The organism is Rhizobium cerradonense (assembly GCF_030182455.1).
Taxonomy (GTDB): Bacteria; Pseudomonadota; Alphaproteobacteria; order Rhizobiales; family Rhizobiaceae; genus Rhizobium.
The window spans coordinates 1-56,415 of sequence record NZ_JAQJCK010000024.1 but is presented as its reverse complement, the minus strand read 5'-3'; the positions used below and the strand labels follow the sequence as shown (position 1 = coordinate 56,415).

Genomic DNA, 56,415 nt, shown 5'->3' with positions numbered 1-56,415 from the left:
TATACGCCCGAGAAGGTTTCCGGCGTCATGTTGACGAAGGCTGCGACATTCTCCTTGACGAAATCCGAATTCGAATCGTCGTAGATTTCATGCAGCCGCTGGCGCAGTTGGGGCTCTGGCTCGGACAGGTTCTTGCGTACTTGCCGGAGTGTCTGGTCGTTTTCCGTCGTATGGCCTGAGAGGCAAACGTCGGCAATGAGAGCCGTCAGCAACTGCAAGGCCGAGGCGCGGAAGAAGTCGTCACGGACCCCACGCGCGCCACCGCTGTCGCTCATGATCCACGATGCGACGGAGGCGATATCCTCCTCTTTCGTTCCCCCGAACCGGCCGATCCAGTCGAGCGCGTTGAAGCCGATTTCCGAGTGTTTCGGATCGAGCACGAAGACGTCGCGGTTGGCGTCGCCACGGTGCTTCAACACCATTGGCGCAACCTCGTTCGAAGGATCGAGGACAACGAGCGCGCCACCCCACTTGAGCGCCGTCGGGATCGTGACCGATGTCGTCTTGAAGCCGCCGGATCCGGCGAACACGATGCCGTGCGACGAGCCGAACGAGCCGTCGAAGCAAAGCAGCGGCGACTTGCCGCCCGCTCCCCAGCTCGCGGCGCTGTCGGCGCGAAACGATGGTGCCGCGATGCTATCCCGGTCGACCCGGTAGCGCTCGCCGATGACGATGCCGCCGCTCTCGGCAAACAGCTTTTCGGCTTGCGATAGTTTCATCCAGTCGGCCTCGCCGTGCAGCGCCCGTTTCCCAACGATGCGCTTCGGTTCGGCCCTCGCGAATGTCGCGTTGCCGGCAATCGCCACACGCATGCCGAACAGCGCCGACATCAGCACGGCAGCAGCCCCGATCGCCGTCGCGGGATCGAGATAGTTGAAGACGGTTTTGCCGGCCGGGACTTGTTCGAGATACGCGGAGAGCCTCGATGCCTCGCGCAGGACCGCTAGGACGAGCGTCGCTGTCGCGCCCGTGACAACGCCCCATCCTGCCGTCCTGATCCGCGCGGAGCCTGCGCTCGCAAACAGAAAGATGATGCCGACGACGGACGCGGCGACATAGGGCAGAGCGATGCCGGCACGGCCGAGCATCTGCCGGGCGGCATCGCTCTTGCCGAAGTGGGATAGCCACAGTTCGGTCCCGGTCATGCCGATGGCCATCAGCATCATCAACGCGCATGGCGCTACGAACAGCAGGATCCTAGTCATCTCTCTCTCCGAACGCTTCAGCACCGAGTGCGGCGAGCCGTGAGCGCTCCTGTGCGTCTCCCTTCAGGCGCGCGGCGGCATCGATGAGGAGCCCGAGCAGCAGCGCGCGCTTCTCGTAGCGCAGCCCCGCCTTGATGATCAGGCCGCCGAGCTCGATCTTTTCGCGCGTGTCCTTCTTGCGGGCATCTGATGTCGTGGATCTTCGCATCCGCTCAAGCCTCGCCAGTCCTGCCCTCAGCCGTACCAGGCGGGTTCTGCGCGGCGGGCGCGCTGCCCTCGCCTGCGCCGCTTGCCCCCTTCCCTCCGGTCGAACGGACCTTGCCTCCGCGAAAGCGTTTCGCCAGATCCTCGAATGCTGCCTGCAGTTCACCCTCGTCGATCTCGATCTCACCGAGCCCGGCTTTAAGCGCGATCCGGCCGATGCGCTCGGCCTCCCGGGTCTCGGCGAGCTTCAATTGCTCCTGGAGCCTGGCGATTTCGTCGCGGATTTTCGAGGATGGTTTCTTCATGTCCGGATGTCTCCTTGGGTGCGAAAGCTTGTCTTTCGGACCCCATCTTCCGGATGTCGGTGCGGAACGCACTACTGTGAATCCTACAATCGCCAAGGGCGATGCTTTCGTGGATGATCCCGGCCGCTCGACAAGAGCGGCATCCGAAGGGCGCAATTATACGTCGCTGGCGCGACGTTCTTTTGAGAGCGCCTGGCGGAGCCGATCTCGCTGGCGAACATGTTGATTTTGCTCGGAATCGGGAGAGAATTCCGCCGTGGCCGTTCCTCATTTCTCCGTCAGCATCGTCGCCCGCGGCTCCGGCCGCAGCGCTGTGCTGTCGGCGGCCTATCGGCATTGCGCCAAGATGGAGTACGAGCGGGAGGCCCGCACGATCGACTACACCCGCAAGCAGGGCTTGCTGCACGAGGAGTTCGTCATCCCTGCCGATGCGCCGTCATGGCTGCGGACGATGATTGCCGACCGATCCGTCTCCGGCGCGTCGGAAGCGTTCTGGAACAGTGTCGAAATCTTCGAGAAACGCGTCGATGCCCAGCTTGCAAAGGATGTGACCGTTGCGCTGCCGATGGAGCTCTCAAGCGAGCAGAACATCGAACTGGTGCGGGATTTTATCGAGCGTCACATCACGTCGAAGGGCATGATCGCCGACTGGGTCTATCACGATGCACCCGGCAATCCGCATGTGCACCTGATGACGACGCTCCGGCCGCTGACCGAAGACGGGTTCGGCGCCAAGAAGGTTGCAGTGACCGGCCCTGGCGGCAAGCCAGTGCGCAACGATGCCGGCAAGATCGTCTACGAGCTCTGGGCCGGCAGCCTCGACGATTTCAATGCCTTTCGTGACGGCTGGTTCGCCTGTCAGAACCGGCACCTGGCGCGCGCCGGCCTCGATCTCCGCGTCGACGGCCATTCCTTCGAGAAGCAGGGGATCAATCTGACGCCAACCATCCACCTCGGTGTCGGCGCCAAGGCGATCGAGCGCAAGTCGGCGGAAGCCGAGCGGGCCCCTTCGCTGGAGCGGTTGGAGCTGCAGGAGGAGCGCCGGGCCGAAAACGCCCGCCGCATTCAGCGCCGTCCCGAGCTCGTGCTCGACCTGATCACGCGGGAGAAGAGCGTCTTCGACGAACGCGACGTTGCCAAGATCCTCCACCGCTACATAGACGACGCTGGCCTCTTCCAAAGTCTGATGGCAAGGATCCTGCAGAGCCCCGAAACGCTCCGGCTCGAACGCGAGCGGATCGAGTTTTCAGGCGGCCTACGCGTGCCGACGAAATACACGACGCGGGACCTCGTCCGGCTGGAAGCAGAGATGGCCAACCGGGCGATCTGGCTGGCTCAACGCTCTTCTCACGGCGTTGCGGACGCTGTGCGCGAAGCCACCTTCGCCCGCCACCTGCGCCTGGCGGACGAGCAGAAGACGGCGATCGCACATGTTACCGGCGGCGAGCGCATCGCTGCGGTGATCGGACGTGCAGGCGCCGGCAAGACGACGATGATGAAGGCGGCGCGCGAAGCCTGGGAAGCGGCCGGTTATCGCGTCGTCGGCGGGGCGCTTGCGGGCAAGGCCGCCGAGGGCCTGGAGAAGGAAGCCGGCATTCTCTCCCGCACGCTGTCATCATGGGAACTGCGCTGGAACCAAGGCCGCAATCAGCTGGACGACAAAACCGTATTCGTTCTCGACGAAGCGGGCATGGTGTCGTCGCGGCAGATGGCGCTGTTTGTCGAAGCGGCGACCAAGGCCGGCGCCAAACTCGTGCTTGTCGGAGATCCGGAACAGCTCCAGCCGATCGAAGCCGGCGCTGCCTTCCGCGCCATTGCCGACCGCATCGGCTATGGCGAACTCGAAAACATCTACCGCCAGCGTGAACAGTGGATGCGCGAGGCGTCGCTCGATCTGGCCCGCGGCAATATCGGCAGAGCCGTCGAAGCCTATCGCGCCCAGGGCCGCGTCAGCGGAGCCGATCTCAAGGCCGATGCCGTGCAGGCGCTGATTGCCGATTGGAACCGCGACTACGATCCGCAAAGGTCGAGCCTCATTCTTGCGCACTTGCGAAGAGACGTGCGCATGCTCAACGGCATGGCTCGCGCAAAGCTCGTCGAACGCGGTCTCGTCGCCGACGGTTTCGCCTTCCGGACCGAAGACGGGCACCGAAAATTCGCGGCCGGCGACCAGATCGTGTTCCTGAAGAACGAGGGCTCGCTCGGCGTCAAGAACGGTATGCTGGCGAAGGTCGTGGACGCAACGCCCGGGCGTATTGTCGCGGAAGTCGGAGACGGCGAACACCGCCGCCAGGTCACGGTCGAACAACGCTTCTACGCCAATCTCGATCACGGCTATGCCACCACGATCCATAAGAGCCAGGGTGCCACCGTCGATAGGGTGAAGGTGCTGGCTTCCCTCTCTCTCGACCGCCATCTCACTTACGTGGCCATGACCCGTCACCGAGAGGACTTCGGTCTCTACCACGGCCGCCGATCTTTCGCCAAGGCAGGCGGCCTGATCCCGATCCTGTCGCGCAGACAAGCCAAGGAAACGACGCTCGATTATGCGAGTGGCCGCTTCTACGCCCAAGCCCTTCGCTTCGCCGACGCCCGTGGCCTTCACCTCGTTAACGTCGCACGCACTGTCGTTCGCGACCGGATCGAATGGACCGTCCGGCAAAAGTCGAAGCTCGCCGCGCTTGGCGCTCGTCTGGCGGCAATCGCCCGCAGGCTTGGTCTGTCCGCCGGCGCGGCCAAGACCAGTCAATCGCACAGCATGCAGGAGGCAAAACCCATGGTATCGGGCATCACCACGTTCCCAAAATCGCTGGAACAGGTCGTCGAGGACCTGCTTGCAGCGGACCCCGGCTTGAAGAAGCAATGGGAGGAAGTCTCAGCGCGCTTCCATCTCGTCTACGCTCAGCCGGAAGACGCGTTCAAGGCTGTCAACGTCGATGCGATGCTGAGAAACGAAGCGGCGGCGAAATCGACGATCACCAAGATCGGTTCCGAGCCGGAGACCTTTGGTGCGCTGAAAGGCAAGACCGGGATCCTTGCCGGCCGCGCCGACAAGCAGGCCCATGAGAGGGCCGTCACCAATGCGCCGGCGCTTGCCCGAAACCTGGAACGCTATCTGCGGCAGCGCACGGAGGCGGAACACAAATATGACGCCGAGGAGCGCGCCGTCCGCATGAAGATCTCTCTCGACATCCCGGCGCTGTCGCCGGCGGCAAAGCAGACGCTCGAACGCGTCCGTGACGCCATCGATCGCAACGACCTTCCCGCAGGACTCGAAAACGCGCTCGCCGACAAAATGGTGAAAGCCGAACTCGAAGGTTTTGCGAGAGCCGTATCGGAACGTTTCGGGGAACGCACCTTCCTACCGCTCGCCGCCAAAGACATGACAGGTCAGACCTTCCAGTCGGTGACCTCGAGCATGTCTGCCGGGCAGAAGGCGGAAGTGCAATCGGCCTGGAGCACGATGCGAACGGTGCAGCAACTTTCCGCGCATGAGCGCACGACCGAGGCGTTGAAGCAGGCCGAGACGCTGCGGCAAACGAAGAGCCAGGGACTCTCGCTCAAATGACGCGTCCGGGTCGAACACGCGAGCGAGCCATGGCGCAGCGAAAACAAGCTGCCGTCACTTCATCGGTTTCTGCTGCCGCCATCGCAGTGATCGGACTGGCCGGTCTATTAGGCAGCTATCGCATCAATCTTACGCCGAGCGAGCCACTTGGCCTCTGGCAGATTGTCCCGCTCGACCGTTCGCCTGGTGTGGACGACCTGGTGTTCATCTGCCCACCGGACACAGCCGCCATGCACGAAGCGAGGGCGCGCGGCTATCTCCGCTCCGGACTTTGCCCCGGTCATCTCGCGCCGCTCATCAAGTCGGTGGTCGCGGTCGCCGGCCAGCGCGTCGAGATCGCCAACGAGGTGACGGTCGATGGGCGCCTGGTTCGTGCTTCCACTGTCGCCGAAAAAGACGGAGAAGGTCGGCCGCTGACACGGTTTTCGGGCGGCGTGGTACCGGGCGGTGAGGTCTTCCTGCATTCGGCCTTCGCCGGCTCGTTCGACTCCCGTTATTTCGGGCCTGTGCCGACATCCGGCATTCTCGGTCTGGCGCGTGAGGTGCTGACCTATGCGCCATGACTGGGTTTGGCCAACGCTGCTTATCATCGCCTCGGTCGGCGTCGGATCGGTGGCATGGAGCGGCCACGTGCTGTTGTTGCCGGTGGCGCTCGGCTTTCCCGTCCTCTGGTCGCTGTCGAGAACGAAAAAGACGGCAACCTTGGTTTCCGCAGCATATTTCCTGTCGGCGTCGCGCGGCCTGCCGCAAGGCGTGGCCACCTTCTATGCTGCGGATATCTGGCCGGGCCTGCTGCTGTGGCTGGCTGCCTCGGCCAGCTTTGTCGCGGCGCATGCGCTCCTGTGGACGAAGGAGGTTGGCCTTCGTCCGGGCCGCTACGTCCTGGCGGCCGTACTGATGGTGGTTCCCCCTTTCGGCATTACCGGCTGGGCGCATCCCATCACGGCCGCAGGCGTGTTGTTTCCGGGATGGGGATGGTGGGGACTGGCCGTCACGACAGCCGGCTTGGCGGGCCTCGTTTCCCGCCTCTGCCCAACTGTCGCCATGGGCCTTATAGGCTTCTGGCTTTGGTCCGCCGCTTCGTGGACGGACCCGAAGCTACCGGAAGCCTGGCGGGGCGTCGATCTCGAATTGGGTGCGTCGGTCGGGCGGGACACCAGCATGGCCCGCCACCGTGATCTAATTGCAACGGTGCTTGAACGAGGGACCGACGGTGTTCGAACCGTCATCCTTCCTGAAAGTACGTTGGGCTTCTGGACGCCGACGGTCGAACGGCTTTGGATCCGCGCGCTATCAGGGCATGACACGACCGTTCTCGCGGGCGCGGCAGTCGTTAACGCGGCCGGATACGACAATGTGGTGGTTGCAATCTCCGCAGATAGCAGTCGGATCCTCTACCGGGAACGGATGCCGGTTCCGGGCTCGATGTGGCAGCCCTGGCAGCCGCTCTTCGGCGGCAACGCCGGAGCGCAAGCGCACATCTTTGCAAATCCTGTCGTCGCGCTCGGCTCCGGGCGGGTGGCGGTGCTGATCTGCTACGAGCAACTGCTCGTCTGGCCGGTCTTGCAATCGATGCTCGGCAGTCCGGACGTGATCGTTGCGGTCGGCAACGGCTGGTGGACCAAAGGCACGTCCATTGTCGCCATCCAGCGCGCCAGCACCGCCGCCTGGGCAAAGCTGTTTTCCAGGCCAGTCGTTTTTTCTTTCAACACCTGATGCCGAGGAGGTCCCATGCTCGACGCCGCCCTTATCAAAGACTGCGCCGACCCTTCACTGAAACCCGCGATCGTCGAGCAGTTCGTCGCGGCGGCGGGCTCTGCCGATCCCCTTGCGGTGACCGTGCGCTCGGGAGGGCGGTTGATCCTGGTGCCCAAGGCCAGATCACCCGACGAGGCGATGGACATCGTGCGCCAATATGCCGGCAACGCTGTCGTTCGTGTCGGTCTGACGCAGTTTCCAGCCGGTGTGGGCGTCAAGGACCTGGCCGATCTCAAAACGGATTTGGTCGATGCTTGCCAGAACCTGCGCAAGGGAACGGCGATGTTCGCCAAGGTCCTGCGCATTGTTGCCAAATGGTACGGCGATCCGAAGAGCGATGACGTCTTCCGCCAGATTTTCGAGGATGCGCTCTATGCGTGGAAAGCCGGCGAGTTCGAGGGCGTCGGTGTGTTTCAAGCGCAGGATCCAGGAGCCTCCATCGAATTGCCTCGGCAAAGCGAAGCGCGGTCCGTCGATGAACCGCCAGCCACCGCGACCACTCCCGAGATGCGGACGAAGGTGAATGAGGTTATTGGCCAAGCCGGAATTCGGATCGATCTTTCGAGGATCGGAGGCAAATAAGCACTCGAGTTTCTTACGTCGGAAACGGCGCGACGGATGGAACATCCCCGGCATGCATAATCATCCTCGTCGAAAAGTTGAAGGGCAATTCCAAAGTGCCAACGCCACAGGCGAAAAAGGGTACCGCGGAACGTTCGCCGGATGGCATGACCTTTTATGGCCGCATAGCAATTCCTCCAGAGCCTGTCGGACATTCGGGGTTGAGGACGCGCTGAGCATTGCGTCCTTGTTTGCCTTGTTTTCGGTTCCCAGCCCTGTACCCGTCATCTCAGTGGCTCAATTTTTGTCTCAGGCCGACGTTTCAGCAGTTCAGACGCCTCAACACCTAAGACCGTCGCCAGGCGATCGACAACGTCGATGCTTGCATTATAGACACTGCGCTCCAAAGAACTGATATAAGTTCGATCGATGCCTGCCTCAAACGCGAGCTCTTCTTGCGACAGGCCTTTGGCTTGACGCGCGGCTTTCAGATTCCGTGCAAACACCTCTCGAATCTCCATGCTGGAGAGAGCAGCGGCTTGCAGAGTATTTCTCCACGGAGTATTCTCTACAGCCGTATTCCGGATATGGAATGTTCATACGAATCAGGGTGATTAGGCGTTCACTGATGCCCTCTTCTTGCGAGGAATGAATTGTCGAGTTTGTAGCCACCCATCTTACTGAAGGATGGGATCTATTCTGCAAAGCGTATACGCTACCGGAAGGTCTCGATCCTTGCCGGGTCGCAAACGAGGTAAGAGGAGAAGCGGATGGACAACGAGGTCTCATTCGAGACAAGCGGCAAAAGAGAGTCTCGTTATAAAGCGATGCGAGAAGCCGATTTGAAAGCGTTAGCAATTTCTGCGATCCGCGAGCACCGCCGACTTCTAGCCGCGGATGAAGCTGTCTACGAAGCGTGGACTCTTGCAACCGCCAACGCCTCGACTTCCAGGGACGTGCTCAAGAGCCTGCAAGATGAGTATCTCGATCGTCAAAAGAAGTCAGAAGCGCAGCAGGAAGAACTCTCGGAAATCGTCGATGCGCTTGGTTATGTTCCCGATGTGCCCTCCGAAAACAACGAATGATGGTTAAACCAAACCGCGGTCCTTCGCGATTGCCACGAGCTGAGGGATCGTCGCGGCATTCAGCTTTTTGCGTGCGCGATCGAAATGGTGTTGCACTGTTCGTTGGGTAATTCCCATTAAAATGGCAATCTCCCAAGCCTTTTTACCCTTTGCCGCCCACGTAAGACACATCGCTTCCTTTGGTGAAAGCAGCCGGCTGGGTGCGACGATCGTCGACGCAGCTATGATCTTCAGGCGATAGTGAATTGCCAACACCGCCTGAAGCGGGTTTAGTTGCTTTTGACATTTTGAAATATCAGCTTTATGCCCCGAGGACGCGAATGTCAGCATAATGATCGAGCCGAAACTGCCTTGAACGGGAACCGTCACCCCACTGCGAATGCCATGTTCTACCGCTTCATCCCGAAAACGATTGAACTCAGAGCTCCCACGAGACGGCCAGTCATCGATCGCCCAGGAAAACATCTCCATCCGGCGTTTGGCTTCCGTAACGACCGGATCCACCCGAGAATATTGGTTGCTTAGGTAAATTTTCTGCCATTTCTCGGGATAGGAACTGAGCGCGCGGGCGCTAAGGCCTTCCGTTTGCAGATATGCAAAGAATTGAAATCCGCACGAATGAACGAACCCTTTGAGCCCGCGTTTGATCATCCGTTCATCGTATGAGGCTTCAACCATGTCAATGAGAGCGCTTAAGGCTGGATCCACAGACCTGTCTCCTTTCTGTTGTACGTGAAGGCGCCCCCGCTCCTTCGGAAGTGATACAGATCTGCGCTCACCCGCGCAAACGTCTATTCACCTCTATTTCGCAATCAAACCTTCTGACCAAGAGATGAAGTTAAACAAAGATCTCTTCTGATGCTGTATCACTGACTGCTGTACGTAGAGGGGAAGACGATATCCTGATCGACCAAGACATTGAACTCGTATCCCGGCCGGATTTGGATTGTCGGCTGAACGTTCAAGTTTTTCGAGATCGTCTGCTCGGCAACGCGACCGAAGGTGTCCGCAAAATTCCGTCTGGCGGCATCGGAGGCTGTGTCCTGGGTGGCAAGCGTCGTGCTTTCGGGCATCGACATGTCGATGCCGGTTCCGAGTATCGCGACAAGTGCTGCCGAACTCCACGTGCGCCAGAGATGCCGATCGACCTTATCCTTGAACCCGCCATAACCTGCCCCATCGGTCCCAGCCATGCCGCCGATTTGCAGCGTCGAGCCATTCGGGAAGATCAGATCGGTCCAGACGACGAGCACGCGGTCCTGGCCAAAGGAAACCTTGGAATCGTAACGGCCGAACAACTTGGCTCCCTGCGGGATCAGGAGCCGGTAGCCGGTGGCGCTATCATAGACATTCTGGCTGATCTGCCCGATGATCCGGCCCGGAAGGTCTGAGTTGAGACCTGTGATCAACGTGGCTGGAATGACCGAGCCGCGCTTCAGCTCATACGGCGACATCTGCGGCACGACCTTATTCGGCAAATAGCCAAGATCCTTGATGTCCTGATTGAAGAAATCCTCCTTCGAACTTTGGGCATTCGGGTCGACGTTCTGGGCCGTCAGCCCGGATTTCGATGCGGCGGTGTAGAGATCAGAAGCATTGTTGGCTGTCGTCGTCGCAGTCTGACGACCGGCGTCTGTGGAACTTTTAGCGGCCTTCTCGACATCAGAAATATCCACCTTCAAAGGCGAGTCCAAAGCGGTTGCCCGCGCCTGCAGGTGAGCCATCCGCTGGCGCTGAGCTTCACGGATATATTGTTCATCCTGCTCCCGCTTTAGGCGGGCTCGCCATTCCTCCTCTGATTCGAGCTGCGGGCCTCTTTCTTGCCGTTCCGTAGGCCGGCGGTCTATAACAGGTGCTCCCTTCTCCACCTTCTGCTCGACGGTGGGTGTTGGCTGGAGCACTTCGCGCTCACCTGGCTCGCCGATGATGCCGTCACTGATGCCGCGCTTGAGCTGGTCACCGAAGTTCGTCGCCGGTGTATTCAAGTTGCTGTCGATATCGTAGCTCCAGTTGAAGGGAAGTCCTCGCCACGATAGGCCGATCACGACCACGCCGAAGAATAGCGCGATGAGGACGGTTGCGGTAATAATTGGCAGCCGATTGAGGCGGCGCATTCCTTTCGGATCGTCGGCTTGCTTTGAAGGGCCGAGCTGGAGCGATTGGATCATACCTTTCCCCTCAATTACGCTGCATGATGGAGAGCGGACTTGCCGGCGTCGCACCGGCGGCCGTTGCTTTGTATGCGCGGCCAAGGGTAATGGACGGTGTTGACAGCCGCGCGAGCACCTGATCTTGAGTGCCATCGATCGCGTAAGTGAGCTCGACCGGTTTCACGTCCTTTCCAACTTTGCCGTCGGTTAGAACGGTGTAGCCAGAGCCCTTGAGGGCCGCCTCGAGTGCCGCCGCAAACTCCGATGTGTCCCTTTCCATCTTGATTGTCGTCGACCTCACGGGACTGATCTGCTCGGCGAGCCGGCTTGCCATGTCGGCGGCGATGGCACTTGCGGCGGGCCCGGAGACCGGCGCGGCGTTTGACCTGGCGTCAGACCCATCCCCAGCAGTTTGGCATGCGGTGAGAAAGCCGCTGATGATGATGACGAGAAGCTTGTGCATAGCTTAGCCTCCTCGCCGAATGGTAATCTTCTGCTGGCGCCAGCCGACGCCGGAGACGAGGATCGCCTCGTCGACGGCATAATCGACGATCATCAAGTCGTTCTTCATTCGGTAATTGACGATGCGGCTCTGGCCGCCGTGGATCACGACCAGCACCGGTGCATCCTGACCTGAGATCGACTTCGAAAACTGGATGTAGGTTTTCACGCCATCCGAATAGACCCGCGTCGGCTTCCAAGGTGCCGAGCCACTCACGGAATATGAGAAGTTCAGTTTGTCGGGTGCCGCCCCGGGAATGCCGCCGGTCTCGAGCCGGGAATTGATGTCGGCGAGCTTGGTCGAGACGTCCTCCGGATATTCGAAGCCGACGCGTGCCATGTACTGGCTCGGATGTGACTTGAGCTGGATGTAATAGGTGCGTCGCGACGTCGTGACCACCATCGAGGTGACAAGACCTACTTCCGACGGCTTGACGATCAGATGGATCGCTTGGCCGCCGATTGCACCGGAGGTGGCAGGCTCCACCTTCCAGCGAACAGTATCTCCAACGAGAACATCGCGGACGATCTCGCCGCTCTGGAGTTCGATATCGCAGACCTGCAAGGGCGAGCAGACAACGGACGGCTGGGTTTCGCCGAAGAGAAAGGTGACCTTGCCATCGGAGCCTGCCGTCACCAGTCCGGGCGCGACGCGCCATTTCCTGGAAATGGTCGTGCCATTCACCTCATTTGCCGTCATGGTCTGCGCCTCAGCGCCGCCCACAAAGACGAGTCCCGCCAAGCAGCCGGTGGCTGCAATTAGTGCTGTTCTGTGCATGTCAAATCCCCTGCCCTCAAAGCTGTGCCGTCCAGTCAAAATCCCTAACGTAGAGGCCGATCGGATTGAGGCGGATGGTCGCCTCGTCCTGCGGCGCGGTAAGCGCAACCGTCGCGATTCCGCGGAACCGGCGCGTCCCGGTTTCCTTGCCCTTCCGGTCCCGTTCGTATTCGGTCCAGTCGATCTGATAAGTCTGATTGGAGAGCGCCACTATGTTGTTGACCTCGATGGCGATCGTCGACGACTTCGCCTTTTCGAACGGCGAATTGCTGCGGAACCAGTCATTGATCTTCTGGGTCGAGGGATCGGAAGCTCGCAGAAGCGCATAGGTTCGATCGATATATTGCTTTTGCACTACGGCATCCGGTGTGACGCTGCGGAAGCTCGTTACGAAGTTGCCAAGCGTGGCGCGCACCACCCGCACATCCGCGTATTCGATCTGCTCGGGGAACCCTGAGGTGACCGAGGTGCCGAGCTTGTCGACCTGGACGATATAAGGCACCAGCTTCACCTGCGTGCTTAGGTATATCGCGTACCCGAAGCCGATCACGGCCATGGTCAGACCCAGTATGCCGACGATGCGCCATGCGGCCGCGGCCTGCACATAGGAGCCGTATCGCTCATTCCATTCCTGGCGCGCGGCAAGATACGGGTTTTCGGGAGCGCGTTTCGCTGCCATCGATCGATCACTTTCTGATTGCTATTAGTCTTTAAGTTCGGGAAGTGGCTTTGGTCCGCTGTGCCCACTGCGCGCCTGATCCAGCTTGGCGTTAGCAAGGCCTAGGATAGACCCGGCGTAGGCACCGGGAGAGCCGATGGCCTTCTCCTTGGTAGCCGAGCCCGCCGCTTTTCCTGCCGAGCCGATCCCTGCGCCGAAACCCCGCAGCATTGCGCCTGCGACGGATGACCCCGCGGCGCGCGCGGTTTGAGCCGCCGCAAATCCCGCCCCGGCAGCGCCCGCCGCGAGGAACCCTGCTCCTGTCGCAAACGATGCGGCCTGACCACCGTGCCTTATTGCCTCCATTCCGCCCGAGACGGACGCGCCCTGAACAACACCCTGCATGATGTTCGGGACGTAGATGGCGATAATGAAGACCACGACAGCGATACCAGCGATCGCAAGCGCAGTCTGGAACTGGTCGCCAATGTCGGGCTGGTCTGCCAACCCGATCAGCACCTCTGATCCGATACGCGAGATCATGACGAGCGCCATGAGTTTCATTCCGACCGAGAAGGCGTAGACCAAATATCGGACCGCGAAATCCTTTGTATAGGACGAGCCGCCAAGCCCCAGCATGATCATACCGGCAAGAAGGCCGATATACATCTCAACCATGACCGACACGAAAATCGCGGCGACAAGCGAGAATGAGATGACGACGACGACCATTGCAAAAGCAGCCGAGATCGCCAACGCGTTGTCCTCAAAAAGACCGAACTGTATCTTTTCCGACATCTTCGTTGCGACGGCGAGTCCAGCATTGAAGACGTCTGCTGGGGAGGCCGTGCCGCCTCCAGCCCCAATCTCAAACAAACTATCCACCACTGCCTTCGCAAAGGCCGGCCCCTGTCCCAAAACGAAGGCAAAAAAGCCGACGAATATGATCCGCCGGACAAGCTCGGCAAACCAGCTGTCTAGCGAAGCTGCCTGCAATGCGAGCCAGACGGCGGCGATGCCAATCTCGATTGTCGCGAGGATCCAGAACAAGGATTTCGCCGCATCCATGACAGTAGTTTCCCACCCCTTTGCGGCCGTGGTGATCTGGCTCTGTAATGAGGTCAGCACTGAACCTTCTTGGGCGACTGCCGGCTGTGCTGCCAGCATGCAGAAGGTGGCAATCACCATCGCGGTGCGGAGCCGCCGAAGACATATTGTTGTCATGTGCTTACCACTCGACTTTCATCTTTTCGCCGCCGGAGGTGGAAGGGGCAGTCCCGCTGAAGAATTTCTCACGCCGCGCCTGCGCAAGGTCCTTGTCGGTCTGTTCGGTCTGGAGCCAGGTGCCCATCATCGTCATTTGCTGCGAGACGAGGCCGCGAAGCTTCTGAATCTGGGCGACCTGTTGCGCGGCGATCTCATGCCCGACCTGCAGGGCTTTCATCTGCCCGTCGGCGGTCTCGGACATGGACCGCAGCGAGGACATCGTGCCTTCCTCGCTATCGAATTGCTCGGCCGTCAGACTCGCCGCCTTCAGCGTGCTGGCGATCGTGTCCCGGTTCGTATCGGACCAGGACTGATAGGTGGTAGAAAACGACGAATTGTCTGGCAGGTTGGTTTTAAGGCTTGAGTAGCTCTGAAAACGTTGTTGCAACACATCATCCGCATTGCCCATGGAAAACGAGATGCTCTGGCCCTGGTCGACGATGCTGCGCAGCTGGTTGAGATCGCTTTCGACCTGCCCCCACATATGCGACGGAAGCGTCGCCGTGTTCTGGAGGAGGTTTTGGTAGATATTCAGCTGCGTTTCGATCTGTTGTGCGAGCTGGCTGATCTGGGTGAGCTGGTTCTGGATCTGCTCGCCGGACTTCCCGACCAAAGCGACCAGCTCGCCATTATTGAGGACCTGCGTCCACTCGGTGGCGGCACCCGTGGCAGTTCCAGCATTTGCGGGCACGACAGTGCCGGCCATCAATGCGACAGCCGCCAGGCCAGTGAGCAATTTATTCGAGGTTGAGCAGCGCTGCGGCATCCTGAACTCCTCTCGTTCGTAGCCAGTGGATCGGCCAGTCGCGGCCGTGTTTGGAACTGAGCGTGCGGATGCGCTTCAGGTCTTCCTTGCCGGATGCGCCAACGAAACTGAGCGCCACGGGGCCGAGCGACATGTCGAAGAGCCGCCTGCCTTCGGACGTTGCGACGTAATATTCTCGCTTAGGAATCGCATTCGAAACGATCTCGATCTGTCTCTCGTTGAAGCCAATCCGCTCATAGAACTCGCGGGTCCCAGGCTCACTTGCGGCGCCGTTCGGCAGGCAAATTTTCGTGGGGCAGGATTCCTTCAACACGTCGATGATGCCGGAACGCTCAGCATCGGAAATGGATTGCGTGGCCAATACCACCGCGCAGTTCGCCTTGCGCAGCACCTTCAGCCACTCTCGGATCTTGCTCCTGAAGACCGGATGGCCGAGCATCAGCCAGGCTTCGTCTAGGACGATGAGGCTCGGTGAGCCATCGAGGCGCTTTTCGATGCGGCGGAACAGATAGGTGAGAACAGGTACGAGGTTCCGCTCGCCCATGTTCATCAACTCTTCGATCTCAAAGGTCTGGAATGAGCCAAGCAACAGTCCGTCTTTCTCAGCATCGAGAAGCTGGCCCATGGGACCATCGACGGTGTAGTGATGGAGCGCGTCCTTGATCTCGCGCATCTGTACGCCGCTTACAAAGTCCGAGAGAGATCGGCCCGCTGCACTGGCCATCAAGCCAATCTGGCGAGAGACCGCATTGCGGTGGTCCGGGGTGATGGTCACGCCCTGCAGCGCGATCAACATCTCGATCCATTCCGCGGCCCATGCGCGATCACTGTCGCTGGAGAGGTCCGACAGCGGGCAGAAGGCCAGCGCCTTCGCCTCTTCTTGAGCGTCGCCACCGATCTCATAGTGATCACCTCCGGTGGCAAGGGTCAGCGGAAGGAGAGAGTTCCCCTTGTCAAAGGCGAAGATCTGGGCGCGTTCATAGCGCCGGAACTGCGCGGCGATTAGTGCAAGCAGCGTCGACTTGCCCGAACCGGTCGGCCCAAAAATGAGTGTGTGACCGACGTCGTCGACATGTAGGTTCAGCCGGAACGGCGTCGACCCGCTCGCCACCTGCATCAGTGGCGGTGAATTCGGCGGGTAGAACGGGCACGGCGCGACAGGGGAGCCCGACCAGACAGAGTTGAGCGGAATGAGATCGGCAAGGTTGCTGGTATTGATCAGCGGTTCGCGGATGTTGCAATACCAATTGCCCGGTAGGCTGCCGAGGTAGGCATCGGTGGCGTTGAGCGTTTCGATGCGCGCCCCGAAGCCCTCCGCCTGAATAAGTCTGCGGATGGACTCTGCCTTTTCCTGCAGTCCTTCACGATCGTGATCGAAGAGAACGATGACGGGCGTGTAATAGCCGTATGCGACCAACTGCGACGAAGCCTGGGCGATAGCCTCTTCTGTCTCGGCGACCATGTTCATGGCGTCCTGATCAAGCGAACGGCTCTGCGTCTGAAAAAGCTGGTCGAAGAATGGGCGCACCTTCTGCTGCCATTTCTTGCGGGTCCGCTCCAGTTTTTGTCTGGCCTCCTGCGCGTCGAGAAAAATGAAGCGCGACGACCAGCGGTAGGTTAGCGGCATGAGATCGAGGCTGTTGAGGATCCCCGGCCAGCTCTCGGCCGGCAGGCCGTCGATCGCGACGACACCGAGGAAGCGGCTTTCAACCTTTGAGGTCAGCCCATGTTCAAGCTCGGCGGTCGCGATCCAGTCGAGATACATGGGCGCATCCGGCAGCCGGATCGGATGGTTGTCACCAGTGATGCAGAAGCGAACGAATTGGAGCAGTTCGTCGTAGCGGGCAACCCGCGCCCCTCCCCTCTCGAGAGCCTCCCGCGTTTCCATGCGACGGATCGAAAGCGTATTGGCGAAATACTGCTCGATCTCGCGGACCGCGTTCTTGAAAATGAACAGCACCGTGTCGGCATAGGTCTTCTTGCGGCTCACCTCGTCCGAGTAGATGTATTTGCTGAGCGCCGTTTTTTTGGATTCGAGCGGCCGATAGGTCAGGATCAGCGCGTGTTTACTCTCGAAATGCCCCTGTTCGCGGGCGAAATGCGCCCGCCGCTCGGCGTCGATCGCGCGAGTTACAGGATCGGGAAAGTGACAACGATTATCCGACGGATAGTCGAATGTCGGGATGCGAACTGCCTCGACCTGGATCATCCAGCCGCTCCCGAGCCGCGAGAGGATTGTATTGATATGGCGCGACAGTTCGTTGCGATCGAGGGCCGTGGCGCTCTCTGAATCTGGTCCCGCAAAATACCAGGCGGCCATCAGGCTTCCGTCTTTCAACAGGAGAACACCATTGTCGACGAGGCCGGCATAGGGGACGAGATCAGCAAAGGATGGGTCGGGGGCCCGGAAGCGTTTGAGAGCGACCATGCGTTCCTCTCAATACCGGCGCCACGGCGAGGAGGTCGCCTTGTAGCAATGCTTGTACGAGATATGGCGGACATAGACCTGTCGCATGAGCGGATCGGCCTTTGCCATCATTCTCAAGAGCCCGACGATGACAATCCAGACGCCAACGCCGAAGAGCGCCGAATAGATCGTAAGAACGACGAAGATGAGGATGACTGCGGCCAAGCCGGTGATCAGCACCAGTTCCCGGTCCGCGCCCACCAGAAGGTTCGGGCGCGACAGCGCGCGGTGGATGCGGTTCCGCTGCAGACCGGACGCGGACTCAGCCATTTGTCACTCCTGCGCCTTGGAAGCCGTCCGAGGCGACCAGCTCCCTCGTCAGGCCAATTGAAGCTCCAGTCGCGCCGAACAGGCCCACAATGGTCGTGGCACCGAGCAGAATGCCGGCGACGAGAACCACGTATACAAGTCGCCGCGCGAAGTCGTTCAACTCCCCACCAAATATGAGCATGCCGCCGGCTATGGCGACAGCCGCAAGTGCGATGTATCCTGCGACAGGTCCGGTGATCGACTCTTGAATCTGCTGCAGTGGTCCTTCCCAGGGCAGTCCGCCACCGCCCGAACTGGCGAGTGCCGGATCAAGCGAAGCGAGAACTGTCGTTAGGACAGAGAATGTGACCTTGGCGAGCGAAGGCTTACGCGACATGACGGGCCTCCTCTTCCTCATCGAGTTGGTCTGAACCGATCTGGTATTGGCCCTCCGCGAACCGTTCGATGTGGATGACGTCTCGAACCCGTCGCCCGCGCGGTGTCCGTTCAATGGAGATGATGAGGTCGACTGCCTCACCGATAACCTCGTGCATCGGCTGCTGGCTTGCTTCTGCGGTCAATTGTTCAAAGCGGCGGAGGGCCGACATGGCGGTGTTCGAGTGAATTGTCGCAACGCCTCCGGGATGACCGGTGTTCCACGCCTTCAGCAGAGTCAACGCGGCACCGTCGCGGACTTCGCCGACGACAATCCTGTCGGGGCGCAGTCGCATCGTGCTCTTCAGCAATCGTGACATATCAACGGTATCGCTGGTATGCAGAAGAACGGCGTTCTCGGCCGAACAATGAATTTCGGCGGTATCTTCGAGGATCACCAAACGGTCTTCGGGGGCGAATTTGACGATCTCATCGATCAACGCGTTCGCAAGCGTCGTTTTGCCAGAACCGGCGCCCCCGGATACGATGATGTTTCGCCTTTTGGAAATCGCCTTTCGGATCATTAAGGCGTGGCATCCCGTCAGCGCGCCTGACCGCACATATTCTTCCAGCGGAATTAGGCGTGGGGCACGGCGGCGGATCGTAAAGGCTGGCTTGGCGACCGCTGGTGGTAAAAGGCCTTCGAAGCGGTGCCCACCTATCGGGAGCTCGCCGGAGATGATCGGTTGCTTCGTGTCTACCTGGGACTGAAGGAAATGCGCCACAATTCCGATCACCGTTTCCGCGGCGACGGGGGACATTTCGCCGGCCGCCGCAACGCCGTGAGCGAGGCGCTCAATAAAGAGCTTTCCGTCCGGATTGAGCATTATTTCGATCACATCCACGTCTTCCAATGCGGCGCACAGCTTATGGCCGAGCGCGTCTTGAAGTTTGCAGACAAGCCGGTGGTGAGAGCGGAGCTGGTTCATGGATTTCTCCTTTTCCGCTGCCCATCTGGGGAGATGAATTCAGAACGGTAACTGGATGGACGAAGCCTCAGGAATGTCTCGGCGTTCACCGGTAAGGTGCCCGCGACGGCAATTGTCTTGCCAATGTTCTTTGGTTCGCCCAATCGCGATAGGTGCCACCCAACGCGTGCAAGGATCCGCTCGAATCGAAGATCGGTCACCGTGACGAGCTCCGTGTACCCATTTGCGATGCACCATTCGATGATGCCTGCGAACATGGTCAAAGTGGCCTCGTGGACGAGGCCTCCTCCGCGAAGATCGACCAAGGTTGTGTCCACGCAAAAACGGGAGCTTTCGATCATACTTGGATGGGCGTTTAGGTGTCGATGCGTTAGCAGTGACGAAAAGACATGGGTCACCATCGTCGGACCCATGGCCGGCAGGAGTCTAGCGCATCCTGCCACACGAGCGCTGTCCGATACGGCGAGTATGTAAGTCGGCTGGAGAGCGTCGAAGACGTCCGCTTCCCGGCCGTCAAGAACACCGACCTCCCAACCCAACCGATTTGAAAACACTTGAGCTCGAAGTCGATGATGTGCTTCGAGAAGGTGCTGTGCAGGAAGCCCATGTCTGGTCGATATCGCAACAACCTTCATACTGATCTCCGTCGCTTAAATTTATCGACAAAGATCAGCACGGATTAGAATGGCTGGGCAGTTGTAGAATCCTACAAGGTATTTTGGTGAGTCGCGCGCGGTTTTGGGCGACAACGCGCTGATCTGATCTCGCGTGTTATTCCCTTAGTTGTAGGAATCACCAGTGAACAAATATGCAACGAACGTTGTGACTCGGAGCGGTAACAGATTGGATTTGCAAGGGAAATACCGATGGCGGCGTTAACCATAGGTCAAGGGGCGTCCCGGCTATTAACAGTTTATTAGCCGCATTTTCCTTGCCGGCCCGCGAGAATCGGACATAATAACGGTTCAGTGGCAATATCGGGCCGAAAACCGTTATCTGAAAGATTTCTGACAATGAACGCTAATTCGATGGCTTCGCTTAAGATGCCGATGCACTTTGAAGATCAAATCCTAGAACAGGGTGATTTGATCTCGAAAAAGCTGCACCTACTTAGCGTACAACGATTCCCGCCCAACGCGAAAAAGACATTGCGAAGCTTCTCGCTGGCGGAGGTCGCGACCTATGTCGGCGTATCGCAGAGCACATTGAAAAAGCTGCATCTGGACGGAAAGGGCCCCTCCCCTCAAACATCGTCCTCCGGTCGTCGCTCCTACACCGCCGAACAGATGTTGGAACTGCGTCAATATCTGGATACGCACGGTCGATCCGACAACCGCATGTATGTTCCCCACCGGCGCGGCGGTGAAAAGCTGCAGGTGCTTGCTGTAGTCAACTTCAAAGGGGGCTCGGGGAAAACCACGACCGCCGCGCATTTAGCGCAGTACCTGGCATTGACGGGGCATCGCGTCCTTGCCGTAGACCTCGACCCTCAAGCATCCCTTTCGTCTCTGCACGGCTTCCAACCGGAGCTCGATCAGATCGCGTCCATCTATGATGCCATTCGCTATGATGGTGCGAGAAAGCCGATCTCGGAGATCATCCAGACCACTAATTTTCCTGGATTGGACATTGTCCCTGCAAACCTCGATTTGCAGGAGTATGAATATGACACGCCGCTTGCGATGTCTGATAAGTCTTCTAATGAAGGCAAAACGTTTTTCACCCGCATATCGCGGGCTTTGGCTGAGGTCGACGATCGTTATGATGTCGTCGTCGTCGACTGTCCACCGCAGCTCGGATATTTGACGCTGACCGCACTGACCGCAGCTACAAGTGTTCTGATAACAATCCATCCGCAGATGCTCGACGTGATGTCGATGGGTCAGTTCCTTCTGATGCTTGGTGGAATTCTAAAGCCGATCCGTGCCGCTGGTGCGGAAGTGAACCTCTCCTGGTACAGATACTTGATTACGCGCTACGAGCCGACCGATGTTCCGCAAGCCCAGATGGTCGGCTTTATGTCCACGATGTTCAACGAGTTCATACTAAAGAACCAGATGGTGAAGTCGACGGCGGTTTCAGATGCCGGAATTACCAAGCAAACTCTGTACGAAGTCGATCGGGCATCCATGAATAGAGGCACGTATGACCGTGCGATGGAATCGTTGGATGCAGTGAATGCTGAAATTGCCGGCCTCGTTCACGAGTCATGGGGACGTCGATTTGTCAGCTGACAAAAACGAACGTTTTATGCGGAAAAACAAGCAGCTAACGGCTGCTCGGAGCAAATGAGATGGCACGGAAAAATCTGCTCGAGGGACTTGCTGACCTGCATGAAGATAGCGGCACGGCACCTGCATATCCAATGCGAGGCGCAGGCAAATCTCTCGTGCGTTCGCTGGACGAGCTGGCAAAGCAGGCTGACAAATATCTCGAAGGCGAGGCAATTATCGAACTTGATCCGGCACAAATTGAAGGCTCCTTCGTAAAGGATCGGATATCAGACGACGACGGCGAGTATCAAGATCTGCTAGAGGCAATTAGGGTACGTGGGCAGGATACGCCTATTCTCGTGCGGCCCCATACAAAGGTCGATGGTCTTTATCAGGTTGTCTTCGGCCACAGACGGGTAAGGGCAGCAAGGGACCTCGGCAGAAAAGTCCGGGCTATTGTCAAGGCAATCGACGACCGTTCCCATGTCATTGCTCAAGGGCAGGAAAATTCCGCGCGCGCGAATCTCTCTTTTATCGAAAGGGCGTTATTTGCCAAGCGCCTGGATGATCTTGGTTACGGCCGAGAGGTGATTTCCTTGGCATTGTCCGCGAATGCGGCTTCGGTCTCGAAGATGATGACGGTGGCAGAGCGCATCTCGGCTAACGTCATAGAAAAAATCGGGTCGGCTCCCGGTGTGGGCCGAGAGCGCTGGATAGAGCTTTCACTTCTAGTCGGAAAATTCGCCAATAGCGGCAAAGTGTCAGAAGTTTTGAGCACGGACGGCTTCGACGCATTGCCGTCCGATGAACGCTTTTCATCTCTGTACAAGGCGCTCAACAGAACAGCGCGGCCCGTGAGGAAGGCGGAGGTTTCGACTCAAAAGGCGAAGTGGCAGCCCCGGGACAAGGCAGTGCAGGCCGAAATCAAGAATACGGGCAAAGCTTTCTCGCTCTCGATGAAGGCGAAGAATGCTGGCCGTTTCGGAGAATATCTTTCCCGCAATTTGGATGCGCTCTACGAGCAATTCCTGAAGGAGGGAAGCAAAGGAGACTGAAGCCGCAAAAGAAAAAGGCCCCCAAACGACCAAGTCGTGGAAGCCCTTCTCGTATTCCCTAAGCAAGATTGAGAATCGCATTTCCACGAATCCCTGTCAAGAGTCGTAACCGTCGATTTGGCGGGCGGATCTCTTTTGCCTCAATTAAGGTGAGAGAAAAAATGCAGAGTGGAAGTGTGACGACGCCCTTCGGGCGGCGGCCGGTATCGCTTGCCCAGGTAAGAGGGCAAATGAAAACGGCTGAGATGCGGCCAGGTAAGACGGCCGACAAATGGAAGATCTTTCGCGATGCCTCGGAGGCGAGGGCAGTGCTCGGCATTCAGGACCGCGCCCTTGCCGTTCTTGATGCGCTCTTGACCTTCTATCCCGACAATGAGCTTTCGGAAGAGCGCGGCCTGGTGGTGTTCCCATCAAATGAACAGCTTTCCGTTCGAGCGCATGGTATTGCTGGCACGACATTGCGCCGCCACCTTGCTGCACTCGTCGATGCTGGACTGATCCAGCGCAAAGACAGTGCTAATGGCAAACGATACGCCCGAAAGGACAAGGGCGGCCAGATCGAAGATGCGTTCGGCTTCAGCCTCGCGCCGCTGCTTGCTCGCGCCGAAGAGCTTGCGCAGCTCGCACAGCAGATAGCAGCCGAGCGCCGGCACTTCCGCAGCGCCAAGGAAGCACTGACGATCTGCCGTCGTGACGTTCGTAAGCTGCTGACGGCTGCGATAGAAGAGGGCGCTTCTGGCGATTGGGAAAAGCTGGAGGGCTACTACGTGCAGCTGCTCGCAGGCATCCCCCGCTCCCCAACCCTCAAAGATATTGAATCCGTCCTCGACGAAATGCGAATGTTGCGTGAAGAGATCATCAACCAACTGGAATTTCAGGAAGATTCTCAAAAAACAGATAGCAATGATGTCCAAATTGGACGTCACATACAGAATTCAAAACCCGAATCCAGCAATGAATTTGAACCTTGCTCTGAAAAAGAGCAGGGGCCGAAATCGAACCCAGACATTGGGCGAATGCGAGAGCCGATAAAGGCTTTTCCACTGGGAATGGTCTTGCAGGCCTGCCCTGAGATTTCGAATTACGGGCCGGGCGGGGCGGTCGGGAGTTGGCGCGATCTCATGTCAGCCGCGGTGGTCGTGCGATCGATGCTGGCCGTCAGTCCGAGTGCCTACCAGAATGCCTGTGAGGCACTCGGTGCCGAGAATGCTGCGGCCGTGATGGCCTGCATCCTCGAAAGGGCAGGGCACATCAACAATGCGGGCGGTTATTTGCGTGACCTCACCCGCAAGGCAGAACGCGGAGAGTTTTCACTTGGGCCGATGTTGATGGCGCTGATGCGAACGAATGGTTCGCCAGGCCGGAGAGCATCATGAGCTGCAAAAAGCTGATGCTGTTTGGAGACCGCAGCAAGGTGAGATCCTGGCTTGTGGTCTCCCGAGTATCGCCGATAAGCTATCAATCTAAAGTGGGGTCGCTGAAAACAGCATATTCGAAGGGCCGTAACCTCGGATGCAAAGAGCTGTGTAGCCTTCTGAACGAAATCATCCGGACATCCGCGCCGGCGGAACAACGGCGCTGGAGACGCTGCTTTCGGCTGCGACCGTACGTGCCGATAACATCATGAGTCTTGCTATTGCACCAAGATGGGGTTTGAGGGCTATGCTAGTCTCATAGACGTTCCGCTTCTGGATGTGACACCCTTCGACCGGGCCAAGAAGTTGGGCGCTGCGCCTTTGGCACAGGCCGAGATCTCGCAATTTAAGAGCAGGTGGCCCCGAGGCGCTTTTGAGCCCGTTGCCGCCGCTCCGGTCAATTGGCCTCAGAGCGGTCTGACGTTTTCCGCCTTTAACTTGCCGGTCTTCCGATCCTGACCGAGATCGTAGGAAACGGACTGTCCCTCTCTGAGATAATCGCCATATTGCAGGGCGGTGACATGCACGAAAACGTCGCCTCCTCCGCTTTCCGGCGTGATGAAACCAAAGCCTTTATCGGCGTTGAAGAACTTAACCTTGCCAGTTGGCATAACAATCCTCGTGTCTTCGCAGTTTAGGCAGCAAACTAACGACCAGCCACAGCAAGAATCAAGCCAGTCTGCTTCCGCCGAGTGATGTCGCGCTCTTTGGATAGAGTGGACGAAAGGCCGTGCCCCAGCCGTTGTTTCTATCACTCTGGCTCCGGCAGGTTTAAGGTGTAACGCGTATGTCGGCGTTCACCGCTGCGGTTCATTGCCCCCTTCTCCACCATATCATGAAGGTCTTTAGTCGCCGTTGCCCGGGAAGCCCCTGTGATCGAGATGTAATTTTCCGCGCTCAGGCCACCTTTGAAGCCTTCAATCCCTTCGCGGAACATGCGGGAGATCGCCTTGGCGATTGTTGAACTGGTCGCGGAACCGTTCATAGAACTTTGCCTTGCGGATATAAAACGCAACGCGCGTGAGAGTCGTCTGCTGCGCATCGAGAATGGTTTGCAAGAAGTAGAGTAGATGAGCCTTTCGATTATATCGAGCTTACGCTGATTTGTTTCGAGCTCTCCGTAATAAGCCTTGCGGCTCCTTTTGATCGTATATGCAAGCGAGATCAGGCTCGGTTGCCCGATGTTTTGCGCGAGCGACTTTTGAGGGCCGAACAAGCAGCCCAGCAGGTCGCCGCGCTGAAGAAAGATCGTGACGAGCCGGCATACCATCATGCGGGTTCGAGACGAGAAACCACCTCGGTCGTTGGCAGAAGGAACAATGATGACCGGCTACACCATTGAACCGGACGGGCGTCAGGTGGAGGAGGAAATCCACCTTGGCGGGGTTGGCCGAACAGGTCGTGGCAAGCACGGATTGGAAGGAGATCTCCGCCGGGAAAGGAAGCTCGCCGGGCAAAAAGCGCGGGCGCTCCCTTATGAATCAGCTAGTCAAGGACGAACTAACCCGAAGCGATGTGCCTCGTCCAACAGCGCCCTAACGGAAGAGGGCTGCCACCTCCTGCCACCACGCGCCGGCCGTTCCCCCATCTGATCCAGTTGCGCGGCAATGTCGCGCAGCGACAAACTGGGGTCGGCGATGGTGATCGCGGCGACCAACTTCATCAAATGATCTTCGGGCGCGCGGCGCGGTGAGCGGGCCAGCAGCTCTGGCTCTGCAAGCTTCTCACGAACCATCCGATGCACCGCGCGGCGTAATCGTTCGACCGTCCAGTGATGACCGCGACGGTTAAGGACGCGCACGACGTTGTCCCAACTATGCTGTGGCCTGAGCTGCCTCACGGTCGGCAGCCAGGTCTGTGCCGACGAAATCAGTTCGTCGAGATAAAGTTTCTCGCGTGCTTTCGACACCGCCTTGATCGCCTCCGGTCGGCGCTCGCGCAGACCGGGATTTCCGGGAAGCTTCCCTCTGGCTTTCGCAGCCTTGATGCCAGCTTTGGTTCGTTCGGCGATCAGGGCGCGCTCAAGCTGGGCGACGGCGCCGAGCACCTGCAAGGAAAACATTCCCTGCGGCGTGGACGTATCGATCGGATCGCGCAGCGAGCGGAAATGAACTCCGCGCTTTTCGAGGTCTTCAATCACGTGAAGCAGATGGCTGACTGATCGGGCCAAGCGATCGAGACGAACGACGACTAGCACGTCGCCAGAGGTGAGATCCTTCAGCACTTTGGTGAGCACCGGTCTTGTGCGGGATAACCCGGATCCGTGCTCCTGATGAATGCGATCGCAGCCGGCGGCGCGCAACTCATCGACCTGGGCATCGTTGAGCTGATCGTCAGTCGAAACCCGGGCGTATCCGATCAGCCGGGGCCGCGGAGAGGGGGAGCTGGCGATTGCAACCTGGGGCATTCGTTCTGGCTCTTTTTTGATGGCCTTTGTACAGATAATGAATGCATGAGAAAATGGGGATTTGCAAGCGTGTTTTATGACAAAAATGGGAGGCGATAGAGAGCGTTCTATGACGTGAGGCAGGCATCGACCCATCGCCGCCCGAGAACGCACGTCAGCGGGCATCTATGGCGAAAACGCAGGGAAATCGGCTATTTCGGAAGAGGTCGCTCCGGCTCCGGCTTTTTGATGAGGTTCTGACGCCGAGAGGCGGTCGGGGAGGGGAAGAGCTCGACCGGTTCAGCACGCGTTATTTCCGCTCAATCAGGCAGAATTTCCAGCGACCCAAAATGAAAAGCCCTCAAGGGGCCCGGATTTGCGGCTTTTCCGCCAATTCTCACGGACAAATACGCTATCTCTTGCCGCCAAAAACCATCACCTATCGATACGCAGTACTTATCGGAAGTGATTGCCCATCCACGGCGCCGTCCCGAGTGACGGAAGCAATGGCTTAAATAGCTTCTGTTCTGGAAAAGAACAACGTTAATTCATATGGTTAACGAGATGGAAACGGCCAACATTCCCGGATAAGAGGGGGTAAGTGGGGCAGATTCGGTGGCGGTGCTGGTTCGTTGGGCAACGGTGGTGCTGCAACCGGACTGAAGTGACCCCGTGTTCACGCCCTAGCGAGAATGATTGCCGGCAGGGGCGGAACCGGTTGGCCGACGTTGCCGATGCCAAGCCGGTCACCGAGATAGTGGTAAAAGGATAGCCCGAGCTTTTGGCAGGTCTTCATCAGACCGAGCATGGTATCGCGTGCAACACGACCATCGCGGCTCATCGTGCCGCCGGAGATCTTCCGCTTCGTCACAAAGCTCCGCAAAGCATTTTCGGATGCATTGGTGTGTAGCGGAATCTCGGGATGATCGAGAACTTTCAGCAACTCGCTCTTCCGTCGATGCAGCCGCTCAAGCAGCTTGTCGAGCGCCTCATAGCCGGTGCGCAGGCCGAAGATTCGGTCGAACCGTCGTCTGAAGGCCGGAACGGCCCGCGGGGAAGGGGTCTGCTTGTAGGCTTTCAGCGCCTTGTAGAAGCGCCAGACGAGATCGCGGACCATGGTGAGCGACCGCTCCTCCTTGGCGGTTCCTGGCATCAGCTTTTGCAGAAGACGTTCGGCATGAACCCAGCACAGCGCGTGATTGCCGACGCGGAACTGGCCGGCGTCGTCGGACACGATCACCGTATTGCCCATCAGGCCGTGGTGACGAATAGAACCCCACAGGCCGGCCTCGGCAAGCGTGCCGATCTCCTGCCGGTCGAAGATGTCGATACCCTTTTCGGCCAGATGCGCCATGAATGGGACCTGGTTGCAGAAGCGCTGTGGTTCAAAAGCGCGAAGTACGGCAGTTATGGACGCATCCGCACGGCGTTCTTTCAGGTAATCGAACGCGGCATCGTTGAGCACGTAATCCTGGTAGCCACCGCGCAGCAGCGACAGGAAATTCAGGCGGGACTTCGATTTTGTGGTGCGAAAGACAGTAAAATTCGGGCCGCCGATGTGTGTGGCGTAACACGGATTATGGGAATGCCACGCGCCGGTGTCGTCGACGGTGACATAAGACGACGACACCAGGCCGGCATGCAACACCGCGGCATCCTCGGCGACAAAGCCATCCAGCTGCCGGGTCAAAAGCCGTAAAATCTGGCGTTTTGAGATGTCGATACCGATGTCGTTCAGCAAAGTCGTCAGGCGCGCGGTCGTCACCTGCCCTTGTGTATGCAGCATCAGGCAAAGTCGCCTGAGGTTGATGCCGTAGCCACCTACGGTTCCCATAGGCAAGGGTGCCAGCACCGTCTTTCCATCCGGCGTCACCCAGCATTCACGACGGTAATGCACGAGCTCGGCCTTGAGCACCAGGTCGCGAACATAGACGCTTCTGTATCCCTTGAAGCGCGAGCCGGCCGGAGCATTGGTGCGCACGATCTCTTCCCGGCTGACCCGTTTCACATCGAGCTTCGGGCCGCGCGGTTTCTTCTTGCTCGCCTGTTTGTCGCCGGATTTGATATCGGTTGCCTTGTCCATGCCGGACGGTCGAAACGGCGGGCGCGGCGGCAGGTTCTTCAGTCGAGCGATCTCATCGCGCAGCAGTTGGTTCTCGACTTTAAGCCGGGTGTTTTCCAAGCGAAGGGCGGCGTTTTCCTCGCGCAGCTGGATGTTGTCGGCCTCAAGCTTCGCGAGCCGGGCTTCCGCCTGCTGCGACCGCTCCAACAGACCGGACACCAGACTGCGCAACGCATTCAGCGACAGCGTGCCGGCATGCTCGGGGGAGGGGAGCCGTTTCGTCATGGCAGAATCGAATCATGATTTGCCCCGGCAGGAGAATCCCCAGGCTATCAATCAATTCTCAAAACGCTGGGTTATGCACACTTCTATGCTCGCTCACCGAAACGCTGCCACCGATTTTGCCCCACGTACATAAGAGGGGTAAAAGGGGCTGATTTGTGGGCGCTGCTGAAGCGCTGGGCAATTGTGCCGTTGATGCTCTTCTACCATAATCGGTGTCGGAGCATAAGACGCGATCAGGATGAGAGACGGGGAGCAGCACAATGGGCGGGATCGATATCGAGGGGCTCGACGAAGCAACGCTGATGGAACTGCATGGACGCATCGTCGAGCGGCTCCACTTCCTGCATCAGCAAAAGACCGCGGCTGCCCTGCAAGAGATCAAGATCGGCAGCGGCGTAACGTTCGAAGGGCCGGATGGAAGAGCGATCAGGGGCATCGTCATCCGACGCAATCGCAAGACGGTGACGGTTCATACCGACGATGAGAAGCACTGGAATGTCTCGCCGTCATTGCTGACGCTTGTGGGCCGCCATGGTCTCGATGGAGAGGCGTCCAAAGACGGCCGTGTCGTGCCGTTTACGAAGCCCGGCACCAGATAGCAGCACTCAGGCTTTTGCGGCGACAAGGCCTGCCAGCGGCGGGATGGCCTGGCCGCAGTGCGACGCGATCATGGCAGGCGATGACGCTGGGATGCCGAACCGGTCGCCGAGATAGTGGTAAAAGGACAGTCCGAGCTTTTGGCAGGTCTTCATCAGACCGAGCATGGTGTCGCGCGCAACACGGCCGTCCCGGCTCATCGTACCGCCGGAGATTTTTCGCTTGGTGACGAAACTGCGCAGATCATTCTCTGACGCGTTGGTGTGTAACGGGATTTCTGGTCGCTCGAGCACGCGCAGCAGTTCGGCTTTGCGGCGGTGCAACCGCACCAGCAATGCGTCGAGGGCATCATAGCCGGTACGCAGGGTAAAGATCCTGTCGAACCGTCGTCGGAAGCCCGGGATTGCCTGTGATAAAGGCTTTTGTTTCCAGACCTTCAGCATCTTGTAGAATCGCCAGACGAGATCGCGGATAAGCGCGACCGATCGCGCCTCCTTTGGCTTTGCCGGCATCAGCTTTTGCAGAAGGCGCTCGCTATGGACCCAGCACAGGGCATGATTGCCAACCCGGAACTGTCCGGCATCGTCGGAGACAATCACCATGTCGCCCAGAAGACCGTGATGGCGGATGGAACCCCAGAGACCGGCTTCGGCCAGGACCCCGATCCCCTGCCTGTCGAAAATATCGATGCCCTTGCCGGCCAAATATTCCAGGAATGGTACCTGATTGCAGAAGCCTTGCAGCTCGAAAGTGCGCAGTCTGGCAACGAGGCCTGGATCGCCACGGCGCTCTTCCAGATAGTCGAACGCTGCGTCATTGAGGACATAGTCCTGGTAGTTGCCGCGCAGCAGCGACAGGAAGTTCAGTCGCGATTTCGATTTCGTCGTTCGGAAGACGGTAAAATGCTCACCCCCGATTTGGGTGGTGTAAAAATTATCATGAGCATGGCGGGCACCGGTGTCGTCGACCGTGACATAAGTGGACGACACCAGGCCGGCATGCAGCACCGCCGCGTCCTCGGCAACAAACCCATCCAGCTCTTTGGTCAGAAGGCGAACGACCTGGCGTTTCGAGATCTCGATGCCGATATCATTTAGCAACGTCATCAGCCGCCCCGTCGTCACTTGCCCCTGCGCGTGCAACATCAGGCAGAGCCGCCGGAGGTTCGGTCCGTAGCCGCCCATAATTCCCGTCGGCAACGGTGCGATCACCGTCTTCCCATCAGGTGTGATCCAGCACTCGCGGCGATAATGCACGAGCTCGGCCGACAGCACCAATTCCCGCACGAAACAACCTTTATAGCCTTTGAACCGCGAACCGGCCGGAATGGTTGCACGTAAAATCTCTTCCCGGCTGACCCGCTTCACATCGAGCTTCGGGCCGCGCGGCTTCTTCTTGCTCGCCTGTTTGTCGCCGGATTTGATATCAGTTGCCTTGTCCATGCCGGACGGGCGAAACGGCGGTCGCGGCGGCAAGCTCTTCAGTCGGGCGATCTCGTCGCGCAGCAGTTGGTTTTCGACCTTCAGGCGGGTGTTTTCCAGGCGGAGCTCCGCGTTTTCTGCGCGAAGGGCTACGTTCTCGGATTCAAGTTTCGCGAGGCGAACTTCAGCCTGTTCAGCTCGTTCCAGCAGACCAGTCACCAAACTTCGCAACGCCTTCAGTGAAAGCGTATCGGCATGCTCAGGTGAGGGGAGCCGTCTCTTTGCCATGTCGAGACTGAATCTGATTTGCTCCGCCCGCGGAATCCCAACGCTGGAAATCAACTCGCAGACCAAGCCCTTATGCACACTTCTCTATGCCCTTCGGAGAGAGCCCGCCAACCAAAATGCCCCACTTACATAAGAGGGTAAGTGGGGCAGATTTGGTGGCGGTGCCGGTTCATTGGGCAACGGTGGTGGCGCAGCCGAGCCGAAGCGGCCCCAAGTGCTCAAGCCCGAGCGAGAATGATCGCCGACAGGGGCGGAACCGGTTGGCCGACGTTGCCGATACCAAGCCGGTCACCGAGATAGTGGTAAAAGGATAGCCCAAGCTTCTGGCAGGTTTTCATAAGACCAAGCATGACGTCGCGCGCAACACGGCCATCGCGGCTCATCGTGCCGCCGGAGATCTTTCGCTTCGTGACAAAACTCCGCAGATCATTTTCGGATGCATTGGTATGCAGCGGAATCTCGGGATGATCGAGCACCTTCAGCAGCTCGGTCTTCCTTCGATGCAGCCGCTCAAGCAGCTTGTCGAGTGCCTCATAACCGGTGCGCAGGCTGAAGATTCGGTCGAACCGTCGTCGGAAGGCCGGAACGGCCCGCGGGGAAGGGTTCTGCTTGTAGGCTTTCAGCGCCTTGTAGAAACGCCAGACGAGATCGCGGGCCATGGTGAGCGACCGCTCCTCTTTTGCGGTTCCTGGCATCAGCTTTTGCAGAAGACGTTCGGCATGAACCCAGCACAGCGCGTGATTGCCGACGCGGAACTGGCCGGCGTCGTCGGACACGATCACCGTGTTGCCCATCAGGCCGTGGTGACGGATAGAACCCCACAGGCCGGCCTCGGCATGCGTGCCGATCTCCTGCCGGTCGAAGATGTCGATACCCTTGTCGGCCAGATGCGCCATGAACGGCACCTGATTGCAGAAGCGCTGCGGTTCAAGAGCGCGAAGTCCGGCAGTAATGGCCGCATCCGCACGGCGTTCTTTCAGGTAATCGAACGCGGCATCGTTGAGCACATAATCCTGGTAATTGCCGCGCAGTAGCGACAGGAAATTCAGGCGGGACTTCGATTTTGTGGTGCGAAAGACAGTAAAATTCGGGCCGCCGATGTGTGTGGCGTAACAGTTATTATGGGGATGCCGTGCGCCAATGTCGTCGACCGTGACGTAAGACGACGACACCAAGCCGGCATGCAACACCGCCGCATCCTCGGCGACAAAGCCATCCAGCTCTTTCGTTAGAAGCCGCACCATCTGGCGCTTGGAGATGTCGAGACCGATATCATTCAGCAATGTCGTCAGCCGCGCGCTCGTTACCTGTCCGTGTGCGTGGAGCATCAGGCACAGCCGTCTGAGGTTGGCGCCATAGCCACCCATAATCCCCGCTGGCAAGGCTGCCAGCACCGTCTTTCCATTGGGGGTTACCCAGCATTCACGACGGTAGTGCACGAGTTCGGCCTTGAGCACCAGGTCGCGAACGCAAAAGCTTTTGTACCCCTTGAAGCGCCAGCCGGCCGGAGCATCGACGCGCAGGATCTCCTGCCGGCTCACCCGTTTCACATCCAACTTTGCGCCGCGTGGCTTCTTCTTACTCGTCGGCTTATTGCCGAGTGCAGCGTCCGTCGCCTTGTCCATACCGGAGGAGCGAAACGGTGGCGCGGCGGCAGGTTCTTCAATCGCGCAATCTCGTCGCGCAGCAGCTGGTTGTCGAGTTTCAGGCGGGTGTTCTCGAGCCGAAGGGCCGCATTTTCCTCGCGAAGCTGGATGGTCTCGGCCTCAAGCTTCTCAAGTCGGGCTTCTGCCTGCTGCGACCGCTCCAGCAGACCCGTCACCAAACTGCGCAACGCCTTTAGCGAAAGCGTGTCGGCATGCTCGGGGGAGGGGAGCCGTTTCGTCATGACAGAATCGAATCATGATTTGCCCCAGCAAGAGAATCCCCACGCTCGCGATCAACGCTCAAAGTGCGAGGTTATGCACACTTCTATGCTCGCTCACCGAAACGCTGCCACCGAATGTGCCCCACGTACGATAAAAGGAGACAAGTGGGGCAGATTTGGTGTCGCTTTTAGCTAAGAATTTCATTGATATGCAGATGGTAGGGAGGGGAGGTTCCGGGCGTGGGGAGTTGTGTAGCCTCGATGGTTTCTGGAACGATCAGATTTTGTACCGCCTCTGACCAGATAAGTATTGCTCTATCGGGATCACAAGGCCTCCTAAGTGGCGCGGCAGGGCGTAACGAGGCGAGATAAGACGCCACGTTGCGCCCGTTTGCGCGCCAATTATACCAGTGATTTCGGCGCTTAAACGGCCGCACTTCGACGTTTTTGGCGCCCTCCCTCTGCATGTCGCGGGCTATGGCTTTGGCCACCTCGCGGTCGCTGAAAGTGAGGCCGATCGGCTTTCCGTTCTGATAAATTTCATGCATGTCAGGTCCTTTCTAAGGGCGGAATGCCCGACGCGTGGAAAATATAAGATGAGTTACATTTGTCGCCGTCCCTGATTCAGCGTCCGAACCTGCTCCTCAAGATGCTCGGTTGCCGTCGTCGCGGCTCATGCGGTCGCGTTGCAGACCGGCGGCCATCAACTCCCATGAGGACGGTGGCTTGGCGGCTCCGGCACTAGCTCGGTGATGAAAGAAAGATGCGCCGTTTCCATTGGCTGCGCCACCACTTAGCAATTCCGATTTTCATCCCAATCGGCGGTGGAACATGCACTTTTCATCGCCGCGCCCATCAAAGGACGGTACCGAAAGTTCTTTACCATTGAACTGCGTCAGCGCGAGCAGGGCGGTCTTGGCGTCAAGCTCGAGGTGCATCGGACAACTGCGCACGGCCACGGGTACGTGAAGAAAAACCAAGGGAAGCAAGCGAATTGACCCTGTTGCAGTTACCGGTTGCACTCGATAATCTGCCCCCAACTTGGGTTGGGGAAGATCATGAAACGGATGATACTGGCGGCTGCAGCCGCCCTTTTTGCGACCGGCGCCAATGCTATGATGGCCCAGGATTTGGCGCGCGACTGCAAGAGCAGCATCACACTTGCCGGAAATTACGTCATGGGCTTCATGGAGAAATGGCGCGAGGATGAGATTGTATTCGATAGCGTCGTTAAGATGGGCATGAAGGACGAGCAAATGCTCGGGATCGCTCGGGAGAGCATTCTCGGGAAATTCTGCATCCCGAAGGGCGCCAATGTCGCCCGCGCCATCGTGATTGGCTGCGACTGGGTGACGACGCATCCCGAGAAGGGAACCTGGCCGGCCGAGCGTTCGTTGATGGCTCCCTATAAAGCTGCATGGCCTTGCGACCAATGACCAAGACCGCGACTATCCAATCCCATGTGAGCGTAAATTCCGTGATCTGGATCACGTCCCTGCATGAGAGCGAGCACGGGGTGACCCTCCGCGTCCTCGAAGATTTGGAACCCTTGTTGCAGGCCAACCAGATCTTCTTCATGAAATTTGAGCCGAAGAGCGCCGCTGATCTTCTGGGATTCTTGGATTATGTGGCGAAGGTGGTTGAAGACGGCCTGCTGCCGATCATCCATTTCGATACCCATGGCGATGAGGACATGGGTATTCATATCGTCGCCTCGAACGAGGATTGCAGCTGGGCCGAGATCACAGAGAGACTGCGCGCGATCAACATAGCCACGGCCAATAACCTGTGCGTCATCTCGCTGGCCTGTTTCAGCTTTCATCTCGTGAAAGAAATTCATGTCACGACCCGCGCGCCATTCTACATATTGGCCGCGCCCCAAAACAAAGTTACGGCAGGCGATGCGGAGGATTCTGTGGTCCGGTTTTACCGGCACGTCTTCGAGAAGAGCGAGCTTATCGGTGCGTTCCGAGCAGTCCTGAAAGACAAGCTGCTCCTCATGCATAGCGAGGAGCTGCTGTTCACGTCGCTAGTGCGTTACGTCCGTGCATTTTGCATGGGCAAGGGCGTTCAGAAGAGGGTTGATGAGCACCTCACCGAGGCACGGAATCTGGGCTACCTGACCAATGGTTCGGATATCGCGTCCTTCCGCAAGGCGGTCAAAGCCAATCTTTTGGCAGACCAGTCGCTTGTTGACCGATTTGTGGAGACGTTCCTGCTTGGCCGTCCGGTCGGCTATGACATCGAGGCCGTGAAGAAGGCCGCACGGGCTCTGCCAGATCCCTACGCGGACGGGAAGCGGAAGCGGCCGACCGTGGCCGATAGCATTAAGGGCATGACGCTGCCGCCATTGAAGTGACGACGCGCCCGCTCGATTTATTCCGCGCCAGGGTTGTATAGGCACGATTCGTAAAGGTTGAGAGAGTACAGATGACTGTCGCGAATTTGTTCGGCGGGGGCTTCATGTATCAGCTTATTCTTACCGTCATCCTCGTAATCGTTGAAGTCCTTCGGTACTCGCCGAAGGTTCGCTGGGCGGTCGCAATCATTTCCATTTTGACCATTGCCGGAAGCTTCTATGTCGTCTTCTATTTGGCAACAAGCCACGTGTTCGTGCAAGGCTATGAATATAAGCCGCACGACCTTCAGCCGGGCATCACTATAGGGGTCGTCTTCGCCCTGTTCATGCTCGTGATGGTCGCTTTCAGCGTGATCGACCGTGATAAGCTCAAGGCAATCGTAGATCGTGACAGCGACGACCAGCTTCTCAGGGCGTGGGCATCCAGCTTCACTCCCTTGCTCGACGCGCAGTCTGGAGGCGCGGGCGGCGATGCCAAGATGGCGCCGCAAACCGAAAGCGCTGCCAAGTCCGACGACGACATTATTCAGGGCATCAAAGCGAACCTCCGTCAGCTGATCGAATACTACATCATGAACAAAAGTCAGGCGCGCAGGAGTTACACTGCCAGCCTGACCGCCATCGTTGCCGGTTTCGGGACGATCATTGGGGGTACGTGGTGGGCGTTCTCCTCGGGCCGAAGCGATGGGACGGCATATATCGTTCCCTTAGCGGGTGTACTGCTTCAATTCATCGGCGGAGGCTATTTCTATCTCTATAACCGAAGCCTGATTCAGCTTAATTTCTTCTTCTCCCGTCTGGCGCAAATGCAGGACACGCTTTTGGCAATCCATCTTGCCGAGTCCTTGCCAGAGGGAAAGGAAAGGGCGAAGGCCGTGGACAGGCTGATATTCATTGTAGCGGAACGCAGCACGACCGCGCCCGCTTACCTTCCGGACCCAGCGGCAAAGAAGCCAGCGGCAAGGCGCACCAGAACGCAACCCGAGCCAGCCGCCGAGTAGCGCGACCGACTACGCGTAATGCTTGCCAGCGTGATGAAGCTGCACGTCGCACCTTTGCATAAGCGCGGCACGCCTTTGACGACGCCGACCACTGCTCTCCCTCGATCGAGCGAGCCGACATTGATGTTCGATCTTGAAATCGTTTTGGCAAAGAGACGTTTCAGTGAAATCGTTAGCGGAAAATCGCCCTTCATTTATCGGCTAAACCTAACAGACATATGAAGTTTTCCCATTTGAAATAACAAAGTAGAAGCCACACTTTTCGAGCCGGCATTGAGTTGGCGCGTCTCGACGAGCGCATCGCCCGCTCCGCGGTCGGACAGGGGTGGATCGAACGGTCGCACTTTGCCGACGCCTGCGCCTCGCTGTGGATCGACGGCGAACTTGTTCACCTCGAAGACCTCGTCCTCCACGACGACACCCGCGATATTCGCACACCCACCCATGAACTGACAATCGCCCGCGACGCGTTGCGCACCCGGCGACGCATTGCCGCGCAACCACCGGTCTGGGCACTGTCGCCCGACGGCATTCGCACGCTCAGGCAAACCTCGGATGTGACATCGGTCAGGGCCGATGATGCTGAGTCGGGCGCCGCCGCCAAGCGGCCTGTCGCTGTCGAGCCGATAGGGGAGGGGGACGATGCTGACGACGCCAAAGATCTGCCTGGCGTCGATTATGCCGCCATTGATGCGCTGCTGGCCCGGTCCGAGGCGGCGATCGAGAACGCACGGTCCGGACGGGCCGGCGCGCAAGAAAAAGATCCCATGATCTACGATCTCGATTGGGACGAGGACGCGCGGCTGGGCGAGTGGCGCAACGTGTTGAGGCAGACCGATGATCTGCCGGCGGTGCTGCAGGCGATTGTCGCCCTCGATGCCTGGAACGAGATTGCGGTGCTGCAGCACGCGCCCTGGCTTGGACGACTGTTGGCCGCCTCGATCCTCCGCCAGGCCGGTGTCACCACGGCCGCACATCTCGCAGCCATCAATCTCGGACTAAAAACCATTCCCGTCGATCGGCGCCGACATCGCGATCGAGAAACCCGGCTGCTCGCCATCGCCCATGGACTGGTCGCGGCCGCCGAGATCGGGCTGAAAGAGCATGATCGGCTGACGCTGGTGAAAACGATGATGGACCGAAAACTGGACGGGCGCCGGACGTCGTCAAAACTGCCGGAGCTGGTCGAGCTGGTGATGGCGAAACCGCTGGTGTCGGCTAAGATGGTCGTAACGACGCTGGGCGTCACGCCGCAGGCGGCGCGGCGGATCGTTGGCGAGCTCGGATTGCGCGAGATGACGGGGCGGGGGAGGTTTCGCGCCTGGAGCGTCCTGTGAATTAGCCGAATACATTCTTCTAGCTTGACCATGTTAATTTTTTCCTCCACAAATGAGGTAGAGAACATTAACATGAGTAGGCGGCATGGAAAATATCAGCCCAAAGACAATCACTGATCCTGAGATTGGCGACCTTTACCTTGCTCGTCTGGAACTTGAGCGTGAGAAATTGATCGCGGCAGGTCATCACGCACTTGCTGCTGCTGCGACTGCCTCACCACTGCATCCCACCAATGCCGCCGGCATGTTCGCGTATATGGACGGAGTGAAGGGCCTTCGAGCCGAAAACCTCGGTGGAAATTGGGAGATCTTTAGCGAGGAAGGTGTGGAAGGCATCCGCAATGACGTCCTCAAGCTTCGAGTTCTCTTTGTAAATGTCAATCAAGCCTGCCGCAAAGCGGATCCTAGAGCGCGGTCTCGAAAAGGCGCTGGCTCCGAGCGCGTGGCTTGTGGCGATATGTTTGAAGCTGCCGGTATCGACCTCCCTATCAGCGTGGTCAAGTTTCATGGAGACCACAAAACATATTACCTGATGGTCGATCAGTTTGGCGCAATGGAACTCAGCTTACCTGTGGTGAAGAATGGCCAATTCCTTCGCTGTATCGATCGCGTATTTTTGATTGAGGGTGGCGATCTGGACGCGGTCGATTTTGGCATCAATGAACCGACCAACGATCCGGATCTGGATATCGTCGTCAGTCGAAAATAAAGCCGAACAATCATGTTCAATGGAAAGAGACTCAGCCTCGCCAGGAAAAGGCAGAAGCTGACAGCGAAGGAACTCGCAGAAAAGGCCGGCGTATCGCCGGTCACAATCACGCGGCTTGAAACCGGTCAGAACCAGGCGGATTCTGGAACACTTGAGAAGCTCGCAGAGGTTCTCGGTTATCCCGTGCAGTTTTTCTTCAAGGAGGACCCCGCACTCCTTTCAGCAGAAATCGTCAGCTTTCGCAGCCTGTCGAGCATGACCGCGAAAGAACGAAACGCTGCCCTTTCGGCCGGCGATAACGGGGTCGAAGTCTATGAGTGGCTTGAAAATCGATACAATCTACCGGCGTTGGATTTGCCGCATTTCGACCCGGAATTGACACCTGAAGCTGCCGCCGATGCTCTCCGCCAGCACTGGGGCCTCAGTTACCAACCCATCGCAAACATGATGAAACTGATGGAGGCCAAAGGCATCCGCGTCCTGGGGCTAGAAGAAACCACCGCAAATGTCGATGCATTCTCGTTCTGGCAAAATGACAAAGCGTATGTGTTTCTGAATTCGTTCAAATCGGCGGAGCGTAGTATTTTTGATGCGGCTCACGAACTGGGCCATTTGGTCCTGCACAGGCATGGCCAAACCTCAGGCGCGGACGAAGATACACGCACGGCCGAGGTGGAGGCAAACCGCTTCGCTTCCGCCTTTCTAATGCCGGAGGAAGACGTTAGGGTCAGAATGCCCCGTCTTATAACGGCTGATCTCATTTTACGGGCGAAGAAAAGGTGGCGCGTCTCGGCAATGGCGCTGGCATACCGACTGGCACATCTTACCAGACCCATGCTCTCCGAATGGCAATACCGTTCCATATGTATCGAGCTTGGGAAACGCGGTTATCGCACGAGCGAGCCTGATGGCATCCCCAGGGAAACGTCTGTGCTATGGGGGAAGGTTTTATCCCAGCTTTGGGCGGAGCGGAAAAGTCTCGTGGACGTTGCCGATGAGCTATCGCTTCCAATGACTGAGGTCGAACGACTTTTATTTTGTATTCTGCCCCAGCACGGTACCGACAATGAGGGTGGTGAAGTCCGACGCTCAAAGCTCAGTATCGTGAAATAGACGTCAAGATTGAGTGGACGCGATGACCAGGGATCACACGAGTCATGGCAAATGGTCCGAAGCTGGGGTGCCCAAAAAGGGATGGTCATGTGTCGGGATCGAGGATTTGGGTGAGCCTTCCCAGCTTTGCGAAATGTGCGAAAGCGTCACCATCCGCTACGTCCATTATATGGAGCACGGCCAGACCACGGAAGCATTGGCCGTTGACTGCGTCTGTGCCGAACATATGGAAGAGGACTATGTCCGTCCGAAAGAACGGGAGAGGGGATTAAGGAGCCTCGCCAAACGCCGTAGGACATGGGCCGAGCGCTCATGGAAACGTTCGGCCAAGGGCAATGATTACATCAACACCGAAGGGTATAATCTGACGGTATTCCCTAAAAATGCAGGCTTTGGCGTGGTGGTGACGAACCGCAAGAACGGTGCGACCCGCAGCGGCAACAAGGAATTCGCATCCGTGGAAGAGGCAAGGGCAGGGGCGTTGAGCGCGCTGGTCTGGGCCAAGACGCATTTGCAGTCAGAGTGAGGAAGCATGACGGAGACCACCGAGGAAGAGCGACCGATCACCGTGCCCAGCATTGGTATTTCAGTCCAAGGCATGGAAGAAAAAGCAGGCGAGAAGCTCGCCTATTGCGTCGGCGATTATGTGCGGGAGTTGAGCCGTTACATCAATCTCGAGCGGCTGGACGGCATCACCATCGCCGTCGATTACAAGGAAGCGCTTCTCGCACTCGATAGAGGATATGAGACGGACCACCGCCTAACGCCCAGCTCCGAGCTGGTCGAAGGCGTTGCGATGGCGCCGAGCGTCATCCGTGACGGTATTCTCAAATCGCATTTGGTACTGAACGCTGCCTATATCTATTCACTGCCGGACGAGAAAGATGAGCACTATGCCCATTCCCTGCATCTGCTCGCTCATGAATGCGCACATGTCGAACTCGCCATGACGACTGACAAGGCGTTCCCCGATACGCTGCTGAAAAAAATCTACGATGATGCCGCAGATGCCTGCGAAGGGCAGGCCGAAAACGCCTGCTGGGATGAGTATGCGGCTTGCCGCATCGCAGCCCCGTTCGGCCGAGATCCTCTGCAGGATTACACCAATGCATTCATCACCCATCTCGACGAGACGATGAACCGGGCAAACGAATGTATCCGACGCTATCGCACCGATCACGACCATGACCGAATACTCTCCGAGGTCCTGCGGTATTACCAGAACCTGATGACGAGCGGCAGTTATCTGCTCGGCCATATGGACGGTCACGGCTTGACGATAGACGATGTGCCTGCGGTTCGCAGGGCGCTGGGAGGGCATTGGTTCGCGCCGTTTTTCGAAAGGCTGCGCACCGCGCTAAGAGAACTGTGGGCCAGGTACGGGCAATGGGAAGATCGAAGCGAATTCGCACCGATCGGCGAGATCATCATCGATGTGCTGGGCGAGGGTGGCTTCTTCTTCCAATGGGATGAGCACGGCAATTGCGGCTTCCGCATTCCGTTCACGTTCGCCACGATGTAGGAACGGCCATATAAAGACACGGGTGCTCTCCAGTACCAGGCTGACGGTACGGAAAAGGCTGCTGCGGTCCAGTTCGCCTCTCTCGACAAAGGTTTGGCGCTGACGGCTGCCGACTTCCTGATTATCGCATAGTCGCATCGCATTCCGCCGAACCATTTGGCGGTGGGATTATCCTCCGGATAGCTATTTGACTCCACATGTACCGGTGGCAACCAGGAAGAATCGCATGAATGATGATCAGCCCCAGATAAATGAAGCATGGCTGCAATGGATGAGGGATTTCCGCATGGCTCGGCGAAGCTCGCGGACGTGGACAGCTTCGATGCGCCGGAAGGCGAAGAGCCCGAACTGCTGTTCGTGAAATTCGCGCTGTTCGCCCGTGCCCTGACATTGTTCGACACGGCATTGTTGCTCGCTGAGCATGACAAGGTGCTCGATGTGCGCAGTACCTGCCGCAAGGTCGTCGAATGCGCGATCCATATGGATGCAGCGTGCCGCAAGCCTGACTATTTGCAGGCGCTCAAGGATGACGAAGCCACGAGTAAATGGTCGAGAGCCAAGGCGTTAAAGGACATGCAGACGGACCTTGATGCCGGCTCGCATAAGCTGCTGCAGGAATTCCTGAATGACAAGAAGGGCGCGCAGCTCAAGCCGAGTGACCTGAGCAAGGACAGCCAGTTCCCGCGCATGGCGCACATGTATCGTGAGATCTCGGCCGACACGGCACATGTCACCTACAGCTCGCTATTACGGCATCGTTCGTTCCTGCCGGACGGGACCGCATTGTTCAGCCTCGATCCTCTGCTGGAGGAAGACGAGCTGCAGGAGACGCTGAACATACTCGGCCTCTCCGTTTTGCTGTGCGTCTTCAGCCTTGTGCGCATGATACTCACCATGGTGGGCGACGAAGCATTCTATAACCTGCATGCCCGCTATAAGGTGCTTGCCGCCGGCGGGCAGGCGCAGCTGGGTGAAACCGCATGAGGTGAGGGGAGAGAGGGGCTAATATGGATACGAGCGACACGCCGCGACAAGAGGTGCCTGCCTCCACGCTTCCGCAGATTCAGGTGACGGTACAGGGCATCACCAACCAGTACGGCGCCGAATGCCTCGGGCAGCAGATGTTCCACATTCTGCGCGAGGTCGGGGAATATATCGATATCAGCGCGCTCGACGGTGTGACCGTAGCGGTCGATTACGACGAGGCGCTGCGCGACCTCGATCGGGGCGTCGAAGGGCTGGCGCCGTTGAGCCGCACCAATGACGAGGGCCTGGCCGGCGTCGGAAAGAGTGTCGTGGTCATGCGTGGCGACGCCGTGAAGACACATATCGTTTTGTCCGCGGGTCCGGTATGCCCGATTGTGCTCGAGGGGGCCGATCGCGATGAAGAGGATTTCCGCACGGCCATTGCCATCATCGCCCATGAATGCGCACATGTCGAAGAAATCGCCTTTCGCGAGGACCAATTCCAGGCATCCATTTTCGTCCGCCGACCGGGCATTTCATCCGCGATCACGAGCAGCACTTCGCCGAAGCCTGCCGGGGTGAATATGCGGTCTGCCGTTTGTCGGCGGGGTTCGCGGTCAACGAGGAAGCCCGTTTCCGCGACAATTTGGCCGTTCGGTTGAAGGATTGCCGCGGCAGGGCGCACGATGCCATCCGGTCCTATCGCCTGCATGGCAATGTGGTGCGGGTCTTTCAGGAAGTCGGTATTGTCATTCTTGAGCCCTTGCGGATCGCATCCTACCTGTTCGGCCATCTGGACGGGATGAACGAATCCGACAACCTCTGCGAGGTGGCGCCAGAATTGCCGACCGAGGATCAGGCTTTGGTCAGGGCGATCGGCCGGCTGGTGGAGCAGCTGCGCGGCCTATGGGATACGCGTGGTGAGTGGCCGAGCTATGATGCGCTGATCGATGTCGGGGCGGTCGGTTACCGGCTTTTTGAGGAATTCGGCGTGCATGCGCAGCCGCAACCTGACGGGCAGGCCTATATCAATGTCCCTTTCACAGTGGATACGATGCCGGCAGGGTCTGCACAGGCCGATATGTTGCGCGCCCTCATGGGCGGCTACAGAAGCTAGGCCGGTATGATGAGTCATCATGGCTGATTGACATATGATTATATATAAAAATGTTCAGTGATACAGATCTGTATATCAGAGTTGCGCTGCCTTACGGAATTGTCTATATATTATCCTGTATATCTCCCATCATGCGATACAGGATAATGATCGTGGCATATAAAACAGAGCATATAACACAGCAGTTACGCGCTGCCCGGGAAGGACAGAAAGTAAGCCAGCGTGAGCTGAGCGCTCGTTCGGGCCTGACGCAGAGCCATATTTCCCAGATCGAGCGGGGTACAATGGAGCCTGGGCTCGGCAGCTTGGTGGATGTGGCGCGCGCGCTCGACCTCGAGATCGTCCTTGCGCCGAAGAAGCTGATGCCGGCGATCCGCAACATCCTCGAAAGTAGTTCGGCGTCGAATGACGTCCTCACATCTGACCAACGCAAACTGGTCGCGCGTCTCGAGCGATCGTCTGCGCAGTACGGGTATGGGGTCGGGACGAGTGCCGACGCGGACGCGTTCAAGGATAGCCTGGGCCTCCTACGCCATCTGCCACTGACTCCCGACGAGCTGGACATCCTCAGGCGGGCAGCCAACCGCCTTGAAAATTCTCAGACCGACAAGATGTCACGTCAGGAAATGGGTGCGATCGTTCGCGAGATAAGGCAACTGCGCAACGCCGCGGTGCATCGCGACCGGGATGACGCAATCCCGCGCTCGGCCTACGCGCTGGATGAGGAGGACGATGATGCCTAAGGTCACGGTACTCGATGTCAGGCTAAACGGAGAACCGGTCGCGACCCTGACGAACCTGCAGGACGGGCGCACCATCTTCGCATTCAACGAGGACTATATCGAAAACGAAAAGCGGCCGACACTCAGCTTGTCCTTCAAGGACCCGTTCGGCGCCCTGATTACGAAGTTCCGCCCATATAACATGGTGGTCCCACCCTTCTTCTCGAACCTGTTGCCGGAAGGGCCGCTGCGAAAATACCTCGCCGAGCGTGCTGGCGTAAAACAGACGCGGGAATTCTTCCTGCTCTGGATGCTCGGTCGTGATCTGCCCGGTGCAGTGACGGTCCATCCCACCGTGGGTGATGACCTGCCGCCCGATGACGAGCAGGCTTCTGTCGAAGCGCGACCGAATGCATTGCGCTTTTCGTTGGCCGGTGTGCAGCTGAAATTCTCGGCCTTCAAGAACACCACGAAGGGAGGCGGCCTGACTATTCCGGCCGAGGGTACCGGTGGATCATGGATCGTGAAGCTGCCCTCCCAGCAGTATAGCGGCGTGCCGGAGAACGAATTCTCCATGATGACCATCGCCGCGATGATGGGCATGGACGTGCCGGAGATCCAGCTGGTCGAGCTGGATGCGGTGAGCGGCCTGCCACAGGGGGTAGGAGAACTGCACGGGCAGGCGCTCGCCATTAGGCGTTTCGACCGTACGCCGGAGGGTCCGGTGCATATCGAGGATTTTGCGCAGGTGTTTGGCGTGAAGCCGGATGACAAGTACAGCAAGGGCAATTACCGGATGATCGCCCGCGTCCTCGGCATCGAGACGAGCACGGCCGACGTGGCGGAGTTCATCCGCCGGTTGGTCTTCAGCACACTGATCGGCAATGGCGACATGCATCTGAAGAACTGGTCGCTGATCTACCCCGATCGCCGTACCCCTGCGCTCTCGCCGGCTTACGACCTGCTATCGACAATCCCCTATATCGAGGGAGAGGATACGGCCGCGCTTAACTTTTCACGCACGAAAAGAATGGCGGAGCTATCGAAGGACGAGCTTGCACATCTGGCCGCCAAGTCGGCGCTGTCCGAAAAGCTGGTCCTCGACACAGCACGCGAGACGGTCGGACGGTTTATGGATGTGTGGAAAAACGAGAAAAACAACCTGCCGATGGCCGCGAAGGTGCGCGAGACTATCGATGCACATCTGCCCACAATCGAGCTGTATCGGGAATTCAACGAAGCTACCTAGAAAAAGGTCATCATCGGAAGATGATGCCCCACCGCCAAGGATGAAATCATAGATCTATATAGGGTGCATTTTCCGGAGATTTTCGCTACTGGAACAATGTGAATCCTGGAACGACTTCACCATCGGCAAGGTCATGGACCACCGCTACCGTATGCCTTGCGCGGGTTAGGGCAACATAGAGTTTTGCACGGGTTTCGGCTTTCAACGCCGATTGGGCGCTCTTCAGCCAGTCCATCATTTCATTCGTCGGATAGATAATGACGCGGTCAAAACCGAGTCCCTTGGATCGTCCGAATGTAAGCGACGGCAGTTCTACAGATGCGACCTTAACGGCGGAACTCCATCGCAGCTGTACCGGTCGTCCGGTCTTGAGATAGCGTGGCAGATCGTTACGTCGGACGATGTGGAGACCCGCATCACCAGGGACCGGCTGCCTGCAGTCGACGCATTTACATGCAGTCGCAGCCGCCAACTTTGGATAGAGCTTCGACGATAGTTCACAGATAGCGGTGCTATTTCGGTGCGATGTCATGAGGCTGGTCACATCAATATCGCAGGTAACCTTTCGGGGAAGTTCCGCCCGAATGAAGTCGGCAATGCCGCCATCCCTGTACTTCTTAAGGCGAGCCTCCAGATGGGTCACATAGGTGACCTGACGGGGATCACCCACCATGACGACGTTGACGGGGCTTTGGAAGAGCGCCGCCAAAATGTCGAGGTCGTGGCCTGCCAGATCCTGCACCTCATCTACGAAAATAAAGTGATAGATACGGGAAAGCCGCTCGATGACAGCGCCGTCCGATGCCTCGTTGCACCGTATCATCAGCCTCGACAATTTGTCTGAATAGACGCGATTTCGACGGTCGAAGTAGCAGCGTCTGAAATCTTCCTCACCCCAATACATGGGACGGCCTTGCCGGTCGCGCCCGCGCAAACCGGATCTCTGCGAAACTAGAAGCATGCCAGCGACATCCCAATCGAACAGCTTGCCTTGAAAGGGCTTGATGCCGTGCTCGATCAGCAGACTGAACCAGGTCTGGATATGCACGTTGCCCGGAACCGAGCCATTGATTTCGAAAAATTTGCGCCGGATCTCTTTTTCGTTCGATTCCGTGTAGGTGGTGATGAGGACCCGTTTTTGTTCAACGGCAAGCGCCTGCCTGACGAGGTAGGTGGTCTTCCCCGAGCCTGCCGCAGCAATGACGAGCTTATTCGGCCCCATCATTTGGCGATCGCATCCAGAATATATTTCGGATAACTGATTTTCGTCTTCGCCGAGAAAATCGCCAGCGCGCATTCGGTCTTGTTGTTCTTCATATAACGATGAAGGTTATCGAGATCATGCTTGGTACCGAACAGCGTGTTGAAGGTCTCGACGCTATTGGATTTGACCAGTTTCGGCTCAAGGGTGTTATAGTTGAAAGGCTTGCCGCCGAGGACCAGGTCGCCCTTATCCACCACAGGATCATAGCAGATTGTGATATGATCGACGTCCTTGTATTTGGCGTACTTCTTTTCAAGCGCAGCAGTATCCCCGTCGTTGTCGGTTGCGACCACGACGGGGATTTTCAGCGCCGTCGCCAGTTCGAGAAAACGCAGGAACGAAAGCCCGACCGAGATGACATCGATCTCGTCGTCGATCGGCAATTTTCCCCCGTTGGTATCCATGTAGGCCCGTTGGACGACCAGCTCGTCCGCATCGCCCTCTACAAGGATCGACTTCTGCGACAACACGAGACGCAGCGTGTCATAGCCAGGCAGCTTATGGAAGAAGTCGCTCGCGTCCAGATCCTCGATCCGTGTGACCTTCGCTTCCCGTAACAGGATCAGGTGGTCCAGTCCTAGTTTGTTCGCGACGAAGCTGCTATGCGTGGTGATGATGACCTGCTTGCCGCTATTGTCGGTGCTGATATCGCTGATGAGCTGGTTGAGCTTCGAGTGCGAGAGGTGGTTTTCCGGTTCCTCGATCAGCAATACGGTCGCTTCGCTGTTCTTTTTGCTGCTCAGCGCGAGTCGCGTTTTGACGATGCACTGCTCGCCCTTGCCGATATAGTGGAAGGGCACATCCTCGATATAAGTCATGAGGCTGTTTTCCCAGGCATTATGAGACGACATATCGACCGAGATGCTGACCTTTTTTCGGCTGATCTTCGCCGCTTCCGCCAATCTTTCATTAATGGCGCCGACATTGCCGTCGGCCTTGAAGGCGTCTTTCAGCTTGCGGTGGGCTTGGGATATCGCAACACGTTCCTTGTCGTCCAAAAACTCTCTGACGATGCGGGAGATGTACATATCCGAACCGCTCTGCACACGCGTGCTTGTTGAATCGATGAGGGCCGATTTAATGGGAATGGTGCGAGGCATCGCCGGTTGGCGGGAGAATTCCGACCATTGCACCTGATAGAATTCCAAGGGTATCGAGTTGATCTCCCTGTTCTTCAGCAACTCGGTATAGGCACCGTCATATTTCTTGTCGAACTCGATCGAGAAGAGAAGGCCGCGAGCCTTGTCGTTTTTCTCGGAATTCCCGTTTCCGCGCAGGTCTTCCAACGCGTCGCTATCACCGCCGAAAAACAGCTCGATCTGGATCTCCGGCGGATCGAGAGGTTGTTTCGCGGCGATGCTGTCCAGATACGCCCGCTCGACCTTCCGGTTAAAAAGATAGGGAGATAATTCGTTGCGCAGGTATTTCCCGTTCAGCATACCCGTCAGGCATAGATGGATAGCTTCGAGCAGCGTGGATTTTCCGGCTTCGTTGTTGCCGACGATGATGTTGACGCCCCGATTGAAATCGGCTGCGAACCAGCCTTCGAAACACTTGAAGTTCTTTATCTTGACCTTCTCGATGTACATCGACTTCCCTATTTCCAGCGAGGCAAGAATTTCCAAATTGACACAGCTTCGGCGCGAACAATACGTTGCAAATGTAGGGTGACGCGAATCATCGGTGCGACGTCTCGGTGCGATGGTTTTACTATCGACAGGTGCGACGGGGGAGGCCTTGAATGTGGGCAGATAATGAGACTGAAAAAGACTTCCTTAATTTTTCGGGAGTGGCCGACACCGTAGCGGAAATCATCGTCCAGGCGCGGGGGCGCCCAATTTCAATCGGTGTCTCGGGATCATGGGGCATTGGAAAATCCTCCATGATAAAACTGACCCAAGCATCCCTCGCTAACCGAGAGAGGAAAGAAGGCGAGAAGGACTTCGTCTTCGTCGAATTCAATGCTTGGCTTTACCAAGGTTATGACGACGCTCGCGCCGCATTGATGGACGTCATCGCGACGAAGCTAGAGCAGGAAGCAAGAGCGCGCGAAAGAGGAGTAGACAAGGCCAAGGCGCTCATCAAGCGCGTGAACTGGCTGCGTGCAATGAAGCTCGCTGCCGGTTCGGCGATAGCGGTGTCGATGGGACTTCCTCCAACTGGGCTCATCGGCGAAGTGTGGGGGCTGGGGCAGCGGTTTCTAGGTGGTTCCGTCGACCAAAAACTAATCGAAGACGCCAAATCGAAAGCGGGTGAGGTGGCAAGTGCTGCCTCCGGGCTTCTCAATCCGGCAGAGGAAACCTCACCACCTAAGGAAATCCAAGCCCTCAGGGATAATTTCGAGGAGACCCTTGAGGAGCTTGGGGTAACTCTTGTCGTGTTGATCGACGACCTTGACCGTTGCCTCCCCGAGACGACGATCTCGACCCTTGAGGCCATACGGCTGTTCCTGTTTCTGAAAAATACGGCATTCGTCATCGCGGCCGACAACGACATGATCAAACACGCCGTCCGCAAGCATTTCGAAGGCGTTCCCGACGATCTACTTGTAACGAGCTACTTCGACAAATTGATCCAGGTGCCTATCCGCGTTCCTCCCTTGGGAACGCAGGAAGTCCGCGCGTACATGATGTTGCTCTACATCGAAAACAGCGACTTGAAGGACGACGTAAAGGAAAAACTGCGGGTTGGGATAATCGATCAGTTGCGAAAGACGTGGCAGGGCGCGCGCGTCGACAAGGCATATGTAACGGGACTGCACGAGAACATACCGGCAGATCTTATCGGACGTTTTGATACGGCTGAAAGGCTTGCGCCTATCATGACGACTGCCTCGGGCATCGTCGGTAATCCCCGACTGATCAAGCGTTTCCTGAATGCACTTTCTATCCGCATGGCGATCTCCAATGCTCAGGGCGTCGGCGTGGATGAGGCGGTCCTCGCCAAGCTTCTCCTGTTCGAACGTCTCGGTAGCCCGTTGGCTTACGCCGAACTATTGAAGGCCGTTAGCCAAGACGATGACGGCAAACCCAGATTCCTGAAGGATTGGGAAGAAGCGGCCACAGAGGGAAAAGACCTAAACCTTGCCGCGCCCTGGGATGCTCCTTTCTCGAGGGAATGGCTGGCTTTGCCTCCGCCGCTACACGATGCGAAGTTGTTGGGCGCTTTGTATGTGAGCCGCGAGCACGCGCCGCTCATAACGCCCGGTGACCGTTTAACGACCGAAGCGGCCGAAATATTGACCGCAATGCTCACCCACCCTGAAATGGCTGCGGCCCTGGTCGACAAATTGGCACGCGTGTCGCGCGTAGAAACCTCGATCATTATGGATCGTCTCCTGGACCGTGCTCATCAAGAACAAGAATGGGGAGTTCCAGCTATCCTGGAAGCCTGCCTCGCGGTTGCGAAAGCCGATCCTCAGCAAGGACTACGATTGGCGGCATTTCTGAACGATCGTCCACCGGCGCAGATTACTCCGGGGATCGTTCCGAAAATCGGAGACCAACCTTGGGCGGACGGCGTTTTCGAGAAATGGAAGCGCACGGGCGTGCCGCTGGTGGTCAAAAGAGCGATTGAGAAGGCCGAACAATAATGGGGACATCTCAATCAAGTAACGGACCCAAGGGAGGCGTCCACATGGTGCCCGCGTGGACCCCCGCGCCACCGGCGGAAGATCCGCCTTCCGGTGATCAACCACCGGACGCGCCGCCAGACCCCGCTCCAGATCTAAATCCGCCGGAGCAGGAGCCGGTAGATGCCGCTCCCAACAAACCCGTTGCGCCTAACGTGCCGCCACCAGCGGCCCCTCTCGCGCCCGGTCACCGGTTCGCTGGTACCCGCCGAAGCCTTGGCGAATTTGCGAAGGCCGGAAACTTAAGTGATATGCGCCGCAGCTTGGGAAACTACGTGCGTAACGGCTACGGCGGATCGAGGACGACCACCAGCAGATTTGGTGGGACCGCTTCCACAGCCAGTGCACTCGGCGGCATCCTCGAAACTATGGGGCAACAGCCCGCAGGCAGTGCACTGGATCCGGCGCTTCTTGCGGGCCGCACCGCGAACGAGGTGATGGATGCTGTCGTCGAAGCGGTTCGGCCGGTCGACGGCACTCAGGACGCCGAGGCTGAACGAACCGCCATCAAGGACTCGCTTTCGGATCTCTTGGTGAAGTACCCTGATGCCGATTTGGCTGCCCTGACACCGGAACAGCGTGAATTCGCCATCGAGCGTTTCACCGCAATGGATGTTGCTCGTCGGTTCGAACTCGATGTCGGAAAAACAATCATCGAGAAAGCGCCCACCGCCACAGTGGCTCTCAGTCGCCTGAAACAGGTGCGTGACTACATCAAGCAGACCGTAGCTGCTTCCTTTCGCAAACTCAGAGCGGCGGGCAAGAGCGTAAACTCGAACCGTATCGCCGCGGTGGTTAGAGATGCACTACGGGATACCTTTCAGGTTTTCGAGGGATACGCAGAATGAGGCTCGTTTGTGGACCTGGATCGTTCGAGCTTCCATTGGAAGAAGGCGATCTGCGTGTTGTCCTGTATGGTCAGCCACGCATCCCCTCGGAGGCAAGTGCGGGTGAAGCCGTCAAGGCAGAGCTTCGGCGAAAGGGGCTGAACCCCCATCGACGGGCATGGGATCTGCTTTCGATCGCACTTTCAATCATCACCGCCGACTTTTCGGTACTGCGGGATGACAGCGCCGATGGCTGGACTAGAGAGATTGAACTCGATGTCGCCGTTTCCGACCGAGCTTTCTGGAATACGATGGCCAACGAATTTCGGCAGGCGCTCGCGTTCCTGACAACGGACCGCTGGAAGCTTCGGTTTCATGACGGCGGCGTTTTACCCGCTCCGCCGAAGAAGATTTCGGTGCTGAAAGAAGACTGCGTCGTGTTGTTGTCCGGCGGATTGGACAGTCTCGTTGGCGCAATCGATCTGACTCGTGATGGATTGAAGCCGGTGGCAGTCAGCCAGAACGTTCGAGGGGACGGTCTGAAGCAACGGGATTTCGCACAGGAAATTGGTCTGACGAAGCACCTGCAGCTCAATCACGTTGCGACTTCCCCCACCGTGCAGGAAACGTCACAGCGAGCGCGCTCTCTGATCTTTTTGACCTTTGGCGTGGTCGTAGCTACATCGCTGGAGAAATACGCAAAAGGCAACACCGCCCCGCTCTACGTTTGCGAAAATGGGTTCATTGCGATCAATCCGCCGCTCACCGGTTCCCGGCTTGGAAGCCTGAGCACGCGCACGGCGCACCCTGTCTTCCTAACGCGATTCCAGAAGATCCTCGATGCCGCAAGCCTCAACGTGAAGATCGAAAATCCCTACGCCCAAAAAACGAAGGGCGAGATGCTTATCGAATGCAAGGACCAGATTTTCCTTCAGACCGAGGCCGCGCATTCGACCAGCTGTGGGCGCTTTCAGCGGTTCAATTACCGGCACTGCGGTCGCTGCGTTCCCTGTCAAGTGAGACGGGCAGCATTCGTCGCATGGGACGCGAAGCGCGATACGACGGATTACGTCTACGAGCCCTTGGGAAAGGATGATGAAGACCACGCGTCGTTCGATGATGTTCGTTCCGTTGCCATAGCGTTGGCTTCGGTGAAAGCTGACGGCCTCGATCGGTGGCTTGGCCACACCTTGTCGCCTCCGGATATTGGTGATCGTAACGGTGTCCGCGGCATGCTAGATCGAGGGTTAAACGAACTCGGTGAGCTGCATCGACTATATGGTGTTAAGTGATTGACTTCCATTGCCATCTTGATCTGTACCCGGATCCTGTTGCGGTCACGCAGTCCTGCGTGAGCCGGAATATCTATGTTCTCTCTGTCACTAACACGCCCTCGGCTTGGGAAGGTACGCTTGCTCTTTCACATAAGGCAAAGCGGATCAGAACGGCGCTCGGGCTGCACCCACAGATTGCACATGAACGCCATGGCGAACTTCCCTTATTTGAAAAACTCCTGCCATCAGCCACATACGTAGGGGAGATCGGGTTAGACGGCTCACCCGAATTGCGACCCCACTGGGAAACCCAAAAGCGGGTGTTTCATCGCATTTTAGATCTATGCGACCAGGCGGGCGGTCGTGTAATGACTATTCATAGTCGGCGGGCGGCCACGCAAGTAATGGACGCACTCGAAGCGCACAAAGGCGCAGGAACACCAATCCTTCATTGGTTTTCGGGGACAAAGCGAGAGCTGGATCGCGCCGTCTCCATGGGCTGTTGGTTCAGCGTGGGACCAGGGATGATCCATGGTCAGAAGGGCCGGGATATCGTCAAAATGATCCCCCGTGATCGCCTGTTAACCGAATCTGACGGACCATTCACACAAATCGAGGGCAGGTCTGTTCTACCATGGGAGCTCGACCGCGTATTGAACGCGATCGCAGAACTGTGGTCGGAAGATGCGCTTTCGGTCGAAGGGCGGGTGGCGGAGAACTTACGACAATTGGGCTATGGTCGAGCCGAAAGCTAACCGCGCATAAGGGGCGCGATCGCTTGTCGAGAGCATCCTCCTAAAATATGCGTTGCGTCAAAACCATGGGCCATTCGATTTATCGCGAAATGAATGTGTTTTCAGTACCTTGCAAAATTTCGTTCCGGTCGGTAGTTCGAATTGGTTCAAGGCGTGCGAGGTTGGCGATATGGCGATCCTTGCGGCACCGTCGAGGACATCTCGAGATCTGTTGAGCGGACTGTCTTCGATCCTTCGCAAAGGCTGTTGAAAAGATCAGGTCTCGGCACGGTTAAGAGCGAGATGCGAAGGGTCAGGCAGGTGCGCCAGCCGGCTGATTGCGACGAACGCAAATACGGCAATCGCGCCGACAGTGGCGGCAACCGTTAGTGACCAGAACACCCCGACGTTCGTCATCAGGAATGCCAGGATAAAGGGCGCCGTCGACGAGACCACCAGACGGATGGCCAATACCTGTCCCTGTCGTTGGCCGTAACCCTCACTGCCGAAGAGCGCCAACGGCAAGGTTCCCTGCACGATGCTGCTCAAGCCCGAGCCGAGGCCAAAGACCACGGCGAACACCAGTGCGCCTGGCACGGAGGGGGCGGTGACAATCAGGATGACCAGCGCGGCCGGCAACAGCACGGCGGAGATCAGCGCCAGCACCAGCTGCGGTAGGCCGCCTCCGAAGACCATGTTGATGAACCGGCTCAGCACCTGCGACGGGCCGAACAGCGTGCCTACCATGAGCGCCATCGCTCCGAGCCCAAGTCCCGACAGAACCGGGACCATGTGGACGAGGAGCGCGGCATTGACAAAGCTCTCCAGCGCAAAGCCTGTTACCATTAGCATGAAGGCTGGCGAGCGGATCGACGGAGAGAGACTTGGCTCGACATGCTTTGCAGGCTCGGCCGATGCACGCTTGCGGCTTCTGGTGACGCTGGACGACAGCCACGCATGGATCGGCAGGCAGACAGCGACATTGAGCGCAGCGAAGACCAGATAGACATTCTGCCACGACATATGCGCGTTGAGCGCCGTCGTGATCGGCCAGAAGATCGTCGAGGCGAAGCCGGCGATCAGCGTCAGGTAGGTAATGCTGCGCTGGGCGACCTTTGGTCTGATCTGAACGAGAAGCGCGAAGGCCGCACCGTACTGCACGAGATTGGAAGCCGTCTCAAGCGCGATCAGGGCGGCGACGAAGGCAATCTTGCCAGAGGCAAACGCACAAGCCACAAGGGCGGCGGCGGCAATCGCCGAGCCGGCTGTCATGACGCGACCGGCACCAAAGCGGTCGATCCACTTGCCCATGGCTGGGGCCGCCAAGCCGCCGATCAGGAGACCGGCCGACAACGCGCCAAAAATCCATTTCGACGACCATTTCAGATCCCGCGCTATGCCCGGTGCGAGGATGCTGAAGCTGTAATAGAGCGATCCGTACCCGATGATCTGCGTGAGACCGAGGGCAAGGATAGCCGCGACGGGCGGTCGTTCGGTGCTGATCATCGTCATATGGATTTGAGGCTCACGCGCTGTTCGAGTTTTTCGGCCTCCTCTTTCCGCTCGCTGTAGCGGTCTGTCAGGTAGCCGGACGCATCACGCGTCAGCCAGGTGAACTTTGCCAGCTCCTCGCAGACATCGACGACACGATCATAATAGGAGGATGGCTTCATCCGGCCCTTGGCATCGAATTCCTGGAAAGCCTTTCGAGTGCTGCGGCAACCTCCCGCTCGCCCCAACCGGCGTCGACCGCCTTGCTGACAAGGCGAAGGACAGATGCAGCGCGTACTGGCACCAAAGGTGCCGGTCCGGATCTGAACTCTCACAGCGAGGAGGTTGAATATAGTCATCTCTGAAATGTCGCGATTATCTTTCTCCGCGTCAAGTGATGGCCGCCTTGCCACCAAGGATATGCGCACAGTTGAACTTGGATATCCGCCACACCGGTAGTGCTTTCCTACAACCCCTGATCAACCTAATTATGCGCGATTTGCAAGTCATTTACCGTCGCTGCAAGACCATTGGTATGGATGGAGGGGGCTGCGTATGCCAGCCTCGGGCTCAGGTCTAAGTGATTTGCCAGCAGGTTCCTCTTTAACCGATTGGCTATCTTCCGAGACCTCATCGCGAGCAGGGGCCATGGCCCCACCCACGCCTCAGAGCATCTATTTCCGCAACAATGCTTGGTTGGCTTTGTCCAGGCAGACGGCGGCGAATGCCAACAGGATCGTGCAAATCGATGAATAGATGGTGCTACGGAACACGTCGGCCATGCCCACATCGATCCTCAGAAATTCAAGTGTGGCGCCGATCATAAAGAAGATTGCGCCAAGGCCGAGCACCAAGACTGCGGCATTCAAGGTCAGGCGTACCAGTCTCATCCGTTCATGTCCTCTCCCTTTAGGCGTCACGACACCGAAGTGGTGATTCTGTCCGGCTTTTGAGAACGAGTGAAGAACCGCTTTTCACTGGTTATGGATGTGGGAGCGGAAAGCAGTGCCGATCCGATAGCGCGGCAAGGATCTTGTCTTTCTCTGCGATGAAGATGCGCCCCTCATAAACCCCTGTTTGATGAGGCGAGCTGTCTCCCTCCGCTAGTACCAGCAAGGGCAAGGACTGGTTTTGCTCTCCAACAAGGGCGATGACGCTTTGTCTGGGTCTCGGCCATTCTATGCGCTCGACATTAAGCTTCATCGCCAAATCCGGGAACGAGGCCAGCACCCCCTCCAGAAGGGCGCAGTGCCAGCAATAAAACTGCTGACCTGGATAGGCAGAATCGTCAAAGCCCGGGCGCAGCAAGAACAGTCGGTCGCGGTTCGCCATTTCATTTCCTTTCCGATTTCAGTGCATTGTAGAGCGCGGGCTTGCCAATCTTCAAGTGCGCGGCAGCCTCTTGCACGGCCCGCAAAACGTCCGTTTGTCGGACAGGCTTTTTCCAGTTCGCCACACCTCCGCAACGAAATTGAAAGATTAGGCAAAGGTGCGGTATGGGTCAATTTAGGCCGAATAGGCTGTCCGAAATATCTCCTCTGTTCGAAAGCCTGCCAAGATAATTTATGACCAGGTCATTTTGCCCCGTACGGACAGTTATTGGACTGCGTGTCAGTTTCTGCAGTCGCTGCCAGTGATCAAGTCCCTGATCGGAAACATATCTTCGCCGTAGTGGTGAAGCCGGGTGTGATGCCGTCGGCATAACCACCGCACCCTTAAAGGCTCATCGTATTGATCATGATGGGCATCGACCGCTTCGACCCCGCAAACCTCGCATATTTGCTTTTCTTGCTCGCCTGCCTTCACCGCTCGCTGCACAGCAAGGTGAGCATCGTATTTGCCTGGATTGGCACGGCGCCAATTCGCTTGGCGGGTATCGGTTTTCAGCATCACAGCATCCTGCTTGTCTATCCCTGCATCACCTATGAAACGAGGTGCCGTGAATAGGCATAGCACGGCGTAAATCGTTCTTCATTTGTTTTCCCATCGGTGCCACGTGATTTCACAGGCACGTCCTTCGGACCAGGCTCTATTCCGCCGCAGCCTTGCTGCAGCTCCACGGAACCCCTGACGGGTTGGTGTTCCCACAGGTGGCGGTCCGTAATGTATTTAGGCGTGCTGGCTATGATGGACCGAGGTAGAAAGCGCGTGTTGTCGACTATGTAGCTGACGCTTCCGCTGACGCCCTCGAGTGCGGATGCTATGGCCCGATCGCACATCCTGTGAATAGTACTGCCCCATGCACCTGAAACCGCCTCCTGGGACCAGGCTTGCTCCAGCCCTTGCTTCAACACGATTGATCCGACGTCAAGGGAAGCGGTTTCGAGGCACGGCTCTGAACTCGGGTTAACGTTTCTTCCCTGAACGGTTTGGGTGTGATTCAAGAGTGTCGGTGATTTGGAGGCCGACATGTTTGAAGACGATCGCCCGCGGCTGCGGGTTTTGCTGGACCATTTTAGTCTCGTTGAGGATGAGCGGGAGCAATGGCGGGTCGCCCATCCGTTACCCGAGGTGCTTCTTCTGGTCGTTTGCGGGACGATCGGCGCATGCGACGATTTTGACGAGATCGTCGAATGGGGGGAGGATAACCTGGCGTTTTTACGTCGGTTTCTTCCCTATCACCAT

54 protein-coding genes and 5 pseudogenes (1 of these 59 only partly in view) are annotated in these 56,415 nt (G+C 57.9%); 29 read left to right on the top strand and 30 right to left on the bottom strand.

Translation table 11 applies throughout. The features are described 5' to 3' along the window. The 3 genes in view from traG to traC are tightly spaced (at most 4 nt apart) and all read right to left on the bottom strand, a layout consistent with a single transcriptional unit that may run on beyond the window. On the bottom strand, window positions 1-1,205 hold the 5' portion of the coding sequence (gene traG, locus PH547_RS30220) for a Ti-type conjugative transfer system protein TraG (protein WP_004119814.1). 772 nt of this gene lie to the left of the window's left edge; the window shows 1,205 of its 1,977 coding nt (coding positions 1-1,205); it begins with the start codon at window positions 1,203-1,205; the stop codon falls past the left edge of the window. After that, on the bottom strand, window positions 1,198-1,413 hold the full coding sequence (gene traD, locus PH547_RS30215; protein ID WP_004119826.1) for a type IV conjugative transfer system coupling protein TraD: 216 nt from the start codon (window positions 1,411-1,413) through the stop codon (window positions 1,198-1,200). Before traD ends, traG begins: the two co-directional genes overlap by 8 nt. 4 nt (window positions 1,414-1,417) lie before the next feature. Then, window positions 1,418-1,714: a conjugal transfer protein TraC gene (gene traC / locus PH547_RS30210; protein WP_004119828.1), complete on the bottom strand. Its 297-nt coding sequence runs from the start codon at window positions 1,712-1,714 to the stop codon at window positions 1,418-1,420. Window positions 1,715-1,970: 256 nt separating this feature from the next. On the opposite strand from traC, the gene traA reads away from it, so the two are divergent. From traA to PH547_RS30190, 4 genes are read left to right on the top strand one after another with little or no spacing between them, the layout of a single operon-like run. Continuing rightward, on the top strand, window positions 1,971-5,282 hold the full coding sequence (traA, locus tag PH547_RS30205) for a Ti-type conjugative transfer relaxase TraA (protein WP_065091806.1): 3,312 nt from the start codon (window positions 1,971-1,973) through the stop codon (window positions 5,280-5,282). Next, window positions 5,279-5,845: a conjugative transfer signal peptidase TraF gene (gene traF / locus PH547_RS30200; protein WP_004119831.1), complete on the top strand. Its 567-nt coding sequence runs from the start codon at window positions 5,279-5,281 to the stop codon at window positions 5,843-5,845. The genes traA and traF overlap by 4 nt, the downstream gene beginning before the upstream one ends. Beyond that, window positions 5,835-6,998 carry a conjugal transfer protein TraB gene (locus tag PH547_RS30195; RefSeq protein WP_004119833.1) on the top strand — a complete coding sequence of 388 codons (1,164 nt, stop codon included), beginning with the start codon at window positions 5,835-5,837 and terminating at the stop codon, window positions 6,996-6,998. The genes traF and PH547_RS30195 overlap by 11 nt, the downstream gene beginning before the upstream one ends. A 15-nt stretch (window positions 6,999-7,013) precedes the next feature. Then, on the top strand, window positions 7,014-7,622 hold the full coding sequence (locus PH547_RS30190; protein ID WP_004119835.1) for a TraH family protein: 609 nt from the start codon (window positions 7,014-7,016) through the stop codon (window positions 7,620-7,622). A 263-nt stretch (window positions 7,623-7,885) separates the two neighbouring features. Here the strand turns inward: PH547_RS30190 and PH547_RS30185 are convergent, their stop codons facing one another. Continuing rightward, window positions 7,886-8,122: a helix-turn-helix domain-containing protein gene (locus tag PH547_RS30185; RefSeq protein WP_004119837.1), complete on the bottom strand. Its 237-nt coding sequence runs from the start codon at window positions 8,120-8,122 to the stop codon at window positions 7,886-7,888. Between the two features lie 249 nt (window positions 8,123-8,371). On the opposite strand from PH547_RS30185, the gene PH547_RS30180 reads away from it, so the two are divergent. Next, complete coding sequence (locus tag PH547_RS30180) at window positions 8,372-8,686, top strand: transcriptional repressor TraM (RefSeq protein ID WP_065091805.1); 315 nt, start codon at window positions 8,372-8,374, stop codon at window positions 8,684-8,686. A gap of 3 nt (window positions 8,687-8,689) precedes the next feature. Here the strand turns inward: PH547_RS30180 and PH547_RS30175 are convergent, their stop codons facing one another. From PH547_RS30175 to traI, 12 genes are all read right to left on the bottom strand, one after another. Then, window positions 8,690-9,394 carry an autoinducer binding domain-containing protein gene (locus tag PH547_RS30175; RefSeq protein ID WP_004119842.1) on the bottom strand — a complete coding sequence of 235 codons (705 nt, stop codon included), beginning with the start codon at window positions 9,392-9,394 and terminating at the stop codon, window positions 8,690-8,692. A gap of 158 nt (window positions 9,395-9,552) precedes the next feature. After that, window positions 9,553-10,854: an IncP-type conjugal transfer protein TrbI gene (gene trbI, locus PH547_RS30170; RefSeq protein WP_004119844.1), complete on the bottom strand. Its 1,302-nt coding sequence runs from the start codon at window positions 10,852-10,854 to the stop codon at window positions 9,553-9,555. Between the two features lie 10 nt (window positions 10,855-10,864). Further along, window positions 10,865-11,299 (bottom strand): conjugal transfer protein TrbH, encoded by a 435-nt coding sequence (gene trbH, locus PH547_RS30165; protein ID WP_004119847.1) that lies wholly within the window; start codon window positions 11,297-11,299, stop codon window positions 10,865-10,867. A 3-nt stretch (window positions 11,300-11,302) separates the two neighbouring features. Beyond that, window positions 11,303-12,115 (bottom strand): P-type conjugative transfer protein TrbG, encoded by an 813-nt coding sequence (gene trbG / locus PH547_RS30160; protein ID WP_004119849.1) that lies wholly within the window; start codon window positions 12,113-12,115, stop codon window positions 11,303-11,305. Window positions 12,116-12,131: 16 nt separating this feature from the next. After that, complete coding sequence (locus PH547_RS30155) at window positions 12,132-12,794, bottom strand: conjugal transfer protein TrbF (RefSeq protein WP_004119850.1); 663 nt, start codon at window positions 12,792-12,794, stop codon at window positions 12,132-12,134. A 24-nt stretch (window positions 12,795-12,818) separates the two neighbouring features. Next, on the bottom strand, window positions 12,819-13,997 hold the full coding sequence (gene trbL / locus PH547_RS30150; RefSeq protein ID WP_004119851.1) for a P-type conjugative transfer protein TrbL: 1,179 nt from the start codon (window positions 13,995-13,997) through the stop codon (window positions 12,819-12,821). 4 nt (window positions 13,998-14,001) lie between these two features. Further along, the gene (gene trbJ, locus PH547_RS30145; RefSeq protein ID WP_004119852.1) at window positions 14,002-14,805 is read right to left on the bottom strand and encodes a P-type conjugative transfer protein TrbJ; all 804 of its coding nucleotides are present in this window, start codon (window positions 14,803-14,805) and stop codon (window positions 14,002-14,004) included. Beyond that, window positions 14,777-17,233, bottom strand: a complete 2,457-nt coding sequence (locus tag PH547_RS30140; protein ID WP_065091804.1) for a conjugal transfer protein TrbE — start codon at window positions 17,231-17,233, stop codon at window positions 14,777-14,779. The genes trbJ and PH547_RS30140 overlap by 29 nt, the downstream gene beginning before the upstream one ends. Window positions 17,234-17,242: 9 nt before the next feature. Further along, window positions 17,243-17,542: a conjugal transfer protein TrbD gene (locus PH547_RS30135; protein ID WP_065091803.1), complete on the bottom strand. Its 300-nt coding sequence runs from the start codon at window positions 17,540-17,542 to the stop codon at window positions 17,243-17,245. Then, on the bottom strand, window positions 17,535-17,918 hold the full coding sequence (locus tag PH547_RS30130; protein ID WP_004119857.1) for a TrbC/VirB2 family protein: 384 nt from the start codon (window positions 17,916-17,918) through the stop codon (window positions 17,535-17,537). The genes PH547_RS30135 and PH547_RS30130 overlap by 8 nt, the downstream gene beginning before the upstream one ends. After that, the gene (gene trbB, locus PH547_RS30125) at window positions 17,908-18,885 is read right to left on the bottom strand and encodes a P-type conjugative transfer ATPase TrbB (protein WP_004119858.1); all 978 of its coding nucleotides are present in this window, start codon (window positions 18,883-18,885) and stop codon (window positions 17,908-17,910) included. Before trbB ends, PH547_RS30130 begins: the two co-directional genes overlap by 11 nt. Then, complete coding sequence (gene traI / locus PH547_RS30120; RefSeq protein ID WP_065091802.1) at window positions 18,882-19,520, bottom strand: acyl-homoserine-lactone synthase; 639 nt, start codon at window positions 19,518-19,520, stop codon at window positions 18,882-18,884. Before traI ends, trbB begins: the two co-directional genes overlap by 4 nt. A 378-nt stretch (window positions 19,521-19,898) precedes the next feature. Between traI and repA the strand changes: the two genes are divergently transcribed. The 4 genes and pseudogenes from repA to PH547_RS33990 all read left to right on the top strand — a co-directional run bounded on the left by repA (window position 19,899) and on the right by PH547_RS33990 (window position 24,027). After that, a complete protein-coding gene (gene repA, locus PH547_RS30115) occupies window positions 19,899-21,119 on the top strand; it encodes a plasmid partitioning protein RepA (protein ID WP_028755142.1) in 1,221 nt (406 codons plus the stop codon). Between the two features lie 59 nt (window positions 21,120-21,178). Beyond that, on the top strand, window positions 21,179-22,153 hold the full coding sequence (gene repB / locus PH547_RS30110) for a plasmid partitioning protein RepB (protein ID WP_004119861.1): 975 nt from the start codon (window positions 21,179-21,181) through the stop codon (window positions 22,151-22,153). A gap of 161 nt (window positions 22,154-22,314) precedes the next feature. Further along, window positions 22,315-23,529 carry a plasmid replication protein RepC gene (repC, locus tag PH547_RS30105; RefSeq protein ID WP_065091801.1) on the top strand — a complete coding sequence of 405 codons (1,215 nt, stop codon included), beginning with the start codon at window positions 22,315-22,317 and terminating at the stop codon, window positions 23,527-23,529. A 114-nt stretch (window positions 23,530-23,643) separates the two neighbouring features. Continuing rightward, window positions 23,644-24,027: pseudogene (locus PH547_RS33990) on the top strand (hypothetical protein). On the opposite strand, the gene PH547_RS30100 reads toward PH547_RS33990, so the two are convergent. The 3 genes and pseudogenes from PH547_RS30100 to PH547_RS30090 all read right to left on the bottom strand — a co-directional run bounded on the left by PH547_RS30100 (window position 23,976) and on the right by PH547_RS30090 (window position 25,930). Further along, window positions 23,976-24,179 (bottom strand): cold-shock protein, encoded by a 204-nt coding sequence (locus tag PH547_RS30100; protein ID WP_004119863.1) that lies wholly within the window; start codon window positions 24,177-24,179, stop codon window positions 23,976-23,978. The pseudogene PH547_RS33990 and the gene PH547_RS30100 overlap by 52 nt on opposite strands. A 140-nt stretch (window positions 24,180-24,319) precedes the next feature. Then, window positions 24,320-24,772, bottom strand: a pseudogene (locus PH547_RS30095) (Fic family protein); the annotation flags it as partial. A gap of 285 nt (window positions 24,773-25,057) precedes the next feature. Beyond that, complete coding sequence (locus PH547_RS30090) at window positions 25,058-25,930, bottom strand: recombinase family protein (protein ID WP_246802364.1); 873 nt, start codon at window positions 25,928-25,930, stop codon at window positions 25,058-25,060. Here PH547_RS30090 and PH547_RS30085 point away from each other — a divergent pair. Next, a complete protein-coding gene (locus PH547_RS30085; RefSeq protein WP_246451475.1) occupies window positions 25,841-26,074 on the top strand; it encodes a hypothetical protein in 234 nt (77 codons plus the stop codon). The two genes, PH547_RS30090 and PH547_RS30085, sit on opposite strands and share 90 nt — an antisense overlap. A 556-nt stretch (window positions 26,075-26,630) precedes the next feature. Here the strand turns inward: PH547_RS30085 and PH547_RS30080 are convergent. After that, window positions 26,631-28,301: an IS66 family transposase gene (locus tag PH547_RS30080; protein WP_028755408.1), complete on the bottom strand. Its 1,671-nt coding sequence runs from the start codon at window positions 28,299-28,301 to the stop codon at window positions 26,631-26,633. A 260-nt stretch (window positions 28,302-28,561) separates the two neighbouring features. On the opposite strand from PH547_RS30080, the gene PH547_RS30075 reads away from it, so the two are divergent. Further along, window positions 28,562-28,900 (top strand): hypothetical protein, encoded by a 339-nt coding sequence (locus PH547_RS30075; RefSeq protein WP_065091799.1) that lies wholly within the window; start codon window positions 28,562-28,564, stop codon window positions 28,898-28,900. A 6-nt stretch (window positions 28,901-28,906) separates the two neighbouring features. Here PH547_RS30075 and PH547_RS30070 read toward each other — a convergent pair whose 3' ends face one another. From PH547_RS30070 to PH547_RS30055, 3 genes and pseudogenes are all read right to left on the bottom strand, one after another. Then, a complete protein-coding gene (locus tag PH547_RS30070) occupies window positions 28,907-30,607 on the bottom strand; it encodes an IS66 family transposase (protein ID WP_065091798.1) in 1,701 nt (566 codons plus the stop codon). A 218-nt stretch (window positions 30,608-30,825) separates the two neighbouring features. Continuing rightward, window positions 30,826-32,495: pseudogene (locus tag PH547_RS30065) on the bottom strand (IS66 family transposase). A 167-nt stretch (window positions 32,496-32,662) separates the two neighbouring features. Then, the gene (locus tag PH547_RS30055) at window positions 32,663-33,022 is read right to left on the bottom strand and encodes a hypothetical protein (RefSeq protein WP_065091795.1); all 360 of its coding nucleotides are present in this window, start codon (window positions 33,020-33,022) and stop codon (window positions 32,663-32,665) included. 510 nt (window positions 33,023-33,532) lie between these two features. Here PH547_RS30055 and PH547_RS30050 point away from each other — a divergent pair. From PH547_RS30050 to PH547_RS29990, 13 genes and pseudogenes are all read left to right on the top strand, one after another. Further along, on the top strand, window positions 33,533-33,910 hold the full coding sequence (locus tag PH547_RS30050) for a Rap1a/Tai family immunity protein (RefSeq protein WP_004119872.1): 378 nt from the start codon (window positions 33,533-33,535) through the stop codon (window positions 33,908-33,910). Then, window positions 33,907-34,833, top strand: coding sequence for a hypothetical protein (locus tag PH547_RS30045; protein WP_065091794.1), 927 nt, complete (start codon window positions 33,907-33,909; stop codon window positions 34,831-34,833). Before PH547_RS30050 ends, PH547_RS30045 begins: the two co-directional genes overlap by 4 nt. 71 nt (window positions 34,834-34,904) lie before the next feature. Next, window positions 34,905-35,834, top strand: coding sequence for a TRADD-N-associated membrane domain-containing protein (locus PH547_RS30040; RefSeq protein ID WP_004119876.1), 930 nt, complete (start codon window positions 34,905-34,907; stop codon window positions 35,832-35,834). A gap of 260 nt (window positions 35,835-36,094) precedes the next feature. Further along, window positions 36,095-37,171: pseudogene (locus PH547_RS30035) on the top strand (RHE_PE00001 family protein); the annotation flags it as partial. Between the two features lie 85 nt (window positions 37,172-37,256). Further along, window positions 37,257-37,880: a hypothetical protein gene (locus PH547_RS30030; RefSeq protein WP_004119881.1), complete on the top strand. Its 624-nt coding sequence runs from the start codon at window positions 37,257-37,259 to the stop codon at window positions 37,878-37,880. 12 nt (window positions 37,881-37,892) lie between these two features. After that, window positions 37,893-38,993, top strand: coding sequence for a helix-turn-helix domain-containing protein (locus tag PH547_RS30025; protein ID WP_004119883.1), 1,101 nt, complete (start codon window positions 37,893-37,895; stop codon window positions 38,991-38,993). Window positions 38,994-39,015: 22 nt separating this feature from the next. Continuing rightward, window positions 39,016-39,519 (top strand): hypothetical protein, encoded by a 504-nt coding sequence (locus PH547_RS30020; RefSeq protein WP_004119886.1) that lies wholly within the window; start codon window positions 39,016-39,018, stop codon window positions 39,517-39,519. Window positions 39,520-39,525: 6 nt separating this feature from the next. Then, a complete protein-coding gene (locus PH547_RS30015; protein ID WP_065091793.1) occupies window positions 39,526-40,515 on the top strand; it encodes a hypothetical protein in 990 nt (329 codons plus the stop codon). Window positions 40,516-40,773: 258 nt separating this feature from the next. Then, window positions 40,774-41,499, top strand: coding sequence for a DUF5677 domain-containing protein (locus PH547_RS30010; protein ID WP_240535450.1), 726 nt, complete (start codon window positions 40,774-40,776; stop codon window positions 41,497-41,499). Between the two features lie 23 nt (window positions 41,500-41,522). Then, window positions 41,523-42,143, top strand: coding sequence for a hypothetical protein (locus PH547_RS30005; protein ID WP_065091792.1), 621 nt, complete (start codon window positions 41,523-41,525; stop codon window positions 42,141-42,143). Then, window positions 42,140-42,598 carry a hypothetical protein gene (locus PH547_RS30000; RefSeq protein ID WP_240535451.1) on the top strand — a complete coding sequence of 153 codons (459 nt, stop codon included), beginning with the start codon at window positions 42,140-42,142 and terminating at the stop codon, window positions 42,596-42,598. The genes PH547_RS30005 and PH547_RS30000 overlap by 4 nt, the downstream gene beginning before the upstream one ends. 152 nt (window positions 42,599-42,750) lie before the next feature. Beyond that, entirely contained in the window at window positions 42,751-43,341 is a 591-nt protein-coding gene (locus tag PH547_RS29995) for a helix-turn-helix domain-containing protein (RefSeq protein ID WP_015341966.1), read from the top strand. Continuing rightward, window positions 43,334-44,569, top strand: a complete 1,236-nt coding sequence (locus PH547_RS29990; RefSeq protein ID WP_004119898.1) for a type II toxin-antitoxin system HipA family toxin — start codon at window positions 43,334-43,336, stop codon at window positions 44,567-44,569. The genes PH547_RS29995 and PH547_RS29990 overlap by 8 nt, the downstream gene beginning before the upstream one ends. A gap of 85 nt (window positions 44,570-44,654) precedes the next feature. Here the strand turns inward: PH547_RS29990 and PH547_RS29985 are convergent, their stop codons facing one another. Both PH547_RS29985 and PH547_RS29980 read right to left on the bottom strand, forming a co-directional pair. Next, window positions 44,655-45,794, bottom strand: coding sequence for a UvrD-helicase domain-containing protein (locus PH547_RS29985; RefSeq protein WP_004119901.1), 1,140 nt, complete (start codon window positions 45,792-45,794; stop codon window positions 44,655-44,657). Then, window positions 45,791-47,422: an ATP-dependent nuclease gene (locus tag PH547_RS29980; protein ID WP_004119902.1), complete on the bottom strand. Its 1,632-nt coding sequence runs from the start codon at window positions 47,420-47,422 to the stop codon at window positions 45,791-45,793. The genes PH547_RS29985 and PH547_RS29980 overlap by 4 nt, the downstream gene beginning before the upstream one ends. Window positions 47,423-47,574: 152 nt before the next feature. On the opposite strand from PH547_RS29980, the gene PH547_RS29975 reads away from it, so the two are divergent. From PH547_RS29975 to qatD, 4 genes are all read left to right on the top strand, one after another. Further along, window positions 47,575-49,425, top strand: coding sequence for a KAP family P-loop NTPase fold protein (locus PH547_RS29975; protein WP_004119903.1), 1,851 nt, complete (start codon window positions 47,575-47,577; stop codon window positions 49,423-49,425). Window positions 49,426-49,715: 290 nt separating this feature from the next. Then, window positions 49,716-50,312: a Qat anti-phage system associated protein QatB gene (gene qatB, locus PH547_RS29970; protein WP_240535452.1), complete on the top strand. Its 597-nt coding sequence runs from the start codon at window positions 49,716-49,718 to the stop codon at window positions 50,310-50,312. 35 nt (window positions 50,313-50,347) lie between these two features. Next, on the top strand, window positions 50,348-51,583 hold the full coding sequence (gene qatC, locus PH547_RS29965; RefSeq protein ID WP_240535453.1) for a Qat anti-phage system QueC-like protein QatC: 1,236 nt from the start codon (window positions 50,348-50,350) through the stop codon (window positions 51,581-51,583). Continuing rightward, the gene (qatD, locus tag PH547_RS29960) at window positions 51,580-52,320 is read left to right on the top strand and encodes a Qat anti-phage system TatD family nuclease QatD (protein WP_004119906.1); all 741 of its coding nucleotides are present in this window, start codon (window positions 51,580-51,582) and stop codon (window positions 52,318-52,320) included. Before qatC ends, qatD begins: the two co-directional genes overlap by 4 nt. A gap of 255 nt (window positions 52,321-52,575) precedes the next feature. Here qatD and arsK read toward each other — a convergent pair whose 3' ends face one another. The 5 genes and pseudogenes from arsK to PH547_RS29935 all read right to left on the bottom strand — a co-directional run bounded on the left by arsK (window position 52,576) and on the right by PH547_RS29935 (window position 55,680). Then, window positions 52,576-53,811: an arsenite efflux MFS transporter ArsK gene (gene arsK, locus PH547_RS29955; protein ID WP_004119907.1), complete on the bottom strand. Its 1,236-nt coding sequence runs from the start codon at window positions 53,809-53,811 to the stop codon at window positions 52,576-52,578. Continuing rightward, window positions 53,808-54,014 (bottom strand): annotated as a pseudogene (locus PH547_RS29950) (arsenical resistance protein ArsH); the annotation flags it as partial. The pseudogene PH547_RS29950 and the gene arsK, both read right to left, overlap by 4 nt. Before the next feature lie 450 nt (window positions 54,015-54,464). Continuing rightward, a complete protein-coding gene (locus tag PH547_RS29945) occupies window positions 54,465-54,680 on the bottom strand; it encodes a hypothetical protein (RefSeq protein ID WP_004119909.1) in 216 nt (71 codons plus the stop codon). A gap of 91 nt (window positions 54,681-54,771) precedes the next feature. Further along, entirely contained in the window at window positions 54,772-55,122 is a 351-nt protein-coding gene (locus PH547_RS29940) for a DUF3088 domain-containing protein (RefSeq protein WP_004119910.1), read from the bottom strand. 279 nt (window positions 55,123-55,401) lie between these two features. Beyond that, window positions 55,402-55,680 carry a hypothetical protein gene (locus tag PH547_RS29935; protein ID WP_082960277.1) on the bottom strand — a complete coding sequence of 93 codons (279 nt, stop codon included), beginning with the start codon at window positions 55,678-55,680 and terminating at the stop codon, window positions 55,402-55,404. A 519-nt stretch (window positions 55,681-56,199) separates the two neighbouring features. Here PH547_RS29935 and PH547_RS29930 point away from each other — a divergent pair. Continuing rightward, window positions 56,200-56,415 (top strand): transposase family protein (locus PH547_RS29930; protein WP_285170276.1); only part of this gene is annotated, 216 nt, incomplete at its 3' end.

What these genes read in the sequence shown, in the direction of transcription:
- traD (WP_004119826.1), bottom strand. Translation starts at nt 1,413, where the DNA reads ATGCGAAGATCCACGACATCAGATGCCCGCAAGAAGGACACGCGCGAA.
- traC (WP_004119828.1), bottom strand. Translation starts at nt 1,714, where the DNA reads ATGAAGAAACCATCCTCGAAAATCCGCGACGAAATCGCCAGGCTCCAG.
- traF (WP_004119831.1), top strand. Translation starts at nt 5,279, where the DNA reads ATGACGCGTCCGGGTCGAACACGCGAGCGAGCCATGGCGCAGCGAAAA.
- PH547_RS30195 (WP_004119833.1), top strand. Translation starts at nt 5,835, where the DNA reads ATGCGCCATGACTGGGTTTGGCCAACGCTGCTTATCATCGCCTCGGTC.
- PH547_RS30190 (WP_004119835.1), top strand. Translation starts at nt 7,014, where the DNA reads ATGCTCGACGCCGCCCTTATCAAAGACTGCGCCGACCCTTCACTGAAA.
- PH547_RS30185 (WP_004119837.1), bottom strand. Translation starts at nt 8,122, where the DNA reads ATGGAGATTCGAGAGGTGTTTGCACGGAATCTGAAAGCCGCGCGTCAA.
- PH547_RS30180 (WP_065091805.1), top strand. Translation starts at nt 8,372, where the DNA reads ATGGACAACGAGGTCTCATTCGAGACAAGCGGCAAAAGAGAGTCTCGT.
- trbI (WP_004119844.1), bottom strand. Translation starts at nt 10,854, where the DNA reads ATGATCCAATCGCTCCAGCTCGGCCCTTCAAAGCAAGCCGACGATCCG.
- trbH (WP_004119847.1), bottom strand. Translation starts at nt 11,299, where the DNA reads ATGCACAAGCTTCTCGTCATCATCATCAGCGGCTTTCTCACCGCATGC.
- trbG (WP_004119849.1), bottom strand. Translation starts at nt 12,115, where the DNA reads ATGCACAGAACAGCACTAATTGCAGCCACCGGCTGCTTGGCGGGACTC.
- PH547_RS30155 (WP_004119850.1), bottom strand. Translation starts at nt 12,794, where the DNA reads ATGGCAGCGAAACGCGCTCCCGAAAACCCGTATCTTGCCGCGCGCCAG.
- trbL (WP_004119851.1), bottom strand. Translation starts at nt 13,997, where the DNA reads ATGACAACAATATGTCTTCGGCGGCTCCGCACCGCGATGGTGATTGCC.
- trbJ (WP_004119852.1), bottom strand. Translation starts at nt 14,805, where the DNA reads ATGCCGCAGCGCTGCTCAACCTCGAATAAATTGCTCACTGGCCTGGCG.
- PH547_RS30140 (WP_065091804.1), bottom strand. Translation starts at nt 17,233, where the DNA reads ATGGTCGCTCTCAAACGCTTCCGGGCCCCCGACCCATCCTTTGCTGAT.
- PH547_RS30135 (WP_065091803.1), bottom strand. Translation starts at nt 17,542, where the DNA reads ATGGCTGAGTCCGCGTCCGGTCTGCAGCGGAACCGCATCCACCGCGCG.
- PH547_RS30130 (WP_004119857.1), bottom strand. Translation starts at nt 17,918, where the DNA reads ATGTCGCGTAAGCCTTCGCTCGCCAAGGTCACATTCTCTGTCCTAACG.
- trbB (WP_004119858.1), bottom strand. Translation starts at nt 18,885, where the DNA reads ATGAACCAGCTCCGCTCTCACCACCGGCTTGTCTGCAAACTTCAAGAC.
- traI (WP_065091802.1), bottom strand. Translation starts at nt 19,520, where the DNA reads ATGAAGGTTGTTGCGATATCGACCAGACATGGGCTTCCTGCACAGCAC.
- repA (WP_028755142.1), top strand. Translation starts at nt 19,899, where the DNA reads ATGAACGCTAATTCGATGGCTTCGCTTAAGATGCCGATGCACTTTGAA.
- repB (WP_004119861.1), top strand. Translation starts at nt 21,179, where the DNA reads ATGGCACGGAAAAATCTGCTCGAGGGACTTGCTGACCTGCATGAAGAT.
- repC (WP_065091801.1), top strand. Translation starts at nt 22,315, where the DNA reads ATGCAGAGTGGAAGTGTGACGACGCCCTTCGGGCGGCGGCCGGTATCG.
- PH547_RS30100 (WP_004119863.1), bottom strand. Translation starts at nt 24,179, where the DNA reads ATGCCAACTGGCAAGGTTAAGTTCTTCAACGCCGATAAAGGCTTTGGT.
- PH547_RS30085 (WP_246451475.1), top strand. Translation starts at nt 25,841, where the DNA reads ATGAATGCGATCGCAGCCGGCGGCGCGCAACTCATCGACCTGGGCATC.
- PH547_RS30080 (WP_028755408.1), bottom strand. Translation starts at nt 28,301, where the DNA reads ATGACGAAACGGCTCCCCTCCCCCGAGCATGCCGGCACGCTGTCGCTG.
- PH547_RS30075 (WP_065091799.1), top strand. Translation starts at nt 28,562, where the DNA reads ATGGGCGGGATCGATATCGAGGGGCTCGACGAAGCAACGCTGATGGAA.
- PH547_RS30070 (WP_065091798.1), bottom strand. Translation starts at nt 30,607, where the DNA reads ATGGCAAAGAGACGGCTCCCCTCACCTGAGCATGCCGATACGCTTTCA.
- PH547_RS30055 (WP_065091795.1), bottom strand. Translation starts at nt 33,022, where the DNA reads ATGCATGAAATTTATCAGAACGGAAAGCCGATCGGCCTCACTTTCAGC.
- PH547_RS30050 (WP_004119872.1), top strand. Translation starts at nt 33,533, where the DNA reads ATGAAACGGATGATACTGGCGGCTGCAGCCGCCCTTTTTGCGACCGGC.
- PH547_RS30045 (WP_065091794.1), top strand. Translation starts at nt 33,907, where the DNA reads ATGACCAAGACCGCGACTATCCAATCCCATGTGAGCGTAAATTCCGTG.
- PH547_RS30040 (WP_004119876.1), top strand. Translation starts at nt 34,905, where the DNA reads ATGACTGTCGCGAATTTGTTCGGCGGGGGCTTCATGTATCAGCTTATT.
- PH547_RS30030 (WP_004119881.1), top strand. Translation starts at nt 37,257, where the DNA reads ATGGAAAATATCAGCCCAAAGACAATCACTGATCCTGAGATTGGCGAC.
- PH547_RS30025 (WP_004119883.1), top strand. Translation starts at nt 37,893, where the DNA reads ATGTTCAATGGAAAGAGACTCAGCCTCGCCAGGAAAAGGCAGAAGCTG.
- PH547_RS30020 (WP_004119886.1), top strand. Translation starts at nt 39,016, where the DNA reads ATGACCAGGGATCACACGAGTCATGGCAAATGGTCCGAAGCTGGGGTG.
- PH547_RS30015 (WP_065091793.1), top strand. Translation starts at nt 39,526, where the DNA reads ATGACGGAGACCACCGAGGAAGAGCGACCGATCACCGTGCCCAGCATT.
- PH547_RS30010 (WP_240535450.1), top strand. Translation starts at nt 40,774, where the DNA reads ATGGCTGCAATGGATGAGGGATTTCCGCATGGCTCGGCGAAGCTCGCG.
- PH547_RS30005 (WP_065091792.1), top strand. Translation starts at nt 41,523, where the DNA reads ATGGATACGAGCGACACGCCGCGACAAGAGGTGCCTGCCTCCACGCTT.
- PH547_RS29990 (WP_004119898.1), top strand. Translation starts at nt 43,334, where the DNA reads ATGCCTAAGGTCACGGTACTCGATGTCAGGCTAAACGGAGAACCGGTC.
- PH547_RS29985 (WP_004119901.1), bottom strand. Translation starts at nt 45,794, where the DNA reads ATGATGGGGCCGAATAAGCTCGTCATTGCTGCGGCAGGCTCGGGGAAG.
- PH547_RS29980 (WP_004119902.1), bottom strand. Translation starts at nt 47,422, where the DNA reads ATGTACATCGAGAAGGTCAAGATAAAGAACTTCAAGTGTTTCGAAGGC.
- PH547_RS29975 (WP_004119903.1), top strand. Translation starts at nt 47,575, where the DNA reads ATGTGGGCAGATAATGAGACTGAAAAAGACTTCCTTAATTTTTCGGGA.
- qatB (WP_240535452.1), top strand. Translation starts at nt 49,716, where the DNA reads ATGCGCCGCAGCTTGGGAAACTACGTGCGTAACGGCTACGGCGGATCG.
- arsK (WP_004119907.1), bottom strand. Translation starts at nt 53,811, where the DNA reads ATGACGATGATCAGCACCGAACGACCGCCCGTCGCGGCTATCCTTGCC.
- PH547_RS29945 (WP_004119909.1), bottom strand. Translation starts at nt 54,680, where the DNA reads ATGAGACTGGTACGCCTGACCTTGAATGCCGCAGTCTTGGTGCTCGGC.
- PH547_RS29940 (WP_004119910.1), bottom strand. Translation starts at nt 55,122, where the DNA reads ATGGCGAACCGCGACCGACTGTTCTTGCTGCGCCCGGGCTTTGACGAT.
- PH547_RS29935 (WP_082960277.1), bottom strand. Translation starts at nt 55,680, where the DNA reads ATGCTGAAAACCGATACCCGCCAAGCGAATTGGCGCCGTGCCAATCCA.